Here is a 57,671-nt window from a genome sequence, read left to right on the forward strand (position 1 = left end):
AGTGTTTTCACTGGCTTATCCCTTCCTGGCTGGGCGACTTGGTCTCGTTGGAGGAGTCGTTGTTCCCGGTCAGTGGAGGCGCATTATAGGGAGTTCTCGTCAGCCTGCAACCCCTAATTTCAAAAAATTTTTCAAGCGAGTCTTTTTTCATCGAAACGACGGTTAGATCACCATTTTAGCTATTTTTCATACGGCATCTTGGCAATATCTTCAGCAAAACGCGTCACATCATCCCAATCGGTGTATTCCACATCTTTACTCGTATCAGTCTCGCCGCCGGTTAAACGCATAATGAATTGAATCATAAGTCTGTCCATCCAGCGATAACGCGGATAACGAAGCGCTCCAGCAAAAACCGTGCTCAGCGCAGGCTTCCAAGGCGTTTTGATGAGGAATTTCCTGACATAGGGATTGGTTTGCACCGTACGTTTCTCAGGTTTTCTCGCCGTCAGGTTAACGGCGTAGAAAGCTGAAGGCATCTGATTGAGGATCTCCAGGTTTTGTTTGATGAACTTTTCCAGGAGTGGATTGAAATGCCCATAGCGTATTGAGGCACCCACCACGACCTTCTGATAACGCTGCAAGTCCAGATGTTGCGCATGTCGCAAATCAATCACATCACACACATCTGTCACCTGCAAAATACTGGCAATATAAGAAGCGATATTACGCGTCTGCCCATCAGTCGTGGAATATAGAATCAGAACCTTCATAGTAGGCTTTCCTTGTCAGCAGGATCACTCACGCCAGAACGTCGGCGTAAACAACACAAGTAATGTGAACACTTCGAGACGCCCGAAGAGCATCGTTACAACGAGAATCCATTTCGCAGTCGCATTCATGGACGCAAAGTTATCGGCAACAACACCCAGCCCCGGCCCCAGATTATTCAGCGTGGCCGTAACTGCGGCAAAAGCAGAGAAATCATCGACACCTGTTGCAATAATGGCGAGCATGCTAATGATAAAGACCAGTGCATAGGCGGAGAAAAATCCCCAGACAGCTTCAAGAATACGCTCAGGAATCGCGCGGCTTCCCAGTTTAATGGTATAGACCGCATTAGGGTGCACCAGGCGCTTCAATTCACGCGACCCCTGGAGATAGAGCAATAATATTCGAATAACTTTCAGCCCGCCGCCTGTCGATCCTGCACAGCCACCAATAAAAGCAGCGCAAAGCAAGAGTATTGGCAAGAACAGTGGCCACTTGGCAATACTGTCCGTGGTATATCCCGCCGTTGTGGCCATTGAGATAACCTGGAAGAAGGCCTGATTAAGCGTGGTCAATGTAGAACTGTATACATCATGCCGCCAGAGCACGAAGGTGCAGATGATTACCAGCGTCAATTGCACAGAAATGAACATCCTGAATTCAGGATCACGCCAGTACACTTTGAGACTTCGCCCGCTAAGAACGGCGAAGTGCAAACCAAAGTTACAACCGGAAATTAGAAGGAAAACCGCGATGATGGTATTAATCGTCGAGTTGTGAAAATAGCCGATACTCGCGTCATGCGTTGAAAATCCACCGATTGAGATCGTTGAGAAACTATGTGCAATCGCGTCAAAGGCCGACATTCCTGCCCCCCATAGCGAAAGCGCGCAGGCAATCGTCAGCAGGACATATATCAACCACAACGTTTTGGCCGTTTCAGCGATTCTTGGTCGCATTTTATTATCTTTCAGCGGACCCGGCATTTCTGCCCGGTAGAGCTGCATTCCCCCAACTCCCAGAATCGGCAGTATCGCCACGGCGAGCACAATGATCCCCATACCGCCAAACCACTGCAGCATCTGGCGGTAGAAAAGGATCGCTTTGGGAAGAGAGTCCAATCCAACCAGCGTGGTTGCCCCCGTGGTTGTGAGGCCGGAAAAGGACTCAAAGAATGCATCGGTCACCGACAAATTCGGTCGTTCGGTAAAAAGGAAAGGTAACGCCCCCACACTTCCCAGCACGGTCCAGAATAAAACAACGATCAAAAATCCTTCGCGTGGCTTAAGCTCGTGTTTTTGCTTCCGGTTGGGAAGCCACAGGAAAAGCCCGATGATCAACGCCACGAAGAAGGTTTGGAAAAAGGCACGCCCTGCGCCATCACGATAGATCAATGCCACGAGACCAGGAATAAACATCGTCCCGGAAAACAGGATGACTAACAGACCGACAATACGGGTTATGGCGCGAAAATGCATTCCGGCATATTCCTTAGCTATTTAATGGAGGGATTATTACGAAATGGGCAGTAAATGCAACGTACCCCGACTGAGATCGTGCAAACGTGCCGCAATATCTTCGGCTTGCATCGCGGGCAGCGTCAGTTTCAGATCCACTCTGACACCATAATCCCCGTGCAATAACTGGCCTCCCACCTGCTGTAACAGCCCTTCGACCAACGCGAGCTGTGCATAATCACACTGCAGCGAATATTCTGCCTGCGGTACTTTTTGTTTGGTAATAAGTCGTTTCAGAGCCTGTTGCACACCGCTGCCATACGCCCTGACCAACCCGCCGGTCCCTAGTTTGATTCCACCATAGTAACGCACAACGACCGCCGTGATTTCCCCCACGCCACTCCCCTGCAATTGCGCCAGTATAGGCTTTCCTGCGGTTCCTGAGGGTTCACCATCATCAGAAAAACCCAATTGCTGTGAGTCATCGGGTGCACCAGCAACAAATGCCCAGCAATGATGTCTCACGACAGGATGTTCATTCCTGACGTGCTGAATATAAGCTTTTGCCGCCTCAATGCCATCGGTATGTGCCAACAGAGTAATGAAGCGGCTTTTTTTGATCTCTTCGCTGATGCTTATCGCCTCAGCGGGAACCAGATACGGTTGCATCAGGCCAGATTAAGATCGCGGGTCATATTCTCGACACGACTCTCATGAATCACAATATTGTCCTCGATACGTATTCCACCAAAGGCTTTCAATGCATCCAGTCGCTGCCAATCAAAATGCTTACTGTGTTGCCCCTCACGCCATGGTGCCAACAGTGACTCAATAAAATAGATGCCAGGCTCAATGGTCAATACCATGCCCGGCTGAAGAATCCGCGTGCAACGCAGATACGGATACATAGATGGCGCAGCGAGATGAGTACCTTTGTCATCCTGCATAAAACCAGCAACATCATGAACCTGTAAGCCCAGGGGATGCCCAAGCCCATGAGGCAGGAACGGGCAGGTCAACCCTTGCTCAACCATCGCATCGGTACTGATATCGACCACCAGCTTATGTGACTTGAGTAACTTGGCAATGCGCTGGTGCATTTGGATGTGATAATCCGTATAGCGAACCCCGGCTTCGATCGTATCAATAAGCGCCAGCTCTTCGTCATTCAGATCTTTCAGCAACGCGGCAAAATCGTTATCGCCCTGTGCAGAATAGGTACGGGTAAGATCGGCAGCATAGCCATTGTATTCCGCGCCAGCATCAATGAGGAAGCTACGCACTTCGGCAGGAACCTGATGATCCAGTTTGGTGTAGTGGAGAACGGAGGCATGTTCATTCAGGGCAACAATATTACCGTACGGAACATCAAAATCACGGTGGCCAGTCGCAGTGAGATAAGCATTATTGATATCAAACTCACTCATGCCAGAAAGGAAAGCTTCATGCGCAGCACGATGTCCGCTTACCGCCGTTTTCTGGGCCTCCCGCATACAGGCCAATTCATAGTCTGTTTTATATGCACGGTAGTAATGCAGGAAATCAAGGACGGCGGCGGGATTAATGTTCCCTGCGCTGAAACCCATCTCATGAGCCCGCGACTGGGCATAACCAATGTAGGCGACGTTATTGCGTTCGGCAGGTAGCAATTGTGCAATATCATCAGCACTTTTCAGGGCAATGATATCAACTTCGGGTGTCCAGAAACTGTCGGGTAAAGACTCGACACTGTGCCAGTAATCAACGGGAGAATAGAACCACAGCTTGGGTTTGTTCACTCCATCAACTAACAACCAGCAATTAGGCACCTGCGTCACCGGAACCCAAGCCTTGAATTGGGGATTCACTTTGAACGGATAATCATGATCGTCAAGGAAGACGGTCAGCAACTCGCCCGAGTGAATCAGCAAAGCATCCAACTGATGCCGTTCCAATACCTCACGGGTGCGTTGTTGCAGCGTTGATATATGTTCTTTATAGAGGGTAGCCAACGATTCCATCACAGTGTCCTTTCACCTTCAGTTCGATCTTTTCATCTTATCACAGCAAAGCATTTGCCGTAGAGCAGTGCGGATTGTGATCATCACAGCAAAAATGCAATATCTTGTTTGCAAATTATTAACATAAAAACCACACTCTTGAACATCTGGTCATACCAGATCCATTGCGCTGATTCAGGAGATAGACATGCTCTACCAAGGCGAAACCCTACATGTAGACTGGCTCGAAGACGGTATCGCCGAGCTGGTTTTTGATGCACCCGGCTCGGTTAACAAACTTGATACCCATACTGTTGCCAGCCTGGGCAAAGCAATAGACGTACTCGAGAAACTCTCAGGGCTGAAGGGTGTATTGTTGCGCTCCAGCAAAGCGGCCTTTATCGTAGGCGCAGACATTACTGAATTTCTCTCGCTATTTGATGCACCTGCAGAAAAACTGCACCAATGGCTAACCTTTGCCAACGACATTTTTAATCGTCTGGAAGATTTGCCGGTTCCGACAATTTCCGCAATCAATGGTTATGCATTGGGCGGTGGTTGCGAATGCATTCTTGCTACCGATTTCCGCATCGCCACACCGGATGCACGTATTGGCTTGCCAGAAACCAAGCTGGGGATCATGCCAGGATTTGGTGGCTCGGTGCGTTTACCCCGATTGCTGGGTGCCGACAGTGCGCTGGAGATTATTGCAGCAGGTAAAGATGTCGGAGCCAAAGAGGCTCTGAAAGTGGGTCTGGTTGATGCGGTCGTGAATCCGGATAAATTGGTTGATGGCGCACTCAGTATGCTGCATCAGGCCATTGCCGGGAAACTCGACTGGCGTGCCTATCGCCAACCGAAGCTGGATCCACTGAAACTCAGTGCGATTGAAGCCGCCATGAGTTTTACCATTGCCAAAGGCATGGTTCTGCAAACAGCAGGAAAACACTATCCCGCCCCACTTACCGCAGTTAAAACCATCGAAGCCGCCGCAAAGTTGGGCCGTGCCGATGCCCTTAAACTGGAAACAAACAGTTTTGTTCCGTTGGCTGGCTCAAATGAAGCCCGCGCTCTGGTAGGGATATTCCTGAACGACCAGTATGTGAAAGGTAAAGCGAAAAAACTGGCCAAAGAAGTCACTGCACCCAAGCAAGCGGCTGTTTTGGGTGCTGGCATAATGGGGGGTGGTATTGCTTACCAATCAGCCAGTAAAGGCGTACCGGTACTGATGAAAGACATCAGTGAGAAATCTCTTGAACTGGGCATGAATGAAGCCGCGAAGCTGCTGAACAAGCAACTTGAACGAGGCAAATTGAGTGGTCTGAAGATGGCCCAGGTGCTATCTACCATTCAGCCTACGCTAAACTACTCAGGTATTGAGCGCGCGCAGATCGTTGTCGAAGCCGTGGTCGAGAATCCAAAAATCAAGGCGGCAGTTCTGGCCGAAACCGAGGCATTACTCAACGAAGAGACGGTGCTTGCTTCGAACACTTCCACCATACCTATCAACCAGTTAGCCGCAGCGCTGAAAAGACCTGAAAACTTCTGTGGCATGCACTTCTTTAACCCAGTGCATCGGATGCCGCTGGTCGAAGTGATCCGTGGAGAGAAAACATCAGACAAAACCATCGCGACCGTCGTTGCTTATGCAATAAGCATGGGCAAAACACCGATCGTGGTGAATGACTGTCCCGGTTTCTTTGTTAACCGGGTGCTATTTCCATATTTTGCGGGGTTCAGCCTGCTAATGCGCGATGGTGCTGATTTCCGCCAGATCGATAAAGTCATGGAAAAACAGTTCGGTTGGCCTATGGGCCCAGCCTATTTACTGGATGTGGTTGGAATTGATACTGCACATCATGCGCAAGCAGTCATGGCAACAGGATTCCCGCAGCGTATGGCTAAAGATTTCCGTGACGCCGTAGATGCCATGTTCGACAGCGAGCGTTATGGCCAAAAGAATAAGCTGGGATTCTATCGTTACACTGAGGATAGCAAAGGCAAACCGCGCAAAGAAAATGACGCGCAGGTAGACGCGTTGCTGGCTCCGACTCGCCAGCAAGAGCAATCCTTTGATGCCGAAGAGATCATTGCTCGCATGATGATCCCGATGATCAATGAAGTCGTGCGTTGTCTGGAAGAGCACATCATCGCCAGTCCGGCTGAAGCGGATATGGCGCTGGTTTACGGTATTGGTTTTCCTCCTTTCCACGGCGGCGTGTTCCGTTATCTCGATACGATGGGCAGTGCAAAATATCTGGAATTGGCCGATCGCTACAGCCACCTGGGTGCAATGTATGAAGTACCCGACGGTTTACGGGCCAAGGCAGAAAAGAACGAACGCTATTACCCGGCGGCTGCCCCGCTGTCAGATTTCAATACCGGTAACCAGGCTTAAGGTGGAAAAGATGGAAAATGTAGTGATTGTTGATGCCGTCCGCACACCGATGGGACGCTCAAAAGGCGGCGCATTTCGCCAGGTTCGCGCTGAGGATTTATCTGCCCACTTAATGCGTGCAGTACTGAGCAGGAACAGCGCATTGGATGCCAAAGAGATTGATGACATCTACTGGGGCTGCGTGCAACAGACGCTGGAGCAAGGCTTCAACATTGCACGCAACGCCGCACTTTTGGCAGAAATTCCCCACAGCGTTCCGGCTGTAACCGTTAACCGTCTGTGCGGTTCTTCAATGCAGGCTCTGCATGATGCCGCAAGATCGATCATGGTTGGCGATGCACATGTCAGCCTGATTGGTGGTGTGGAACATATGGGGCACGTGCCAATGAGCCATGGTGTGGACTTCCACCCAGGTTTAAGCAAAACGGTCGCCAAAGCCGCTGGCATGATGGGATTGACCGCAGAGATGCTGGCAAAAATTCACCATATCAGCCGTGAAATGCAGGATGAGTTTGCAGCCCGCTCCCATCAACGCGCGTATGCAGCGACAGTTGAAGGCCGATTTGCCAATGAGATTGTCGCAACAACGGGTCATGATGCTGACGGCACGCTGGTCAGTTATGCCGTTGATGAAGTTATCCGGCCCGAAACCACAGTGGCAGCGTTGGCGGCGTTAAAACCTGCCTTTGATCCAGTGAATGGTACGGTAACAGCGGGGACTTCTTCCGCGCTTTCTGACGGTGCGTCAGCCATGCTCATCATGAGTGAATCAAGGGCAAAATCGCTGGGCCTGAAAGCCCGCGCCAGGATCCGCTCGATGGCTGTCGTCGGGTGTGATCCTTCCATTATGGGCTATGGCCCGGTTCCGGCTACACGGTTGGCATTAAAACGCGCAGGTCTGAGTGTGCAGGACATCGGTCTGTTCGAATTGAACGAAGCTTTTGCCGCACAATCCCTCCCGTGCATCAAAGATCTCGGTCTGCTGGAAACCATGGAAGAGCGGGTAAATCTCAATGGCGGCGCCATCGCCTTGGGTCATCCTCTCGGATGCTCAGGATCGCGAATTTCAACCACGCTGCTCAATCTTATGAAGCGCAATGACATTCAGTTCGGTGTGGCGACGATGTGCATCGGCTTAGGTCAGGGAATTGCGACGGTATTCGAGCGGGTATAAAACAATTCACACTTTTAGTTGTTGTTCTTCCCGCCTGTCAGGGGCGGGTTTTTTTATCGTTCTTTTGCCAGTGACGTCGCCGGAAGCGATCATCACTGGCAAATACCACTTCAGCGCAATGTCGACCAGATAAACGCCGATCAGATAAATGAAAAGGCATCACCAAACATGCGATTTTCAATTGCACCACGCTCTGCACAGAAACGCTCACGAGCAATCTTCGCCATTTCGAAACGTCCGGCGATATAGATGTCGTGTTTTGCCAAAGAACCAAAGTCCTGCAGCACAGCACTCAGCACAGTCCCGGTTCTTCCTGACCAATCCTTTTCCGGCTGCTCGACGACTGGAATCACTTTCAACTGTGGATACTGAACACTCAAGGATTCCAGCTCACCCAAATCATACAAGTGCATCAACTCACGTCCGCCCCAGTAAATGGAGATTTCGCGATCCGGTTGCTGTTCCAGCGCAGTAATCAAAATAGAGCGGACATAAGAGAATCCTGTCCCGCCAGCGATCAAAACCAGTGGGCGCTGGCTATCTTCACGCAACCAGGCATCACCATGAGGAATATCCACGGTAATCGATTTTTCTTTCAGGATGCGATCCATCACAGCCATCGCATAGAGATTGATTTCGGACGCACCAATATGTAATTCAATAAAATCTTTTTGGGCTGGGGTGGATGCCATAGAGAACGGGCGCTTGTCCCGCTCGTCCATTACCACCATCAAATATTGGCCAGCGCGAAAAGTGAACGCGGCTTCAGGCACCAGTCTAACCCGGTAAACGGTATCAGTTATGGCCTCTACAGAGGTCACTTTACAGCTCAATGTCGTCATGCCTTCCCTCTATCGGGTCATCAATGCAAAACTGAGAATAGAGTCAGGTCGATTATCGCCCGGTGTCTCTATCACTGAATATGGCGAGTTCGTCCCAAATGGCATCAATGCGGGTCGTAACAGCAGGATCCTTCTCAATAGGATGACCCCACTCACGTTGTGTCTCACCTGGCCATTTGTTTGTGGCATCCAGCCCCATTTTTGACCCCAACCCGGAAACCGGCGAGGCAAAATCCAGATAATCTATTGGCGTATTCTCAACTAATACCGTGTCACGTGATGGATCCATACGCGTAGTAATCGCCCAGATCACATCGTTCCAATCCCGAGCGTTTATATCATCGTCGCATACAATAACAAACTTGGTGTACATAAACTGGCGTAAAAACGACCAAACGCCCATCATCACGCGTTTTGCATGCCCGGCATATTGTTTTTTGATGGTAACAACAGCCATTCGATAGGAACAACCTTCCGGCGGAAGATAAAAATCGGTGATCTCTGGAAACTGCTTTTGCAGGATCGGAACAAAAACTTCATTCAACGCCACGCCCATTACTGCCGGCTCATCCGGCGGGCGCCCTGTATAGGTTGAATGATAAATAGCATCCTTACGCTGGGTAATATGCGTAATAGTAAATACCGGGAAACTATCTACTTCATTGTAATAACCGGTGTGATCGCCGTAAGGCCCTTCGGGTGCCATTTCTCCCGGTTCTATATAGCCTTCGAGAACAATCTCCGCACTGGCGGGAACTTCCAGATCGTTGGAAATACATTTCACGACTTCTGTCTTGTTGCCACGAAGCAAGCCGGCAAACGCGTATTCCGAAAGCGTATCCGGCACTGGCGTTACCGCCGCAAGAATTGTTGCGGGATCTGCTCCGAGCGCGACGGCCACGGGAAAACGTTCCCCCGGATGTGTCTGGCACCACTCCTGGAAGTCGAGGGCACCACCACGGTGAGAGAGCCAGCGCATGATCAACTTGTTTCGACCCAGAACCTGCTGGCGATAAATACCCAAATTCTGCCGCTCTTTATGAGGTCCCCGGGTCACGGTCAATCCCCACGAAACCAGCGGCGCGACATCTTCAGGCCAGCAATGCATCACCGGAATGCGGCCAAGATCAACGTCATCACCCTGCCAAACCTGTTCCTGACAAGGTGCCGTGCTTAAACACTTGGTCGGCATATTCAGTACTTGCTTGAACTTGGGCATTTTATCGAAGAGATCGCGAAAACCTTTCGGCGGTTCAGGTTCTTTCAAGAAGGCCAGCAATTTACCGACGTCGCGCAACGCACTGACATCCTCCTGACCCATTCCCATGGCGACCCGTTTGGCCGTACCAAACAGATTGCACAGAACGGGCATGTTGTAGCCCTTGGGGTTTTCAAATAACAGGGCTGGGCCATTCGCACGCAATGTACGATCGGCAATTTCTGTCATTTCCAGATAGGGATCGATTGGCTGGCTGATACGTTTAAGTTCACCTCTCTTTTCCAGCAGCGAGAGGAAGTCGCGTAAGTCACGGTATTTCATGCTGATCCACAGTATTTGATACTGATTTTATTGCTGTCAGTGTAGAGGGCATTATAAGCCCTCTATCGGGTTGATGCTGCATTTTTGTTAAAAGGCAGTGAATCCACTCAACTGACGTTAAGTGAGGCAAAAACTACAGGCATTCGAAAGGAACCAGCCCAGCCAATGCCTTGGTATCCTGACATTCCTGCGTTGCCCGTGCATGGCGGAAGATTTTAAACCCTTCGCCTTTCGCACTGAAATAACTCAGTTGACCATCACAAACATGCAGATAACTGCCTTCTCTGATAGCAATTACCGATTCCGATGGGTTAATGGCACAAAACTCGGCAATACGTTCATCACGGGTTTCACCCATATGACCGCTCAACTGTGCATCAATATAATGTGGATTAATCTGGACGGGGAAGAGACCCAATGAGGGCAAGACCACACTGTTACGAATAGGCATATCATTAGTAGTACGAATGCTTGGAGTCGCAACGTTACATCCGGCGCTCCAACCAACGTAAGGAATATTGCGCTCACGAACCACGCGTTTGATGGGAACGATTAACCCTTGCTCATGCAGCATCTGATTCAACATCCAGGTATTGCCCCCACTGACGAGGATACATTGCGCGTGACCTATCGCTTCAGCGGGATTCCCTGCATGATGGAGACTGCTGACTTTGATCCCCAGCGATTGCTCAAGCTCCTTGGCCCGTTCATCATAGTTGCCACGAATGATGGCATAAGGGACGAGAACAGCTGAGGTGATTTGGCGTCTGGCAATCATCTCCTGTAAAGCATCCTTGGCGTAACTCAGTAATGCCGAATCACCAGAAATTTTGCCATTACTCAGTAAAAACAGTTCCATACGATCTACTCCGAAGATAAACGTTAAGGCTCTTTGTCTGTTGATGACTGTATAACAAGTCCGCTCGCAGAAAGACCCGATCTCTCACAGATTGCGCTAACTACCTAAGAGTCTGATATAGAACGCAGCAGAAAGCGACTGAATATCTCGTCTCGCATAACTTAGTGTTATATAACTCAATACATTACCTTTGCTATTTATCCGTGATGGCTTTTGCTATGCTTATCAGCAAGACAGAAAGGCATGTGACACTATGGAATCTTGGTATTTATTATATTGTAAACGCGGTCAACTCCTGCGCGCGAAAGATCATCTTGAACGACAAGAAGTAAATTGTCTGAGTCCGATGATCACCCTTGAAAAAGTGGTGAGGGGTCGACGTACCCCGGTCAATGAACCTCTGTTTCCTAACTATATGTTCATAGAATTTGATCCGGAAATCATTCATACCACCACGATCAGTGCCACTCGCGGTGTGAGTCATTTCGTCAGATTTGGCAAGCAGCCAGCGACCATTAATATAGCCGTGATTAATGAATTGATGAACCATCCGGTACACAACATTACCGATCCGGAAACTCCACATCCTGGCGATACCGTGTTGATAACAGAGGGGGTTTTTGAAGGGTTGCAGGCTATCTATACCGAACCTGATGGTGAAGCCCGTTCGATGCTATTGCTCAACCTAATTAATAAGCAGGTTACTCAAAGTCTGGACAATAAGCAGTTCCAGAAACTTTAATTTCGTAAACCTGATCTCGCCAATATCAGCAAAAATCCGTCTACTCAACATTCCGCCAGAGTGCTCTCAGTAGACGAGTTTTGCTAACCCAGCCTTTCAGCTTCACGCTTCCTGGTAATCTTCCTGAACTTAAATCAGGCCGAAAACGCGACGCGCATTGGCCTCCGTTGTCTGCCCTAGCCAAAATGGATCTTCCTGCCGCCATGCCGCTACTTGCCTGACGATGTGCGGCAAGAAACGGGGCTCGTTACGGCGGGACGCTGGTTTTGGCTTTATATCCCGTGGTAACAAATAAGGCGCGTCGGTTTCAAGCAACAGCCGTTCCGCAGGGATATAGGGCAGTAATTCACGCAACTCCATGCCACGCCGTTCGTCACATACCCAACCCGTCACGCCAATTGACGCGCCCAGCGCCAGACAATCCTCCAGTTCCTGGCGATTGCCGGTAAAACAGTGCACTACCGCTGCGGGTAATTGCGACATCCACGGTGCGAGCAGCTCAACAAAACGTTGATGGGCATCCCGGCAATGGAGAAAAACCGGCAATTGCAGTTCTGCCGCTATCGCCAACTGAGCACTGAACGCCTTTTCCTGATTCTCGACAGTGGAAAAATTACGGTTAAAGTCGAGACCACACTCCCCTATCGCGACAACAACGGACAATTCAGCCAATTGGCGAACCTGCATTTCCGTATCAGCATCCCATTTGTCTGCCCCATGAGGATGGACTCCCGCAGTGGACCAGCAGAAATCTGGATATTGCCTTGCGAGCTTTGAGGCGAAAAAGCTTTCCTGAATGCTGGTGCCTGTGAGCAACATTCCTGTGACACCTGCCGATTTTGCTCTGGTCACAACATCATGCCGATCCTGGGCAAATTGCGTACTGGTTAAATTAACACCGATATCAAACATAGGTCATCCCAAACAGAAGCCGCCCATAAAGGGCGGCTGAAAAGGCAAGAAACTGTGGTTATGGCGTATTCGGATGATGATCCTCTTCCTCACCTTCGTCTTCTTCCGCCGGCCTCTTGCGACCCTTACCCACATAGAAACGGGCAAAAAATACGCCAACTTCAAACAGCAGATACATAGGTATAGCCAGCAGAGTTTGCGAGAAAACATCCGGTGGAGTCAGAAGCATACCAACAACGAAGGCACCGACTAACACATAAGGACGCTTTTTCTTCAGATCTTCCGGGGTCGTTACGCCGCTCCAGCAAAGCAGAACGATGGCGATAGGCACTTCAAACGAAATCCCAAAGGCCATAAACAAAGCCATCACAAAATCGAGATAGTTATTGATGTCTGTAGCGATGAGTACGCCTTCCGGTGCCGTCTTGGCAAAGAAGCCAAATGCCAGCGGGAAAACAATAAAATAGGCGAAAGCCATGCCCAGATAGAACAACAAAGTACTGGAGACCAGCAATGGCATCATCAACCTGCGTTCATGCTTATATAAGGCTGGCGCAATAAATGCCCATACCTGATACAGAATCATGGGTGCAGAGACGAATACCGACACCATCATCGTCAATTTGATCGGCGTAAAAAACGGAGAAGCTACATCCGTTGCAATCATGCTTGCGCCAACAGGCAACTGGTTGATCAACGGCGCCGAGACCAGATGATAAATATCATTAGCGAAATAGACCAACGCCAAAAATACTGCCAGCACACAAATTATGGAGTTCAATAACCGTTTACGCAGCTCAATCAGATGGCTGATAAGCGGTTGTGTATCTTCAACAGCCATGCTTTAACGATCGCCTGAGGGTTGATGAGAAGAAGTCGGCTTCACAGTAGCGGGTATGTCTTCAGCGGCCGTACCCGGCATTTCCGGGGTTTCTGGTTTGGTTACTGGTGCAGAAGCAGCCCGCGTTTCCCTCGCATTTATCGGTTCCACTGGCGCAACAGATGCATCTGACGTATTGATCACCGCAGCAGGATTGACCTGAGCCGGAGGTGCTTTGGCAGATGCAGTCGCAACATGCGCAGCATGCGCAGCATCTCCTGGTGTCACACCGTCATGGAGCGCTTCTGCTTCTATCGGGGCCGGGTTGTGGATGGTTTGCGGACTGTTTTCTTGTCCGGCAGCCTCGATGCTGCTTACCTCGCCCTTGTAAGAGCGCTTCATTGATTCAGCCGCTTCTCTCAACTCATCCATCGACGCTTTCAGTTCAGGCGTTAGATTTTTCAGCCCGGCCTCTTCCGCTTTCTTAAGACTGTCCTGCAGTTCCTGCAATTTCAACTCTTGCGAAAGTTCTGTCTGTACGGTTGCGGCAAGGGAACGAAGTGCCCGGATCCACCCAGCAACAGTTCTGACCGCCACGGGCAATCGTTCTGGACCAAGCACGACCAGACCGATCACCATGACGAGTACAAGTTCACCAAATCCAATATCGAACACGGATTACACCTGCTCTTTGTCTTTACTCTTAGACTCTTCAACCTTCACTTCAGTCTGTTTATCAGCAATTGATTTTGCTGTAAAATCAGCGTCATTCTGTGTTTTATCGCCAGAATTGGTCGATTGGTTGTCATCACCCATGGCTTTTTTAAAGCCCTTGATGGACGCACCCAAATCAGATCCCAGCGAACTCAATTTCTTCGTACCGAACAGCAATACAACGATCACCGCGATGATCAGTAATTGCCAAATGCTGATGCCACCCATTTTGTTCACCTCATTAACAGGAATTACTTAAAAGTTGCCCGTATTATACGGCACCTTGATATGGTGTCCCGATTTTATTCAGCCAGTACGCTTCCAACCTATAATCCAAGTCACAATACCCGCTGAAATTAACCACGCAGGGAAGTTTTCTACATTCCCTACCATTAAAATAGTACCACTCAGCAACAGTACTGCACCAATTCCAAGCAAATAACGTGACTGACCCTGACGAATTTGCTGATGCTGTAACTGGGCGGTCATTTTACTGACGTTCTCCTGCAAAAGCTTATGCTGCTGCAAACTCTCATACACCAGTTCGGGTAACTCAGGCAGTTTCTCCGCCCAGAACGGGGCCTTTTCTTTCAAGGCTCTGATAACAGAAGGGAAACCGACCTGTTCATGCATCCACTTTTCAAGGAAGGGTTTAGCCGTTGTCCAGAGATCAAGTTGTGGGTAAAGCTGGCGTCCCAGCCCTTCTATATACAGTAACGTTTTTTGCAGCAATACCAACTGCGGTTGCACTTCCATATTGAAGCGCCGGGCAGTATTGAACAGATTCAGCAAGACGTTCCCAAAAGAGATTTCCGCCAGCGGCTTTTCAAAGATAGGCTCACAGACGGTGCGAATGGCGAATTCGAACTCTTCAACATTGGTATCACGCGGGACCCAGCCTGAATCAACGTGCAGTTCGGCAACCTTACGATAGTCCCGGTTGAAAAAGGCGATAAAATTTTCTGCCAGATAGCGTTTATCGTCCTTATTCAATGATCCCACAATGCCGCAATCGATACCTATATAACAAGGATCCTCAGGGTGATCATAGCTCACGAAAATGTTCCCTGGGTGCATATCGGCATGGAAAAAACTGTCACGGAAGACCTGGGTGAAAAAGACCTGCACACCGCGTTCTGCCAGCAGTTTCAGATTGGTGCCCTGCTGTTCCAACGCGGCAATATCAGAAACGGGAACACCGTAAATCCGTTCCATCACCAATACGCTTTCATAGCAGTAATCTGAGTATATTTCAGGAATATACAGCATCGGACTATCTTCAAAGTTCCGCCGCAACTGAATGGCATTCGCAGCTTCGCGCAACAGGTTCAGTTCATCAAGCAGAGTCTTTTCATAATCGCGTACCACTTCACGCGGACGTAACCGACGGCCATCCGGCAATAACTTCGGTAACCATCCCGCCAAACGATACATCAACCGCATATCAGCCTTGATGATAGGGCGAATATCTGGACGGATCACTTTGATAACGACTTCTTTACCCGTATCTTTCAGGCGCGCCGTATGGACCTGGGCAATAGACGCTGAAGCCAGTGCATTCTGATCGAAATCCTCAAACCACCTTTCCAGCGGGCCGCCCATTGCCAACTCAATGTGTTTGCGCGCCAGCGCACCATCAAAAGGTGCAACGCGATCCTGTAGCATGGAAAGCTGATCGGCCACCATCGGCGGGAAAAGATCTCGGCGCGTTGACATCATTTGACCAAATTTGATCCACACCGGCCCCAACTCTTGAAGAGCCAGACGTATACGCTCACCAAGTGGTTGATCTTTATGCCGATTTGGTATCCAGAAAAACAGATGACGCCCCAACCGCAATGGCAGAGTCAAACGCATTTTTGGAATGAGTTCATCAAGACCATAACTTAGGAAAACACGGACTATCAGATAGAGGCGACGTAGTTCACCTGGCGTCATTACTTCGTCTCCATTTTATTCAATCGCGCATCAAGGGCATCAACCTGTTGCGATAGCGCATCGACTTCATCCTGGAAATAGGCGAATTCCAGTGAACCAGGAGCAACTCTCCACTCTTCTGTCAATGTTTCGCCGAGATAACGCTGCTGACGGGTAAACGTGGATTTAATAAACCCGGCTCCTTTGAAGAATGCCTGGCTAACCCCATGAGCGACAATATCGCCCACATACGGGGCCAACAGTTCGGCGGGATCCCACTCGGCCATATCAAGTAACGTCGTCAACTGCTGAATGACCTGGATATCCCCTTCAACCAGCAAATCACCGCTGCGCATCAATGGAGAGAGCTGTTGACGGTCTCGGAGCTTTACCAATACGGACAATCGGGTCATAACGGTACAATTTGCCTCGCCATCCCACTGCCCCACGACATCAACCTGCTGTTCACCGAATACCAGCGTGATGGGGGTGCCCAGCTCTTTCAAAGTTATCTTCAGTACTTTGCCTGAGAGTCGGGAACGCGCGGATTTCATGCTGCGATCGCGATAGAGAAGTCGATTGAGTGAGGCTTCCAACGTAGCAGTAAGCAGCGGGGTCAACAGCATAACGTTTTCCATATCAGAACTTATAACCACGATGCAGCGCAACGATGCCGCCAGTCAGGTTGAAATAGGTCACGTTATCGAAACCTGCATCTGACATCATACCTTTAAGTGTTTCCTGATCGGGATGCATACGAATGGACTCCGCCAAATAACGGTAACTGCCTGCATCCTTCGCGATAAACTCACCAATTTTTGGTAACAAATGGAAGGAGTAAGCATCGTAGGCTTTATTCAACGGTGCAAATATCGGTTTGGAAAACTCCAGGACCAACAAGCGGCCACCCGGTTTTAAAACACGGAACATGGAGCGCAGCGCTTTCTCTTTCTCAGTGACATTTCTCAGCCCGAAAGAGATTGTGATGCAATCGAAATAGTTATCAGGGAAAGGCAACGCCTCTGCATTGGCTTGCACGTAGTTTACGTTACCGACAATACCTTTATTGCGCAGTTTCTCTCGCCCCATTTTCAGCATGGAGTCATTGATGTCTGCAAGAACCACTTCACCCGTATCACCAACCAGGCGGGAAAATTTCTCAGTGAGATCGCCAGTACCACCCGCCAGATCCAATACTTTCTGACCGCGGCGTACGCCGCTGCAATCTATGGTAAAACGCTTCCAGATACGGTGAATGCCAAACGACATCAGGTCGTTCATCAAATCGTATTTCGCCGCAACCGAATGAAAAACCTCTGCGACCATCTCTGCTTTTTCATCTTTGGCTACGGTGCGAAAGCCAAAGTGTGTCGTATCCTGATCCGGATCTGCCATCTTCTTGTGCCTGCTTTTCAGTCATTCTTATGGAAATAGTGTATCAGAACCCCAGTTAAAGCCCCATCTGACGATGCGAACCGCTACTCATTGGCGGAAAATTTTCCCACGGGGAACGTCTCTGTTTCCGGCTCATCCACTTCTTCAGGTAAAGCCGTATCATCTTCAGGCGAGTGATCCGCCGTTGCAACAGCGCTCAGCGAGGGGCTGATTGGACGTTTTATCTCCACGCCCATCGCCCGAAAGCCTTCGACCTGTCCTATAAGATTACCACGGCCTTGCGAGAGTTTGTTCATCGCAAGGCGATAACTTGCCTGCGCTTTATCAAGGCTTTGCCCCATACCTTCCATATCATCCACGAACAGGCGCATTTTGTCGTACAATCGGGCAGCACGATCGGCAATGCGTTGGGCATTCTGGCTCTGATGTTCATAACGCCATAAATTGTTAATGGTGCGCAGCGCGACCAAAAGAGTTGTCGGGCTGACCAGCATGATGTTGTGTTTTAATGCTTCGCTGATCAATTCAGGTTCGCGATCGATTGCCAAAAGAAAAGCGGGTTCGACCGGAATGAACATCAGGACATAATCCAGGCTACGCAGCCCCGGCAGTTGCTGGTAATCTTTTCTGCCGAGCATGCGGATATGCCCACGCAACGACGCAATGTGCTCACCCAACGCCGCTTCACGCTCGATATCGTCATCACCATTAAAATAGCGCTCATACGCCACCAGAGACATTTTCGCATCAATGACGACGTCTTTTTCCTGCGGTAATCGCACGATCACGTCAGGCTGCATGCGGCTATTGCTATCAATTTTTACGCTGACCTGCGTCTCATACTCATAACCTTCACGCAAACCAGAGGCTTCAAGTACCCGGGTCAGCACCACTTCTCCCCAATTGCCCTGGGTTTTATTGTCACCTTTCAGTGCTTTGGTTAGATTGATCGCCTCTTTGGCCATCTGCGCGTTCAACTGCTGCAAGTTGCGGATCTCATGCGCCAGCGTATGCCGTTCCCGCGACTCCTGACCGAAACTGTCCTGCACCTGACGACGAAAACCATCAAGTTGTTCACGTAACGGCAGCAACAGGCGGTCAAGGCTCAGCTTGTTTTGCTCATCGGCCTTACGCCCGCTCTGGTCGAAAATCCGGTTAGCCAGGTTTTCAAACTGCGTCGTCAAACGCTGCTCGCTGTTGATCAATAAGCGTTGTTTCTCTTCTGCTGCCAGCCGGGTTTCTTCCAGACGAATGGTCACTTCACGCAATTCGGCTTCTTGTGCACTGTTCACTTCACGCTGGGCGCGAAGTTCCTGATTAAGTTGATCACATTCACTGCGCCAATGGGCGAGTTGCAGCAACTTCTCACTGCTGGCAGCCACTTGACTATGCAAACCACGGATCTCCAGCTCAGCGTCCCTGAATTGCTGCTGCACCCGCTGTTGCTGTGCAAGTTGACTGTCGATCTCTTTTTGCGCCTGTGACAAAGCCTGCTCAAGTAAACGCAGTTCCGTCTCATGCCGGGCTTGATGTTGCTGCTGGCGTATACTGACGAATAACCCGCCCAACAATAGGCCGATCAACCCACCGCCGAGACCATAAATTATGCTGATGTCCACGGCTTTCCCCTCTTAGAGTGCCTGCTGTGAGCAAAGGTAAGGAAATACTGTATATATGTCCAGAGGGTTTTGTGTGTCCGTGGGGCATCTTGCGGTGAAGTACGCAAAACCGGGCAAGCGTTGCTGCAAACGCTCAATTCCAACGGCTCATCCATTGGATACCAAATACCCAAGATCATTGGTAAATAGATGCCTGCAAGAATGATTATTCGAGATAACGTTCGCGCAGCACCTCACGAGTCGATTCATCCAGACCATACTCGTGCGCCAGCCAGTGATTTGTAGAACCATACAAATCATCAATAGCATTGAGCGCTGTAACCATAAACTCTTCGCGAGCAGACAAAACATAGGTAAATTGCTTCAACCCGTGATCGTCCAGCACGCTGGACAATTGCCCGAGCATTTTTTCACGGAAAGGTGCCAGCGTCGTTTCAGTCAGCAAATAGTCTTCCAAAACGGTATTTTTATCGGCTCCCAGCGCAAACAGAACCAGTGCCGAGCCGATCCCGGTGCGATCTTTTCCTACTGCACAATGCTGCACAATCGCGCTGCCATTTGACTTATTCAACAGGGAAACGAGCTGCGTGTAGGCGGCATTGTTGAAGGGTAAACGACGATAAAGCTCTTCCATAAACGATCGTGCATCAAAGCCGGATAGCGATTCACGGGTGAGCTTGGCCAGATTGGCGTTCACTTCATCACTCAATGGATTGGCCGGGGTATGGTGATAAATCGCGCCCGCCCAGACAACATCGGGTTTGGCAGCAACTTCATCTGCATCGCGATAATCCAGAATATTGCCAACCGGAACACTGCCAAGAAAACGGCAGTCACGTGCGGTGAGTTGGTCCAGAGAACCCGAACGATAAAGCCAGCCGCGCTTGATACGACGGCCATCGGCAGTAGAATTGCCGCCTAAATCGCGAAAGTTGATGCCGCCTTCAAGAGGGGCCAGAGAAGGATGAAGCAAGATTGTCGCAGTCATAAACCCTCTTTTTATTGTATTGCTGGAGTACTGACCTTACCAGATTCTCGGTTTGAAATGAAAATGGGCCGCCAATGCGACCCATTATCGACCACTGCCCGGTACAATCAGCCTAGATAAGGCGACGGGCCGCTTCAACCACAATTTTCACCGCGTGGCTTTCGGTTTGCTTCATGGTTTCAACATTAGGAATTTCTTGCTGGGTACGGTTGACGATAACGCCCGCCACCATCCCTGCACGCCAACCCTGACTGGCACACATGGTCAATAGTGTCGCAGATTCCATTTCGTAGTTCATGACGCCCATTTCCTGCCACTCTTTCATGGACCCTTTGAAACGGCTGACAACGCGGCCAGAAACCGTATCGTAGCGTTCCTGACCTGGATAAAACGTATCAGAGGACGCAGTCACACCGATATGGGTCGTCGCACCCACTTCTTTCGCGGCAGCAACCAGTGCGGTAGTACAGGCAAAATCAGCAACAGCCGGGAATTCCATGGGTGCAAAGTGCAGGCTGGCACCATCGAGGCGCACGGCGGCGGTAGTCACCAAAACATCACCGACATTGATATTCTTCTGGATTGCGCCGGTGGTTCCTACGCGCAGGAAAGTACGGATACCCAACTGAGCCAACTCTTCGACAGCGATGGAGGTAGACGGGCCGCCTATGCCTGTAGAACAGACGATCACAGCCTTACCGTCCAGTTCTGCACGCCAGGACGTGAATTCTCGGTGGGAAGCCAGATGTACTGGGTTCTCCATCAGTTTGGCGATTTTCTCAACGCGTTCCGGGTCACCAGGAACGATCGCCAGCGTAGCACCTTGTAAATCACTTTTAGCGAGGCCGAGGTGAAAAACTTCAGACTTGGACATAAGGAACTCCTCTGTAATCGGTTCATATTTTGGGAGGAACAGGCTGATATTCTACTCAAAAGCCCATTGCAAAATCGTGATGACTATCACTCACAATAAAGAAACAATGTATCGCAAACAATTATCTTGTGACGCAAATCACTAAATATGAGCTTTCAGACCCTGTAATCCGCTAAATAATGCCCACGAAACGACCATTTTAAATTAGCAGGTACAGTGTTATAAAAATGGAGAACATTTGTTTTACGATGGGACGCTGGTTATTGCAATTCGGACAGCCCAAAGATTGAGATAACCCGCAGGCAAAGCATTGTCATACTTCAGCAGACGAATAAAAACGGTCACCGCTGAATATTCATCTCAATCTCATGACGCCGGGCATTATTGTTCTCTATAGTTAACCTCAGCCGCGCTTTCACGTATGGAGACCGCAATGAAAACCGAAGAACACCTTAACCTGAAGCAGTCTGCAGGTACGTTTACCCCAGCCTTAAGCCCAGTGGCTTCATCGACGATTTATACTGATGTTGAAGGGCTGCACGCGGGCGAAACCACTATACCCACGCAGGGAGAAGAGATGCCAGCCTATCTGGCACGGCCGGATTCCGCCGAAGGCCCCTTCCCTGTGGTTATTGTGGTACAGGAGATTTTCGGTGTGCATGAGCATATCCGTGATGTCTGTCGCCGACTGGCGAAGCAAGGCTATCTGGCGGTTGCGCCAGAGCTTTACTTTCGTGAAGGGGATCCGAATCAATTCAATGATATCAACGAGCTGTTTACTAATCTGGTCAGCAAGGTCCCGGATCGGCAAGTGTTGGCCGATCTCGATCATACGGCCCATTGGGCTACACGCCATGGCGGTGATGCCAGTCGCCTGGCGATGACGGGTTTCTGCTGGGGCGGGCGAATTACCTGGCTGTATGCGGCACATAATCCGCAACTGAAAGCCGCCGTCGCCTGGTACGGGAAACTGGTGGGGAACAAATCCCTGACGATGCCGAAGAATCCTGTGGATGTTGCCGTAGATCTCTCCGCGCCGGTTCTCGGTTTATATGGCGGACAGGATACGGGGATCCCGCAGGAGAGCATTGAAAGCATGCGTCAAGCGATTCGCGCGGCCAATGCCGATGCGGAGATCATTGTCTATCCGCAAGCCGGTCATGCATTTAATGCGGATTATCGTCCAAACTATGACGCCGAAGCTGCCGAAGATGGCTGGCAGCGGATGCTGCAATGGTTCGAAAAATATGGTGTTGCCTGATTCTTCGCGCCAATAGAAAGGGCGCCGAAGCGCCCAAAACATCACATCATTCTGGATTATGAATCAAGGCTAGCCCTTTTCAGTACGCAGACGTTGCGCTGCCTGAACCATATTGGCCAATGACTGGCGGGTTTCAGGCCAGCCACGGGTTTTCAGACCACAATCCGGGTTGACCCACAGGCGCTCAGCCGGAATACGCTGCGCCGCTTTACGCAGCAGGGCTTCGATCCACTCCACGCTTGGTACATTCGGTGAGTGAATATCATAAACACCCGGACCGATTTCATTCGGATAATCGAACACTTCAAACGTCTCAAGCAGTTCCATATCGGAGCGTGACGTTTCGATAGTGATGACATCGGCGTCCAGTGCCGCGATGGAATCCATAATGTCGTTGAACTCGCAATAACACATGTGCGTATGGATCTGCGTGTCATCCTGCGCAATCGCGGCATTGAGTTTAAAGGCATCGACGGCCCATTGCAGATACGCCTGCCAGTCAGACTGACGCAGTGGTAAACCTTCGCGCAATGCAGGCTCATCAATCTGGATAATACCGATACCGGCTTTTTCCAGATCTTCCACTTCATCACGCAGCGCCAGTGCGATCTGCTTAGCGATAGTTTCGCGGCTGACATCTTCACGCGGGAAGGACCAGCAAAGAATGGTTACCGGACCGGTCAACATGCCTTTTACTGGTTTGTCAGTCAGCGACTGGGCATATTTCGCCCATTCAACGGTAATCGCTTCCGGACGGCTGATATCACCAATAATGACCGGCGGTTTTACACAGCGGGAACCGTAACTCTGAACCCAACCGTTTTGTGTGAAGACAAAACCATCCAGATGTTCACCGAAGTATTCCACCATGTCATTACGTTCAGCTTCGCCATGGACCAGAACATCCAGTCCCAAACGCTCCTGCTCGGCAATGGCCTGCTTGATATGTTCGCTGATACCGGTGCGATAGTTTTTGCCGTCCAGGCGACCTTGCTTAAAGTCCAGCCGCAGTCCACGAATCTCAGTGGTCTGTGGGAAAGACCCGATGGTCGTGGTCGGCCAGGCCGGGAGATTGAAGCGCTCGCGCTGCGCTGCCGCACGAATTGGATACGCATTCGGGCGCTCAATATCTTTTGCGGTAATTGCCGCCAGACGCTCACCGACGCTGGCATTATTAACGCGGCTCGAATTACGGCGTGCGCGGATCGGCGCGCTGTATTGCGTGATTCTGGCTAAGGTGGCCGCCTGCGGATCGTTCAGGGCTGACGTCAACAGTGACAGTTCGGCACATTTTTGCAGTGCGAAAGCAAACCAACTCTTCACTTCCTCGTCCAGTCGCGTTTCTACGCTCAGGTCGATTGGGCTGTGCAGCAGCGAACAGGAACTTCCCAGCCACAACTGACGGTGGTTGATCAGCGGTTGCAGTCGATCCAGCCAGGTGCCGAGATCGGCACGCCAGACGTTACGACCATTGATCACCCCCAGTGACAGCAACCACTCCGACGGCAGCGCCTTGTGCAGTTCGTCAATATCATCTTTACCGGCGACAACATCCACATGCAACCCCTGCACCGGCAGGCGGCGGATAACGTCAAGATTGTGGCCGACGCTGTCGAAATAGGTCGTGAGCAGCAGTTTTACCTGCCCTTGCAAAGCGTCATAAGCCGGTTGGAAGGCGTTCTGCCACTCCTGTGGCAATTCCAGTACCAACGCAGGTTCGTCGATTTGTACCCACTCAACGCCACGCTTTTTCAATTCTGCCAACACTTGCTGATAAACCGGCAGAATGTCATTCAATAGTGACAGGCGATCAAACTGCTCACCCTTCACTTTCCCCAACCACAAATAGGTTACTGGGCCGAGCAGCACCGGTTTCACGTTGTGACCCAGCGCCAAGGCTTCGTCAACTTCGTCCAGTAATTGCGTCCAGGTCAGCTTGAATTGCTGTCCCTGAGTGAATTCCGGAACCATGTAATGGTAGTTGGTGTTAAACCATTTGGTCATCTCGGCGGCAGCAGCCGGTTCACCGGTAGGCGCACGGCCACGGCCAAGACGGAACAGGGTGTCCAGGTCGATTGAACCATCAGCATTCTGATGGCGTGCCGGAACGTTACCCAGCAGCAGGCTGGTGGTCAGGACATGATCGTACCAGGCGAAGTCACCCACCGGCAGCAGATCAATACCGGCTTGCTGTTGTTGTTGCCAATGACGGGCGCGCAGTTCACGACCCACAGCCAGCAGTTCTTCTTGCGTTGAGTTGCCTGCCCAGTAACTTTCTTGCGCTTTTTTCAGTTCGCGACGCAGACCAACGCGCGGAAAACCCAGAGTGTGATTCAGAATTGCCATCGTTAATTCCCCATTTAGCCGTCCAGATGTTTACACATCCATAATCCGCAGGTACTGTATATTCCACAAGCGCAAATTGTTCACTGTCACTGTGAAGGACTCTCATGATCGAACTCAAACACCTACGGACGCTGCAAGCGCTGCGTAATACCGGCTCTCTGGCCGCCGCCGCCGCACAGCTACATCAAACGCAATCCGCCCTTTCGCACCAATTCAGCGATCTGGAGCAACGTTTGGGCTTCCGGCTGTTTGTGCGCAAAAGCCAGCCACTGCGTTTTACGCCGCAAGGAGAAATCATGTTGCAGCTTGCCGAGCAAGTGCTGCCGCAGATTCAGCAGGCGTTGCAGGCTTGCCATGAGCCGCACCAAACTGCCCTGCGTATCGCTATTGAATGCCATAGCTGTATTCAGTGGCTGACTCCGGCACTGGATAACTTCCATTTAAGTTGGCCGCAGGTAATGATGGACTTTAAATCCGGCGTCACTTTTGACCCGCAACCCGCACTGCAACAGGGCGAGTTGGATGTAGTGCTAACTTCTGACATTTTACCGCGCAGTGGGCTGCACTATTCGCCGATGTTCGATTTTGAGGTGCGTCTGGTGCTTGCTCCAGACCACCCTCTGGCGGCAAAAAGCCAGATTCAGCCGGAAGACCTGAGTGATGAGACGTTGATGATTTATCCAGTGCAACGCCAGCGATTGGATATCTGGCGCCATTTCCTGCAACCGGCGGGCGTCAGCCCAGCGTTGAAAAGCGTGGATAATACGCTGCTGCTCATTCAGATGGTGTCAGCCAGGATGGGGATCGCGGCTCTGCCACATTGGGTGGTGGAGAGTTTCGAGCGTCAGGGGTTGGTGGTTACCAAAACCTTGGGAGAAGGGCTTTGGAGTCGATTGTACGCCGCTGTTCGTGATGGCGAGCAACGTCAACCCGTGACCGAGGCATTCATTCGTTCTACGCGGCAACACGCCTGCAATCATTTGCCATTTGTACGTGATGCTGCGCGCCCAGGCGCCGGGATTGCGAATGTCAAACCTATGGCACAGCAATCTTAAGCTAATCGGGCTGTCTTTATCTGGACAGCCCGCTCTCTTGCCTTTTTCAGCACGCCCCGCACCATGCAAAGCCCTCAAAAGCAGTTACAGTAATTACATACGGTGAATAACCAGTCTGAATCTTACTGGCTCCTCGCGAGGCACTCATGCAAGCCATACGTTACTTTTCCCGGCTGATCTTCCTGTTTACCCTATTGTGCAGCCCCACACTCTGGGCAGCAAATGTCCCAACGGCGATCGATCCCTGGCCACACAGCGTACTGCTTTCCGGGACGGAAATGATGCTGCACCAACCCCAGCTCGATAGCTGGCAGGACAACCGCCTCACTGGTCGCATGGTGGTGGCAGTAAAAACCGGTACCGTGACCGATACCAATGGCAAACCCCAGGACAAAATCAGTTACGGCGTGGCCTGGTTCAGTACACGTAGCGATACTGACAAAGAGCAGCGGTTGGTCACGCTGGATAATATCCACGTCGATAAGGTTAATTTCCCGACAGATAGCAGCAATCAAGCGCATTATCTCGACTTGTTACAGCAACTGCCGCAAAAAACATTGACGGTCAGTCTCGACCAACTGGAATCCGATCTGGCGATTCAGGATAAAGGGCCACAGCAGAATGTGAAAGTGAGCAATGCGCCACCGCAAATCATTTTTGCCTTCCAGCCAGCAACGCTGGTATTGCTTGATGGGCAACCGGCCTGGCAAGCCACCGGTCAAAACGGCGTGGAACGCGCGATCAACACCCGATCCCTGCTGCTGAAAAAGAGCGGTGTGTTGTATATCTATTTTGCCAATGAGTGGTATACCGCGACCGATCTTAATGGGCCATGGGCGCAAAAAATGTCAGTACCCATTGAGGTGGTGAATGCCATGCAGGCGTCGGTGAAAAAAGATAACGTCGTCACCGGCCCGGAAGGAAAAAACCCGATCACCCAGCCCGCTGAAATCCATGTTGCCACTGCGCCAACAGAACTGATCCAGATCGACGGTGATCCGCAATTCATTCCGATTGCCGGTACCCAGCTTTCTTACATCAGCAATACGCCATCTGATGTATTTATCGACGCCAATCAAAATAACAATTGGTACATTCTGGTTTCTGGCCGCTGGTTCCACGCCGAGTCCGTCAAGGGACCATGGCAGTATGTCGCAGGCGATGAATTACCGGCAGATTTCGTTAAAATTCCGTCAAACAGCCCGAAAAGCGCCGTACTGGCTTCGATACCAGGAACACCAGAGGCGCACGAAGCGCTAATCGCCAACGCTGTGCCGCAGACCGCCAGTGTGTCGCGCAGTAAAGCATCGCTGACCGTCAGTTACGACGGTGGTACCGCCAAATTCAAACCGATTACGGGCACACCACTGCACTATGCCTGGAACACGGATGTACCCGTGATTGAAGTTGATAGTCACAGTTATTTCGCCGTGAAAAGTGGCGTATGGTTTTCGGCGACCTCTTCGCATGGCCCATGGACGGTTGCGACGACGATTCCAGCAGTGATTTACACCATTCCGGCAGACTCCCCGCTGCATTACGTCACCTATGTGCGGATTTACGGTAGCACCAGCGATGTAGTGTATGTCGGTTATACGCCGGGCTACTACGGCACGGTGGTGAGTGATGGCGTGGTGGTCTATGGCACCGGTTATCCTTGTAACGCCTGGGTCGGCGATGTCTGGTATAGCTGCCCGGCAACTTACGGTTACGTTAGCAGCTTTGCGTGGGATCCGGCGATCGGCTGGAGCTTCGGCTTCGTTAGCGGCTGGATTTGGGGCAGCAGTTGGAGCAACCCTTGGTGGGGTCCGTGGTACGGTTATTATCCACCTTACCATCCCGGCTACTGGGGCGGTGGCGTCTCGGTTTACAACGTGTATAACCACTGGGGCAATACCGTCGCCCAGGGTGTTCGTGCCGATTGGAGCAATCCGTGGAATGGTCATTACGGCAGCGACGTTCGCGGGAGTTTTTACAACAACGCGACGGGTGGCCACGGTTACGGTTATGCGGGTCGTGATATCAATGGTTATAACGGTATGACCCACGCCGCAGCAGGCGGTGTGCGATTCAATCCGCAGACTGGGCGCGCTATTTCGGCCAACGGCGCGGCGGTACATAATCCAGATACCGGCAATGGCCTTGCAGGCGGAGAACGCAACAGCGTCAATGCCAATACCGGGCGTGCCACGCACAGTCAAAGTATCGCGGGCAACACGCCGCAGGGTGCGGGCAAAACCGGCAGTTTTACCAGCGTCGGAGCAGACGGCGTGACCCACGGATCAGGCTATGTGCACTATGACAAGGAGACCGGTCAGGTCACCCATGGTGGGGTCGTTAACGGCCCTGATCACGTATACGCCGGACGCGACGGCAATATCTATCAATACAACAATGGCAATTGGCAGAAAATGGACGCCAGCGGCAATTTCGTGAAAGGCCAGCCACCCGCTGAAGTGAATAATGCCCAACTGGCCCGCACCCGAGGCACAGAAAGGCAGACGGAGCGAACCCAAACTTTGCAATCACGGCCACAGGTCAATCAGCTACAGATACAGCAACACATACCGCAAGATCGCGGTGAGCGATTGCAGCAGATGCATTCTTTCGATCGCAGTAACTACGTGCCACGCTTTCAAGGACGGATGGGTGGTCGAAGATAACGGGGCAGTAAAATAGAAAAGAGAACGGCGTCTGCTGACGAAGCAGACGCCGTTTTTTAGCGGGTCTGAACGACCCAACGTTTATGTAGCCACAGCGAAGCGACAATCAGTGAACCGCCGATAATAAAGCTCGGCCAATGCGGCGATTGCTGCCAAATAAGCAGATTCACCAACAAACCTGCGGGAACGTGGAAATTGTTCATAATACCCAGCGTTCCGGCATCGACCTGCGTCGCTCCCACATTCCACATGAAATAACCCAGCGCAGATGCCCCCACGCCTAACCAAATCAGGACTCCCCATTGCAAGGAGGTAGTGGGGAGTTTTTCCGGGTTTCCGAACAGTACCCAGGCGACGATTGCACACAAAACTGCACCGATATAAAACCAGGAGAAGGCGGTGTGCTGCGGCATCGGATGCGTTTCCATCAGGCGTTTGTAGCCAACCAGCCCAATAGCGAAACAGAGATTGGCGGCCTGCACCAGCAGCAACCCAATCACGAAATGCTCATTGATATGATCGTAGCGGATGATGGCCGCACCCAGTACCGCGACCAGCGCGCTGGAAACATAACCGAGACGCACGCCTCGGCCACTGAGCAGATCATAAATCAGGGTGATATAAAGCGGAGTGATCACGGTAAACAGTAAAAACTCCGGCACGGTCAGATACAGAAAAGCCTGGAAACTGATGAGATACATAATGCCAAGCTGCATCGCGCCGACTGCCATATATAACAGCAGCGTAGTTGGCCGATAGCCGCGCCAACGCAAGAAAGGCAAAAATACCAATGCCGCCAGCACCAAACGTACCAACACAGAAAAAACGCTGTCGACCTGTCCGGCCAGATATTCACCGATCAAACTGAATGAAAAAGCCCATAAAACGGTTGTGATGATCAGTAGAAGCACGGTGAGACCCGTTCAATGCAGAAGAAAAAGCAATTGTACCGGATGGCGAAGAAATTAATTCAGCGGAGATGGTTTACGTCTGTATTCTTTTTACACAAACAAATACCTATCTTGACACGATCGCCTACAACGCCTTGCCGGGGATAGGTTAAACTTAAGAAGCCTACCCGGCAGGAGGAAAAATCATGAAACGACTCACTGGAACATTCATCGCCATTCCTTTGTTTATTTCGCTGTCTGCACTGGCCAATACGATCACTCCCTTGCAGCAACAACAGCAACAGCAGACGTTTCAGGCTCAGAAAAACCTGCAGCAAAACATGCTCAACAATCAGCAGTTGCATCAGCGTCAGTTAGAGCAGGATCTCAAATATAAAAACCAGCAACAGAATATGCAGTTACGTTCGCAACTACAGAATAATCAGCAGCGTTTGCAGCAAAACCAGTTGCGTAGCAATCAATCATTACAGCAACAGCAGTTACAAAATAACCAACAAGAGCGTTTGCGTACGACGCCTTGAGCTGCCCTGTGGTGTTTAGATCCTTACGCCCATCAACGTCAGGATTAGCGGTGTCGTGATGGCGGCCAGTGCTGTCGACATCACCAAACTTGCCGCCGCGGGGCCACCCAATACGTTGAACTGGCGCGACATCAGATAAACATTCACCCCGACGGCCATCGATCCCAGCAATACCACTACCCGGGTTTCCATCTGCGGCAAATCCATCATCCAGGCCAAGACCCAAATCACGCCAGGCTGCACCAACAGCTTCAGCGTACAAATCGCTGAACTCAGTTTCCATCCTTCACTGATGCGGTATTCAGCCAGACCCATACCCAGCACAACCAGTGAGAGCGGGGCAGCAATCTGACCCAGCATACTGACGGGTTGGTCAACGAATTTTGGCAATGGCAGTCCGGTCAAACTGAACGTCGTTCCGGAAATAATGCCGATAATCAGGGGATTGGTCAGCACACTGCGTGCCGTTTTGGCAAAACCGGTGAGGGTCGGGGTGCCATTTCTTGCCCACTCAATCGAAATAGTGACCAGTGTCCACAGAATCAAACCATTGAAGACCAGAACCAGCGCCACAGAAGGAATGGCCTCTTCCCCCAGCATGACGGTCGCGATAGGCAGGCCAAGCATGACGTTATTTGAAAAAATGCCGCCCAAGGCAAAGACTGAGCCCGAAACACCGTCCAGCTTGAACACGCGGCGTGCCAGAATGCGACCAATAACGAAAACAATCAGGCAACTGCCAAAAAAAGCGATCAGCAGACGGGCATCCACAGCGGGGCGCTTGGAGAAGTCGCACATCATACGGAATAGCATAGCGGGTAACGCGACAGAAAAAACAAAGCGGGTGAGACCATCGGTGATGGTTGACGGCCATTTTCCCCAGCGCATCAAGCCATATCCCAGCACAATCAACACAAATAGCGGCAATGACAGCAAAATCTGATGCCAAAGTGAAAGCAGAAAAATAGGCATGATATTCCCTTGCTAACCCAACCTGATCTGGAAAAAAGACGCATTTACTGGGCATTCATTAATTGAATGCTCGATTTTTAAAATAGCATTTTAATCTATAAATTTTCTGTGGCTATTACAATCGCAATGCAATTAACAGGGTGTATTCTGTCAAAGGTTTTATCGCTAATCAGTGAAAATCCGGGTCTATCAGATCGATACGATCGGTACAGATACAGTCAACGCCCCAGTTCAGCAGAAGCCGGGCACGTTCCGGGCTGTTCACCGTATATACCAGAATATGCAAACCGGCTTCCTTCAGTGCTGCAACCCGTGCTTCGGTCAGCGCTTTATGATCAATATGCAATGACACGCAGTTCAGTCGCTGAGTCAGGGCCAGCCAACTATCATCCCATTTCTCCAGCAAAATCCCCCGCGGCAATTCGGGCGCCGTCTGCATTGCCGCTTCCAGTGCGTCGACAGAAAATGAAGAAAGTAGTGGAGCAACGGTCTGCGTCTGCCACAACCGGCGTGCCGCCAGAGCCACAACCCGGCCTGTTTCTTTTTCCAGCCCGGTCGTGGGTTTGATTTCAATATTCGCCATCAGCCCCAAGCGAGCACATTGTTGCGCCACTTCTGATAGCAATGGCAGTTTCTCGCCGCGAAATGCTGGGCTGTACCAACTTCCGGCATCAAGTTGTACCAATTTGTCCCAGACCAATTCTCCCGCCACACCCCAACCATTACTGGTACGATCCAGCGTGTCGTCATGCAACAGGAAGATCTGGCCGTCTTGAGCCAATTTGGCATCAAGTTCAATCATTTTGTGTCCGTGCCGGGCACCCACTTCAATGGCCGCAAGCGTATTTTCAGGTGCCAATGAGCCGCCACCACGATGCGCAACAATCGAAGGATAAGGCCAGTCTTTAGTCATCATTCCATCCGTAATCCGCTTGGCGAATCAAAAAAATGCAGTGCCTGCGCGGGCAGGCGTACATAGAGTGTTGTGCCCGCCTGTGGATAATACTTATGAGACAAGCGGGCAAATGACCAAAGTACTTGGAAGTGCGGGTACAAAAATTATAGTGCGCGGCGCAGGCGTGCGACAGCCTCATGCATCTGCTCTTCCGTGGCGGTCGCAAAGGAGAGACGCAAGGTTGAGCAGTCCGGATTATCAGAGAAGAAGTATTCACCTGGAACAAAGACGACGCCCTGCTTGATTGCCTGCTCGAGCCACACGGACGTATTCACTTGCGAACGGAATCGTGCCCATAGGAACATGCCGCCTTTCGGCATATCAAAACTGATGTAGTCACCCAACTCCTGCGTCATGAGACCGGCCAGGGTTTCACATTTGGCTTTATACGCCGCCCGGATTTTCGCGATCTGGGTCGGCAAGCGATTGAGGCCCAGATAATATTCCGCTACCGTTTGTGACAAGGAGTTGGAGTGCAGATCTGCGGCTTGTTTGATAATGGCTACTTTATGTAATAACCACTGCGGCAGAACCAGCCATCCGAGACGCATCCCAGGTGCCAGAATCTTGGAGAAGGTCGACGTATAGACAATATTGGCCGCGTCGCCGTAGGCCTCTTTGCCGAGTTGGGATAGCGTTGGATTACGCTCATCAGTGAAACGCAGTTCCCCGTAAGGATCATCTTCGACAATCAGGAAGTGGTGCTGATGCGCCAATTTAACCAACTGTTCACGGCGAGCACGACTGAGCGTCAAACCGCTGGGGTTGCCAAACGTCGGCACCAGATAAACGCCTTTTATCTTCTGGGTTTTCAGCAATTCTTCCAGTTCATCAACCACCATGCCATCGCTGTCGGATGCAACAGACATAATATTAGCTTCAGCCAATTGAAGCGTTTGCAATGCAGCCAGATAGGTTGGCCGTTCGACGACAAAAACATCACCGGGATCGACCACCGCACGCATTACCAGATCCAATGCCTGCTGGGAGCCTGCGGTGACAATGATTTCATCAGCCCGGGCAATAACACCACGTTCGGCACACAGCGTAACTATACCTTCACGCAGTTTTTCACTGCCTTCGGTCAAGCCATATTGAAACGCATTCTTTGGCTGCTGGGTGATAGCCAGTTGCGTGGCTTCATTCAAACCCTCGAAATCGAACAGCGCATCAGAGGGAATACCACCCGCCAGCGAAATGATATTTTCCATCTTGCTGTGTTTCAGTAGTTCCCGGATCGCTGAACTTTTTAACCTGTGCATCCGTTGCGAGAGTAATCCTTCTGTATCCATTTCCGTTCTCTTTGTGAGGGTGGGCCGGTATTCTCCGGCCCTGGTTTTATCAGGTACCGAATCAGGCGCCGAGATAAGCACTGCGCACTGCTTCGTTAGCGAGCAAAGCATCACCGCTATCTTCTAATACCACATGCCCATTTTCCAGTACATATCCACGATCTGCGAGTTTTAATGCCTGATTGGCATTCTGCTCAACAAGGAAAATGGTCATTCCCTCTTCCCGCAGCAGTTGAATGGTCTCGAAAATCTGCTGAATGATGATCGGTGCCAGTCCCAGCGAAGGTTCGTCAAGCAGCAGCAGTTTAGGTTGGCTCATCAGCGCACGGCCAATCGCCAGCATTTGCTGTTCACCACCGGACATCGTGCCCGAACGCTGCGCCTGACGCTCTTTCAAACGCGGGAAGAGCGTATAGACACGCTCTATGCGCTCCTGATACTGGTCGCGATTGGCAAAAAATCCGCCCATTGCCAGATTCTCTTCCACTGTCATTCGGGAGAAAACGCGTCGGCCTTCAGGAACGATAGCGATCGCTTCGCGCATAATGCGGGCAGTTTGCCAGTCGGTGATATCTTTCCCTTCGAAGACGATATTGCCATGCGTCGCACGCGGCTCACCGCACAACGTGCCCAGCAGCGTGGTTTTACCCGCACCGTTCGCACCGATGAGCGTGACAATTTCGCCTTTGTTGATTTGCAGGCTGACTTCATGCAACGCCTGAATTTTACCGTAGTGGGCGGAGACCTGATTAAACGACAACATTATTTTATTCCTCGCCCAGATAGGCCCGAATCACATCGGGATTATTGCGGATCTCCGATGGCGTACCCTGTGCCAATGGCGTTCCCTGATTCACCACGTAGATGCGGTCTGAAATGCCCATCACCAGCTTCATGTCGTGTTCTATCAGCAAGACAGAAACATTGTGCTGATTGCGCAGCTCCATAATCAGATGATCCAGTTCTGCGGTTTCCTTCGGGTTCAGTCCAGCGGCAGGCTCATCCAGCATCAGGAGTTCCGGGCGGGTAACCATGCAACGGGCAATTTCCAAACGACGCTGCTGACCATAGGCCAGATTACCGGCCTGACGATTTGCCATTTCAAGCAGACCAACGCGATCGAGCCATTCGGAGGCGCGATCGAGTGCATCCACTTCTGCCCGACGAAACGCAGGGGTTTTGAATAAACCCGCCAGCACCCCACTTTTAAGATGCTGATGCTGGGCTACCAGCAGGTTTTCAATGACCGTCATTTCCCTGAACAGGCGCACGTGCTGGAATGTTCGCACCACGCCCATTCGCGCAATTTTCTGTCCCGGCAATCCTTCCAGATGCTGATCGCGCAGTTTGATGGTGCCGCCAGTTGGCTTGTAAAATCCGGTCAGGCAGTTAAAAACCGTGGTTTTACCCGCGCCGTTGGGGCCGATCAATGAAACGATTTCGCCTTGATTCAGCGTCAACGCCACGTTATTCACGGCCAGCAAGCCGCCAAAACGCATCATCAAACCTTCTACAGCCAATAAAGGTTGTGCACTCATACTTGCTCTCCTTTATCTGCTTTCATCTGGGAAGGTTTCAGCTTGAGCTGCGGTCGCTTCATCGGCAACAATCCTTGCGGCCGCCAAATCATCATCAACACCATCAGCGCACCCAGTAACAACATGCTGTATTCATTCAGGTCACGCATTAATTCACGCGAAACAACCAGTAAAACTGCGGCCAAAATAACGGCAAATTGCGATCCCATCCCGCCGAGAACCACAATCGCCAGAACAAAGGCTGATTCGGCAAAAGTAAATGATTCCGGGCTGACAAAACCCTGGCGTGCAGCAAACAAGGTTCCGGCAAAGCCAGCGAATGCAGCACTGATGGTAAAAGCCGTCAGCTTGATGTTTGTTGGGCTCAGGCCCAAAGAGCGACAGGCGATTTCGTCTTCACGCAACGCTTCCCAGGCACGACCCAGCGGCATCCGCAGCAGACGGTTGATCACAAACAGTGTGGCGATCACCAACAATAACGCCACCATGTAGAGGAAAATGATGCGATCGCCTGGATCGTATTGCAGACCAAAGAAATTATGGAACGTGTCCCAACCCCCATCACGCGCACTGCGGCTAAACTCCAAACCAAATAACGTCGGCTTGGGGATCTGGCTGATGCCATTGGGGCCGCCAGTGATTTCCGTGTTATTCAGTAGCAGGATGCGAACGATTTCACCAAAGCCAAGGGTGACGATCGCCAGATAGTCACCACGCAAGCGCAGCACCGGGAAACCGAGCAGGAAGCCGAATGCGGCAGTCATCAGCCCCGCCAATGGCAGGCTTTCCCAAAATCCCAGACCGTAATAGTGATTGAGCAGCGCGTAAGTGTAGGCACCAATCGCATAAAAGCCGCCATAACCCAGAACCAGCAGACCGGATAAACCAACAACGACGTTGAGGCCGAGACCGAGCATGACGTAAATCAGCGTCAGCGTGGCAATGTCGACCGTACCGCGAGAAACGAGAAACGGCCAGGCGATGGCAGCAATAATCAGCACGGCCACCAACAGTTTTTGTTTGGGTGTTGTGCCGTCAAAACTCGGTAAAACAAAAGCCGGGCCTGAGGCTTTTTTCAGCCCTTTTTGCAACAATGGCCGCAAAAGCTGGAAGAAAAATACGATCACACAGCCAATGCCGATCCAGTTCCAACGCACTTGTGAGGCACCACCCACCACCAGCTTGGTACCATCAACATTGAGTTGGAGACCCATCATGAACGAGGCCATAACGAACAGCACGACGGTGGAGATAATGGCATTAAGCAGATTGAGCTGTTTCATACCTTCTCAACCTCCGGACGTCCCAGAATCCCGGTCGGCATGATCAGCAGCACAACAATCAACAGAGCAAATGAGACCACATCTTTATATTCAGTGCTGAGGTAAGCGGAGGTTAGCGCTTCCGCCACGCCGAGGATCAGACCACCAATCATCGCACCAGGAATGCTGCCGATACCCCCAAGAACCGCGGCGGTGAACGCTTTCATGCCAGCCATAAAACCGATGTACGGATTGATCACGCCATAAAACTGACCGAGCAATACCCCGGCGACGGCAGCCATCACAGCGCCGATAACAAACGTTAGAGAGATAACGCGGTCAGTGCTGATACCCAGCAGACTGGCCATTTTCAGGTCTTCCGCACAGGCACGGCATGCGCGGCCCATGCGCGAATAGCGGATGAATGTCGTCAGCGCCAGCATCGCGACAAAGGTAACAACCCAGATAATAATCTGCATCGAACTGATCGTGGCCGCAAAGCCGTTGCTTTCACCCAGTGTCCACTGACCGGTCACCAGACCTGGCAGTGCCAAATCACGCGAGCCCTGGGTCAGGCTGACGTAGTTTTGCAGAAAGATCGACATCCCTATTGCAGAGATCAGCGCAATCAGGCGCTTGGAGTTGCGTACCGGTCGGTAAGCGACCCGCTCAATACTCCAGCCGTAGGCGCTGGAGATAACAATTGCCACGATGAAACCTGCGCCAATCAACAACCAACCGGCGTCAATACCCATCATCATCAGGGCCGCAATAACAATAAAAGAGACATAACTGCCGATCATATACACCTCGCCGTGGGCGAAGTTGATCATGCCGATAATGCCGTAGACCATGGTGTAACCGATGGCGATAAGTGCATACGTGCTGCCCAACGTAACGCCGTTGAACATCTGTTGCAGAAAGTAAAGAAACTGCTCTGACATACCCTAACCCTTGGATTCGCTTGCGTCGCGGTCCCTGCCCCGTCTGTTTGATATTTGCTCAGTACCTGGCAAACAAATTCCCCCCTGCGTGAGGGGGGAGACAATGGTAGGAGCAGGAGTCAACCGTCGATAAGTTGACTTGCTGATTATTGAATCGGCGTTGACGTACCGTCTGCATGCCATTCAAAGACACCAAATTCGAATCCTTTCAAATCGCCCTTTTCATCCCAGCTCAGTGGTCCCATCACCGTATCTACCGGCTTGGATTTGAGATCTTTCACAATGTCAGCGGGTTCCTGGCTGCCACTACGTTCCATACCTGTGGTCAATGCTTGCAGCGCAGCATACGTGGTCCAGACAAATGGCCCGGTTGGATTCAGTTTCTTCGCTTTCAATGCTTCAACGATAGGTTGGTTGGTCGGTACCTGGTCGTAACGCTTCGGCAAGGTAACCAACATGCCTTCGGACGCATCACCGGCGATGTTAGACAGTGAAGAGTTGCCCACACCCTCTGGCCCCATGAATTTTGCTGTCAGCCCGGCTTGTTTGGCCTGGCGCAGAATCTGGCCCATTTCCGGGTAGTAACCACCAAAATAGACGAAATCGATGTTCTCTTTTTTCAAGCGCGCAACCAGCGTTGAGAAGTCTTTATCACCTGCGGTGATACCTTCAAACATCACTACGTTGCCGCCAGCTTTTTTCAGGCTGTCCTGTACTGAACGCGCCAGACCTTCACCGTATTGCTGTTTGTCATGAACAACCGCAATGCGCGTCGGTTTGATGGTACCGAGGATATATTTCGCTGCGGTTGGCCCCTGGTCGGAATCCAGACCAGTAGTACGCATGATCATTTTGTAACCACGAGTGGTCAAATCGGCGTTGGTTGCCGCCGGGGTGATCATGATGATGCCTTCGTCTTCATAAATATCTGACGCAGGCTGCGTTGAGGAGGAGCAAAGGTGACCAATCACATAACGGATACCGTCGTTGATCACTTTGTTGGCAACGGCCACCGCTTGTTTTGGATCGCAGGCATCGTCATATTCCACGCCAACCAGTTTGTCACCCTTGATGCCACCTTTGGCATTGATGTCGGCAATCGCCTGACGGGCTCCGGTAAATTCCATATCACCATACTGCGCCACAGGACCTGACATCGCGCCGACGATCGCTACTTTGATATCTTTTGCCAGAACAGCTTGGCTCATCGCCAAGGCCATACAGCCCGCCAGCAAAACTTTACCTTTTGCTAATTTCATCCGCTAATCCCCATACCTTGTTGTGATGTCGTCTGTTGTGTTTGCCTATGTAAATCATCGCCACTTACTTTTTCTTCATAAGTAATAATGATTTAGATGTTTTCCTGGCAATATTTTCTAATAAGACTTTATTTTTCATGCCATTAAACAGGAGTTTTCTGCTGCAAAGCAACTGGCATTTACAGAAACAAGAGGTGTAAACAGAATAAAATTCGGATTTAATTCTCGCCATTTTCTGAATGGGTGGTGTCTTATGCTGCCTTTTGATCAATATGTAGATCCTAAACTCTGAAAATGAGCGTCGCAAAAAACATTCCACTCAGTTTCCGTATAGAAAAAGTTACACAACGGTCAGCGCTCGGATCTTTTACAATAACGCATCTTTTCTGCTGGTGAATCTGGTTATGAAATTAACAATTGAAAGGCTGGCAAGCCTGTCGCAACAAGATGAACTCGATTTGGCAAAAATATGGCCGCAGCAAACGGTGGCGCAGTGGCGGGCGTGGTTAGACGCGCCAGAAAACAGGATTTTTGCAGCGCGGTTCAATGACCGTCTACTCGCGGCAGTAAAAGTGTCCGTGACGGGAGAAAATGCTCATCTGAATGATTTCAACGTGCGTGAACTCACCCGACGCCGTGGTGTGGGATTATATCTGCTGGAGGATACGCTGCGTCAGATGCCTGATGTTACCTGCTGGCAGATCAGTGACGATGGTGTGGACGCAGGGCAGCGCAACGCGTGGGGGCTGTTTTTACAGGCCGTGGGTTTTGTACCCAACGCCTGGGGCTGGGAAAAACGCCTGACTCGATAGGTATGAAAAAGGCGCTGTATCTGCATACAGCGCCTACATTATGCTTCGACCCGATTGACCTCGACCCGCTTGTATTTGGAGTCGAATGTACTCAGAACCAATCAGGCTTCGATAGCGGCACGCAATTTTTTCATTGCGTTCTTTTCAAGCTGACGGACACGTTCAGCAGAAACGCCATATTCATCGGCCAGTTCCTGCAACGTCGACTTATTGTCATCATCCAACCAGCGGGCACGAATGATGTGCTGGCTACGCTCATCCAGTCCTTCCATCGCGTACAACAATTTGTCGGCAGCGTGGCTCTCCCAGTTGTCTTCTTCAATACCGTCCGCAAAGTCCGAGCTTTTATCCTGCAGATAGAGCACAGGTGCCATCGACTGTCCCTCACGGGCATCATCATCTGGCGTCGGATCAAAGGTCATATCCTGCGCGGCCATGCGAGATTCCATCTCACGTACGTCTTTGCTGGTCACGCCCAGTTCGCGTGCCACCAATTCAACTTCATCCTGATTGAACCAGCCCAGACGCTGCTTGGTTTTACGCAGGTTGAAGAACAGCTTGCGCTGTGCCTTGGTTGTCGCGACCTTGACGATACGCCAGTTGCGCAATACGTATTCGTGGATTTCAGCTTTAATCCAGTGCACCGCGAAGGAGACCAGACGCACACCCACTTCCGGGTTGAAACGGCGAACCGCTTTCATCAAACCGATGTTACCTTCCTGGATAAGATCCGCCTGTGGCAAACCGTACCCTGAATAGTTGCGGGCAATATGAGCGACAAAGCGCAGGTGAGCCAGGATAAGCTGTTTAGCTGCTTCCAGATCGCCCTGATAATGCAGCCGTTCAGCCAGCTCCCGCTCTTCCTCTGCCGTCAGCATTGGATAGGCGTTGGCTGCCCGAATATAGGCTTCCAAGCTGCCTTGGGGTATTAAGGCTAAAGTTTGCATTTCTTTGGTCATTCAAACCCTCTCTCAATCAAACAGTTAATGCGGTGGTGTAGATTCATTTCAACACAGGATGCGGCTTCTTGATTCATTTAATGCGCCGACAGCCGAGCACCTTACACATCTGCTGCTATTTTCAAAACTGCAATTTTTGACCGTATTGCGCGCCAAAAGTTCGCTCTTCAGGCTGTCACAACTGCATGAGCATAGGCGACACGGCGGCGAACTGATAAGGAAATTGTGCGAAATGGAAAAGCCAGATGAGACGTCATGATAGAGGCTCTTCCCCTGCAAAACGATCGGAGCAGCAGGAGAAGAGTATATCAAAAATTTATCATTGTGGTGTAAATCGGCGTAAATGTTGTACCGTCGCCAGCCAGGCGGCGATCCAACCAATCATCGCAGAGATCAACAACAGCAACAGACTTTCGTCCCAGGCCAGGCCATGCAGGGTGAATGTGGTGCCAAAAACCGCCGCCACCTGCAACACTACGCTTTCCAGGCGCAGTACCAGCGCTTGCGAAAGTACCAGTGACAACAATGCACCAAAGAACCCCAGCATCGCGCCGCCATTAAGAAAGGGCCGCAGGATAAAACCATCGGTCGCACCAATCAGCTTCATAACGTTGATTGTATCGCGACGACTGAAAATACTTAGACGCACACTGTTACCAATGACCAGGAAGACCGCCACGATCATCAGGATACCAATCATTGCCGCCACCTGCCCCACCAGGCCGGTCAGCGCCGCCAGCCGGGCAAACCAGCTGTCATCCATACGCACGTCGTCAATGCCCTGCACCGCCGCCACCCGATCACGCAAGGTGTTCAGCGTTTCGGAACTCTGGAAATTCAATTTAGGCGTGATGATGGCTACGGCAGGCAGAGGATTCTCTTCCAGCATATCCAACGCACCACCAAAACCTGACCAGTTGCGGAATTCACCCATCGCCTCATCGCGTGAGAGATAATTTACTTTCTCGACGCCCGCTTCTGCCCGCAACGCTTTGACCACGTTTTCGGCAGCATCGTCATCAAGGGATTTATCCAGATAGACCGTCAGTTGCGGCGTCGGATACCACTGCTGCGCCGCAGTGTTCACGTTTTTCCATACCAGATAACAGACGCTGGGCAATGTCAGGGAAATCGCGATAACCATGATGGTCAGCAGCGTCGCCAGCGGTTGGCGCAGCATGTCAGAAAGCGCGTTCATCCATGCATAACGCCACTGCTCACGCCAGCCACCGCGCAAGGCTTTGCTTTTGGCTGCCTTGGCATCACTCGCCGTTCTAGGGCTATTCGCCATGATGCGCTCCTCCTGCCATCCGTCCCTGACTGAGGGTCAGAATCCGGTACTGTCGGCGTGCGATCAGCGCCATGTCATGCGTTGCCATCAGTACGGTGACACCAACGCGGTTGAACTCTTCAAACAGTCTTAAGATGCCTTCGGACAGCGCATCATCCAGGTTACCGGTAGGTTCATCTGCCAGCAAAACCGCAGGTTTATTCACCACGGCCCGGGCAATCCCCACGCGCTGCTGTTCACCACCGGAGAGTTGAATCGGGAAGTTTTTCGCTTTATCCAGCAGACCGACTTTATCCAGCGCAGCAGAAACGCGGCGGCGGATATCTTCACTGCTCGCCCCCGCAATCACCAGCGGCATAGCGACGTTGTCATATACGGTACGATCGAGCAACAGATGGTGATCCTGAAAGATCATGCCAATCTGCCGACGCAGAAACGGCACCTCACGGTTTTTGAGGCGGCTAATATCATGACCGCCGAACCAGATATGGCCAGCGCTGGGTCTTTCGATACCACAAATCAGTTTCAGCAGGGTACTTTTCCCCGCGCCTGAGTGACCGGTCAGAAACGCCATTTCCGCCGGGCGGATATGGAAATCCACCCCTTGCAGCGCTTGTCGTCCGCCCAGATAAGCTTTACTGACCTGTTCAAAGCGAATCATCCGTATTAATCCTCTCGGGCAAAAAGTGCCTCAATAAAATCGTCGGCTTTAAATGGCCGCAAATCGTCGATACCTTCTCCGACACCAATGTAGCGGATAGGAATACCGAACTGATCGGCAACAGAGAAAATCACGCCACCTTTTGCCGTACCATCCAGTTTAGTCAGCGTAATTCCGGTCAGGCCAATCGCTTCTTTAAACAATCTGACCTGGCTGACAGCATTCTGTCCGGTGCTGGCGTCAATCGTCAGCATAACCTCATGGGGGGCGTCCTCGTCCAGTTTTTTCATTACACGGACGATCTTCTTCAACTCTTCCATCAAGTGCGCTTTATTCTGTAAACGGCCCGCGGTATCAGCGATCAATACGTCTGCACCCCGCGCTTTCGCCGCCTGAATGGCATCGAAAATCACCGAGGCGGAATCCGCGCCAGTGTGCTGGGCAATCACCGGAATATTGTTGCGCTGACCCCATATCTGCAACTGTTCGACCGCGGCCGCACGAAAAGTATCGCCCGCCGCCAGCATCACTGATTTACCCTGCGCTTCGAACTGACGCGCAAGTTTACCGATGGTGGTGGTTTTACCCACACCATTGACGCCAACCATCAAGATCACAAAGGGACTTTTGCCGCTGACATCCAGTGGCTGATCAACCTTGGCCAGGATCTCGGACATCTCTTCCTTCAGCTTGCCGTAAAGCGCTTCCGCGTCTTTCAACTGTTTGCGGCTGGCGTGAAGCGTCAGGGAACTGATGATTTTACGCGTGGTTTCCACCCCGACGTCGGCGATAAGCAACTGTTCTTCCAGTTCCTCAAAGAGTTCATCATCTATTTTCTTGCCACGGAACAAACCAAGAATGCCTGATCCCAAATTCTGTTTGGTTTTCAGCAAACTGCGCTTCAGTCGTGCGAAGAAACCCTCTTTTGACGGACGCTCCTGTTCCTGCGGCGCCGCAGTGACAGGTTCCGGCTCAATAAGCTGTGCGACGTGGGGCTGTTCGGGCTCTTCTTCCCACTCAGGCTCTTCATCGTCATCGTGCTGGCTCAGGTTCTTACTCAGGCCGACGATTTCCTGCGCCAACGCGTTGGATTCCATTTCCGCATCATCAAGCAGTGAATGCGGGGCCGAGCGCTGTTCAACCACTTTCTCCGTCAGTTCCACAATCTCTTCTGCCAGGGCTGCAGACTGCGACTCTGGAACCGCCGTTGTCACTTCAGTAACGTCAGCGTTTGTTTTGGAGTGTTCTTGCGGTTGCGCGACAGTGACGCCTTCATCGGCACTTACTGCCCCATGCGAATCAGTGATTGGCGGGACAATTTCCGCGATCTGTTCGTTGCTGGCATCCCATTCCCCAGGCATCTCGGCCTGCAGTGAATGTTCAGGCTCCTGCGTAGGAAGTTGATCTCCAACAACCGATTTGGCGTTCTCATCCTGTGACGGCTGTGCGGAGGCGTCCTCCTGCTGTTGCTTCTCTTCCTGGCGACCAAGGCCTAACCAGGAGAAAAACCCACGTTTTTTCTCTTTTGCCATTTTGCGACTTCACTCCTCGCCGTTGATTCATGGCGGACGGATTACGAAAAAGTTATTAACCCGGCAGTCTACCACTTTCTGTTTGCCAGCAACACGCATGCAAACAGGGTTTCGATAGTCAATTCAATCAACAACCGTGAAACATTTGCCCAAAGCACACACACCGGTAGAATAGCGCACCAAAATGATTTTGAATGAAGCCCCTGAGGCCTCAGATAACTGAAACGAGCTATGGCAAAGAAACCGCAAACCCAGCCTGCCGGGCAAATCCGCATAATCGGCGGTCAATGGCGTGGACGAAAACTTCCTGTACCGCACAGCCCCGGCCTGCGCCCGACAACTGACCGGGTCAGGGAGACGCTGTTCAACTGGCTGGCTCCTATTATCCAGGGCGCGCGATGTCTGGATTGTTTTGCAGGAAGCGGAGCGCTGGGGCTCGAAGCCTTATCGCGCTATGCTGGCAGCGCAACCCTGCTGGAGTTTGAGCGCCCGGTCGCCCAACAGCTACAGAAGAACTTGGCGCTGTTGCAGCCCAACAAGGGTGAAATCATCACCACCAATACACTTAACTGGCTGGCAAAGGCCGGAACGCCGTACAATGTTGTTTTCCTCGATCCACCTTTTCGTAAAGGCATGTTGGAAGAGTCAATGCGCCTGCTGGAACAGTATGGCTGGCTAGCCGATGACGCCTGGATTTACGTTGAAACCGAAGCGGAAAGCGCGGTCACCGACGTACCGGAACGCTGGCAATTGCATCGGGAAAAAGTCGCCGGTCAGGTGGCTTATCGTCTCTATATTCGCACGGCCATTTCTGCACAGGCAGAACAGGAGCAGGACAATGTTGATTAACTGTGGTCGGATTCTGATGTTGGGTATCTGGGCGTTTCTGGTTTTTAACCTGATCCACCCCTATCCAAAACCCCTGAAATATTTCATGGATGTGGCGATGATCTTCATGGTGCTGATGCATGGTCTGCAATTGGTGCTGCTGAAATCCACCCAAGGCAAGGATCAGCCTAAAATCAGTGGTTGGTTGCAGGTGCGGATTTTTCTGTTTGGGGTATTCGAATTACTGGCTTGGCAGAAGAAACAACCCCCGTTGCCGAAGAAGTAGTGATAGACCGATGACCAGCACCGGTCAATGCTCTCGCTAGGCCATGGGCACAAACGAGATAAAACGCGTGCCCTGCAAGCGCAACGCGCCCTTCACACCCTTATCAATCCGGTGATAATCATCCTTTGCCAGTTGCAGCTTGATTTCACTGCCACCGGCAAGGGGCTGGAAATAAACTTCATAGCGCATATCCTCCACCGGGATCACTTCACGCTGCCGCGAACGCCGATTGGACGTGGGGAATTCACGTTTGCTGGCGACCTTCACCTGCAGGGTTCGCGCCGGTGAAACATTATTGGCCGCATCCTTTCGCCGTTTGACGAAATATTGCCGGGTCGCCAGCACCACAATCAATACCACGATTAATAGAAAAATCAGTGGAGGCTTGTTCATTGTTGACTCTCAACCCTCAGGGCTTTTTGCCGGGGAAGTAAGGAAACGGCGAGACATTATCGCCAAGATCAGAGATCCGTGCGCTGCCGCGTTCTGTCACGGCGTCCACCCTGATTACAGCATGCATGGGGATAAAGCTGCGATTCACACCTGCAAATTCCGTTTTCAATTTTTCGGTAGAGGGATCAACCAGCAGGGTCGACTGGCTGTCGAACACGAAATCCGCAATCTCAATAAAACCAAAGAGCGTGCTTTGAATAATTTCACGCACATATAGCTGATAATTTTTTCCGTTATTCATAAACTGAATACGATAAAGAGACTGTTCGTTGCTCATCGCCTCACCTTGTGTCAATCCATGGTTAAACAGGTACGTCTGCCGCATGGTGTTGCGGTATGGCTCGCAGTAACGGAACCTGACGGGAGAGTTAATAATCAGTAATAAGATACCATGCGCCCGCAGCCAGTGCATACGTCCCACCGATAGTCCGGTATTCTGATTGTCGCGAATGGACGCTTTCCCCTACACTGAAGAGGGGAGCAAAAAAATGAGGTTCATGATTTCAAACCAACATTTATGCATGCCGAATACTTACTTTAATAAGGATAAACAATGAGCTGGCCATTCCTTGCGGTGTTTTTTTCCGGTTGGCTATTCGTGGATGCCAGTTATCGTGGCCCGCGGTGGCAACGTTGGGTGTTTAAGCCCGTCACTCTGTTACTTCTTTTATTGTTGGCCTGGCAAGCACCGGTACTGACGGTCTATGGCTATCTGATCGTTTTGGGCCTGCTCGCGACGCTGATTGCCGATGGGCTGTTGCTGCTGCCAACTGAACGCGTTCTTTATGCCATCGGGGCGTTCTTCTTATCCCATTTGCTGTACACCATCAGTTTCGCCAGCCAGATGACCATTACCTTTTTCTGGCCGCTGCCGTTGGCGCTGATTGTTATCGGTATTTTGCTGCTGGCTGCCGTCTGGACACGGCTTGAGGAGCTGCGCTGGGCGATTTGTACCTATTTCGCCATGACGTTACTTATGGTATGGATTGCAGGCGAACAATATTTCGCCCGTAATACCGATTTCAGTTTCTCGATTCTGGCCGGCACGGTGCTGTTGTTGCTGGGAAATATTGTCTGGTTGTTCTCACGTTACCGGATAAAATTCCGCGCAGCGGATGCGATTATCGCCGCCTGTTATTTTGGCGGGCATTTCCTGATTGTCCGTTCGCTCTACCTCTAGTCTCCATATTTAGTAGAGTAAAAGTTTTGGTGGGGTCAAAAAACCGGCCCCACCCATTCCAGCCTGTTCGTTTCCCTCCTTGACTCTGGAGTCAACTCCAAGGTGTAGAGTACCTTTGACAACATTCTACCCGTGACCCAAAGGAGGGCGCTATGCCTACGCCACACAAGCACGACCACCACGACCACCATCACGATACCACCAGCGCCTGTGGCTGCGCGCACCAGCACGCCAAGACTCAGCAGGGGTGCAGCAACCAATCTGCGTCGTCTAAAGAAAGCAGTTCATGCTGCAGTAATCAATCCACAGCGCATACTCACGGGGCAGATCACTGCTGTAGTGATGAAGGTGACAGTCCCGACGATGAGAGTGACCGGCAAAGCCCCCCGCTCCCTCCCAGCAGCCAGCAATACAGTTGGCAAGTCAGCGGCATGGATTGTCCTAGCTGCGCGAAAAAAATAGAAAATGCTGTTATCTCCCTTCCTACCGTTGCCCGGGCCCGGGTATTGTTCGCGACAGAAAAATTGGTTGTTGATGCCAGCAGCGATGTCCGTCAGCAAGTCCAACAGGCGGTGACCTCTGCCGGTTTTGTATTGATTAGCCCGCAGTCAGCCGCCAATAACGAGAAAAAACCAGAAAATATTTTACGTGGCTATGTCCCGATTATCCTTCTCGCCCTGTTGATGGCGGCCAGTTGGGTCATCTCCACGTTTGATGAATACACCGGCAATATTGCGTTCATTGCAACCACGCTGGTTGGCCTGTGGCCTATCACCCGCTCAGCGATTAAATTGATCCGATCCGGCACGCCTTTTGCGATCGAAACATTGATGAGCGTCGCAGCCATAGGTGCGCTATTCATTGGCGCAACGGCAGAAGCTGCCATGGTGCTGCTGTTGTTTATGATTGGTGAGCAGCTTGAATCCTATGCGGCCAACCGGGCACGTAGCGGGGTCAAGGCACTGATGGCGCTGGTTCCCGAAGAAGCCTCGCTGATTGTCAATGGTCAGGCTCGCCCGGTGGCGGTCAACCTTCTACGGCCAAATGACATTATTGAAGTCGCCGCAGGTGCCCGTTTACCGGTTGACGGTGAATTGCAGGTCTCTGCCGCCAGTTTTGATGAAAGTGCGCTGACAGGGGAATCGATCCCCGTTGAGCGGCAGCCTGGCGAAAAAGTACCTGCAGGCAGCCTGTGTGTGGATCGCGTTGCCCGCCTGAAAGTGGTTTCGCAACCCGGTGACAGCGCTATCGACCGCATTCTCAAATTAATCGAACTGGCTGACGAGCGCCGCGCGCCCATTGAGCGTTTCCTCGATCGCTTTAGCCGTTATTACACCCCGGCAATTATGCTGCTGGCGGTGCTGGTCATTATTATTCCCCCGCTGGTTATGGGTCAGGCCTGGGAACCCTGGATTTATCGTGGTTTAACGCTGCTATTGATTGGGTGCCCGTGTGCGCTGGTTATTTCTACCCCCGCGGCCATTACTTCCGGCCTGGCCGCTGCCGCCCGTCAGGGTGCGCTGATCAAGGGCGGAGCCGCACTTGAGCAGCTCGGGTTAGTGAAAATGTTGGCGCTGGATAAAACCGGGACACTGACCGAAGGCAAGCCACAGGTAACGGAAGTGGTCACCGCGCCGGGGATCACGCAAGACTATTTGTTACGCATGGCAGCCGCCATAGAGATCGGTTCGCACCACCCGCTGGCTGTCGCTATTGTTAATTACAGCCGCCAGCAGCAAGTAACCATTGAGGAGGCCGGGCAACGTCGCGCATTGTCAGGCGTGGGTGTTGAAGGCGTACTCGACGGGAAGACGATCGCAATATCCGCACCGGATCGTTTGCCTGCGGGAGAGATCAGCTCACCAACGCACGATCGCATTACGGTGCTGGAGCAGGCGGGCAATACGGTCGTTGTTGTGACGGAGGATCAGCAGGTCATTGGCTTGCTGGCACTACGCGATACGCTGCGATCCGATGCTGTTGCGGCGCTGCATGAATTGAAGTCTTTGGGTGTTGATGCCGTAATGCTTACGGGGGACAACCCACGGGCCGCCGCCGCCATCGCTGGCCAGCTCGGCATCGATTTCCGTGCCAGTTTGCTTCCTGCCGATAAGGTTCAGGCGGTCACGGAGTTAAACCAACGTCAGGCGACTGCCATGGTGGGCGACGGGATTAATGATGCGCCAGCGATGAAAGCCTCTTTGATCGGCATCGCCATGGGTGGCGGTACCGATGTGGCACTCGAAACCGCCGATGCCGCACTGACTCATAACCGCCTGATGGGCCTGGCAGATATGATCCGTTTGTCGCGCGCTACGCGGGCAAATATTCGCCAGAACATAACATTGGCGCTGGGTTTGAAAGCTATCTTTCTGGTGACAACGCTGATGGGTCTGACTGGCCTGTGGATCGCCGTGTTGGCCGATTCGGGCGCAACAGCGCTGGTCACAGCTAACGCCTTGAGGTTATTAAAGAAAAGGCGTTGATAAATCAGTTTATTATATAACTATTTAGCCTCCGATAAGGGGGCTAAATAGAGCACTAAATGTTATGCCTCCCCTCTTATTTTCCGCTACATTCCTGCCGCTTAATTCATCTATGCCACCCTTTCCGCCAGAATACCTCTGGCCGTAAACCTGTGACCCGCGGTTCTCATAATGAAGCGACTACCCTGTGCCTGCTATCTGGTTTTTCCCCTTGGCTTATTGGTTCACAGTGCATATGCCGATGACAAGGCAGCAAATACCGATCAACTGATCGCTCAAGCCGATCGCCCAATGTTCAGCCAGCAGGAATCGCTCGCCGATCCGGCTGCTGTCACCCCCCAATCGACTGTGGCAGAACACCATGTGCTGCCGATCTGGGGCGATGCCGCTCGGGCGAAAGGTTATGATCTGCCATTGCCTTTTGGCGTTGGCATGAGCTACATGAATATGCGGCAAAATATTGATGTCGATAGCATCAGTTTTTCCGGTTTGTCGCTGCCATTGCCCTCGGGTGGTGCACACGCCATTCCAGGCGATATGTTTAATATCGCCGTGGGCAACACCCGCGAGAAAAGCGAAACAGAGACACTGCGACTGGATACCTGGCTGTTTCCTTTCCTGAACGTCTATGGCGTGGTCGGATACACTGACGGCAGTTCGGTTTCCCAGGTTTCCGTGGATGCCGATCCCGCCAAATATACCTGTCCGCGTAAAGGCAAGAAAGCCGGATGCCACCTGGATACGGCGATTGCGTCCGCCGTTCATGCCATGAATCAAAGCGGTAAATTGCAGAATATTGACTTCCAACTCGACTTCAAAGGTATGACCTATGGCGCAGGTTTTACTCTGGCGGGTGGCTACAAGAACTGGTTTACCGCTGTGGATACCAACTACACGCGCACCAATTTTGACATTCTCGACGGTAAAATCTCCGCATTAACCGTCACGCCCCGGGTCGGGTACCGTTTTGACACGCCAGGCAATGAGACGCTTCATCTGGCACCCGGACATCTCAGTCTGTGGGTCGGCACCATGTATCAGGACGTCCAGCAAGAGTTTCGCGGTAACCTCTCTGATTTGCAAATGCCGACAGAACTGGTGAACCTCATCAATCTGGTCAATCAGGATGATCAAGGGAAATTTGATGTTAAACAGCATCTTAAATCACCCTGGAATGTCTTGATTGGTACGCAATATGAGGTAAGCAAAAACTTCAATATTCTGGCCGAAGTCGGTTTCAGCGAACGAAACAGCTTCTTTATTTCAGGTGAGTATCGCTTTTGATCAAAGCGCTGATATGCGCTTTGCTGCTCGTGACCTCATTGAGCGCTGCCGGAGCCTTGCCCAGCCGACAGCAGGTTGATGGCATGCTTGCCTCATTGGGGGCCGATAACCAGTTTGATCGCAGCAAAAGCATTGATTGGGGTATTTTACCGGGGCCGTTTTTTACCCCGGAGCTAGGTCTGGGTATGGGTATGGCTGCCGTTGGTATGTACCGCCCTGACGCAGAGGATTCAACCAGCCAAAACTCTACGTTGGCCTTGAAAGGCTTTGCCAGTTCAACGGGCGCTTTTGGCATGAGCTTTGAAAATTATAGTTTTTTTGCTAACGACAGTTGGCGTTTTTTTATCAGTGGTGCGATCAGCGATATGCCGACCTACTACTGGGGTACCGGTTATCAGGCCGGGAAAAACGATGGCAATAAAGAAAAATATACCTTGCAGTCACTTTCCCTGACCCCCCGGCTATTGTATCGCATCGCGCCTGACACCTATTTCAGCCTGGGATGGGATATCTCATCCAGCCATGCGAAAGACCCGCAGGGCAACTTGTTCAGTGAAGAAGCAGCTGGCGAGTCAGTGTTCAGTTCCGGTTCCAGCATCGGGCTGAATTACGACAGTCGAGATAATGTGTCTAACGCTACCCGCGGTCAGGTGGCGTCGGTGATCTTGACCCAGTATGCGCCGCAGCTAGGCAGTAACAGCCACTATACCTCGCTGGAGGCGCAGTATGGCCGCTATCAGCGTTTAAGTGAACGCAGCGTGCTGGCCGTTGATGTCTACAGTCGGCTGACGCAAGGGGATGTGCCCTGGGATCGCCTATCGCAACTCGGCGACGATAAGCATATGCGTGGTTACTATGAAGGGCGGTATCGCGATCGTAATACGTTCAGCGCGCAAGTGGAGTATCGCCGCAAGCTCGACTGGCGAAACGGCTATGTCCTGTGGGCTGGCGCAGGCACGATGAGTTCCCACACCGACCAATTGGGGGGTGGCCCCTGGCTGCCGACCGTCGGCGTAGGCTATCGTTTTGAATTTAAACCCCATATGAATGTGAGATTGGATTTAGGTATTGGGCGTGAAAGCGCTGGATTCTATTTTCAGGTAGGAGAAGCGTTTTGATACGATCTTTCGTTTTCACTGGCCTGCTGCTGACGCTTTTCTGCGTACACGCCAGCCCTTCGGCTCCACAGACAGACGCCGCCCTGTGGCCAGCGAACCCAACAAATCAGGCGTGGCCTGTGACCCAGCCGCTAAATCCCCCCGAAGGGCTGCGACCATGCTGCGCCTTCGGTTACAACCTGAAGGCTGAAGCGCTTGGCGTACCCGTGCCCTTCTATCAACTGGGCAATGTCATCGATACTCAGCACCTTGGCGAACATCATTACAACGACAGCAATCTGGGTGCGGTGACCAATCTACTGGGCATCAACAGTGAGAAAGTCGGGTTGATATATACCCGACGCGGTGGCTTTATCGATCTGGCGCACGTCCGCGATACCGCCGATAACACCTTTTATCTGTTCAGTCAGATACTGCCACAGCTTGGTCAACGCTGGCGTATCGATTTGCAGCCGGAACTGGCGCTAAGGCGTATTCAGTTTACCGAGTTTACCGCGCCCGCCGATCCGGCAGAACGTTACGCGCTGGCAACGTATCTGGCAGGGAAACTGGCCTTCCAACTGGCAGCCTGGCATGAGATTGCGCAATGGTATGGATTTCAGTCGGTACCCGGATTTTCAGAGGGAGTTTCCGCATTTTCACCGGAAGATCTCTACTCCAATTTGCTCGGGGCACATCTGGCGATTCAAACTATCCTGACCGGCCACGCCCAATCCGTCAGTGAATTCAATCAGGCAATGACCGATCTTTTGCCCACAGCACTCGCCCAACTTGATGCGGTGAGTGTGACAGAAACCCGCGTGCAGTTTGACCTGCTGGATGGAAACTGGTGGGACAGCCATAAGCGCGTGCCGGAGAAGTTCCTGGTACTCAAGCGCAATTACGATACGTCAGACGATCGCTTGCCGACGCCGGTACCGGATGAAACTTTACCGCCGCAACGTCTTGGGTTGCCTGATAATATCGACAGCTATCCGCTTAGCGCACTGGCTGCGTTGCAACTGTGGCCGGGCAGCGACCGGGGGACATTGCCGCCTTCAAAAATGTATTTTACCGCAGCAGATTTCGCCATGCTGGCGCTGCAGGCACGTAGCGCCGATGCACAGCAGATTCTACAGAAGAGGTAATATAAAGAAGAATTACAAGCCTTTACGCAACAGATAGCGATAAGGCAATTGCTCTGTTTCAGCCGCAATAAGCTGATGTTCCATATAGCGGCAGAAACCAGGAATATCGCGCGTGGTGGCGGGATCGTCAGCCAGGATCAGCAGAGTCTGGCCGGGTGCCATATGGCGCACCGCTTTACGCACCATCATTACCGGTTCCGGGCAGCGCAAACCCAATGCATCAAGCGTTTTGTCCGGATTAGTAAAAGGATCTGTCATCTCTGTTCTCACAACCTGTCAGCAAAATAGGACTCAATCAACCGCGACAGATTTTTCTTATCGCAACTTCTTATCGCAACTTCTTATCGCAACTGAAGAGCGACAGTTTACCCCGGCGAATTTCTGGCGCAAGCTACGTGAACGTTTGCGTTAAAATTAACCATTGCATTGGTTGCGCAAACGGGTAAGATGCGCGCCGCAACGATATTATGTACCCAAAGTCATTGAAGGGCATTCGTCGCGAATATTTTGTTTGGGTTCCCTCACCCCAATAACCAAAAAGGTCACAATATGTACTCTTTTACTCCCCGACAGCGGATGACCGCGTTGGTATGGCTTTCGCTATTCCATGTCATCATCATTACCTCCAGTAACTATCTGGTGCAACTGCCGATCGAGATCTTCGGCTTTCACACCACCTGGGGGGCATTCACCTTCCCGTTTATCTTTTTGGCAACGGATTTAACCGTACGCATTTTCGGTGCGCCGCTGGCAAGACGCATTATTATTGCGGTTATGGTGCCCGCCCTCTTCATCTCCTATGTCGTTTCCGTGGTGTTCTATCAGGGCGGCTGGCAGGGATTTGACGCGTTGAGCCAATTCAATCTGGTGGTGGCGCGAATTGCGATAGCCAGCTTTATGGCGTATGCCTTGGGGCAAATTCTGGATGTTCATGTCTTTAACCGCCTGCGTCAGCGTAGCCGCTGGTGGGTAGCGCCGACGGCTTCCATGTTTTTTGGCAATATCAGTGACACGCTCTCGTTCTTCTTTATCGCGTTCTATCGCAGTAGCGACGCGTTTATGGCGCAACACTGGGTGGAGATAGCCTTGGTGGACTACAGTTTCAAGCTGCTGATCTGCCTTGTTTTCTTCCTGCCAATGTACGGTGTATTACTGAACGTATTACTCAAACGCCTGACTCGCGTGGGCGAAGAGACGCGTTTTCAGTTGAGTTAATCTGACTTGCTTTTCATTGCTGAATAGGGTGCGATAGCAAGGTTAAGTCATATATAAGGAAGCCCAATGCGCAAACTAGCAAAATTCATCGGGATTGGTCTGCTGGTGACCGGTCTGGCCGCCTGTGACGGCAACAACGATGATAAAACTCCGGCAACAGACAGTGCTCCTGCCAGTACCGCCGTCGGGCAGCAAGTGAAATTACTGGACGGTAAAGTCAGCTTTACGTTGCCCGGTAGCATGACCGATCAGAGCGGGAAATTGGGTAATCAGGCCAATAACATGCACGTTTATGCCGATGAGAGTGGGCAGAAAGCGGTGATCGTGATCCTTGGTGATAACACCACGGAAGAACTCAGTGTCCTGACGCAGCGGCTGGAAGATCAACAGCGCGCCCGCGATACCAATCTGCAAGTGGTGACCAATAAAGCTATTGAAGTGGACGGCAAGAAACTGCAACAGTTGGACAGCATTATCTCCACCGGCGGACAGAAAGCCTATTCCTCCGTGGTGATGGGTAACGTTGATAGCCATCTGCTGACGCTGCAAATCACGCTGCCAGCCGATAATCAGCAACAGGCGCAATCAGAAGCTGAAAGCATCATCAGTACGCTGAAAATTCAGTAACTGCCTGAGGGCGGGAAAATCCCGCCCTTTTTACGTTATTTCTATGCCAGCGCCTGCGCCAACAGGGTAATCGGGTGCTCGCATTTTTTACTGGTCGACATCTCAATCTGCCATTTGCAGGTTTCACAGTCTGTCACAACCAAATCCACCCCACTCGCTTCGATCTGCTCAAACAATGAGGCACCAATAGCCTGTGACGTCTGATAGTTTTCAGATTTGAAACCGTACGTCCCCGCAATCCCGCAACACTGCGACTCCAAAACCACCAACTCTATCCCTGGAATCCGCTGCAATAGCGCCAGCGTATACGCCGTCCAGCCCATTTTTTCCATATGGCATGGCGTGTGATAAGCGATACGCAACGGTAAAGATTTGAGCGGCAGGTTTTTTCCTTCGCTAAGCAAACGGTAGATATAGCGGGTCGCCAATTCAACGCGATCGCGCACTGCGGAAGTATCCACACCCAACAGATGCGGATATTCATCGCGCAGGGTAAAAGTACAACTCGACGAGGTGGCGACCACAGGGATGCCGCGATCAATCACCGCCTCTTCCAGGGCACCCGCATTCACCCGTGCCTGCTTCTTGGCTTTGTCGATAAAACCGTTGGCGATCAGCGGCACGCCGCAGCATTTCTCGCCTTTCAGCAGTTGCACGCCGATATCCATCGCATTCATCACGCTAATCAGGTCTTTCCCAAGCTGCGGATGGTTATAGTTCACGAAACAGCCGTGGAAAAAAGCGACCTGCTGCGGGAAATTTGACTGCTCCGCCGCATGTTGCTTATACCAGCGCCGGAAGGTACCGGGCGAATAACGCGGCAATTCGCGACGATGATCAATTTTGAGCGCAATATCCAGCAATTTGCGTACTGGTTTCAGACCTGTCGCGGCATTGACGATTGGCGCAAATGGCGTCGATAGCGTTCCCATCAGATCTGTATGACTGAGAAGTGCATCGCGCAATTTCGGCTTATGCTTACCGTAATCTGCTTTTGCCCGCTGAATGATGTCGCCAATATTTACGCCGGAAGGACAGGCCACTTCGCAGCGCTTACAGTTGGTACAGTATTTCAAGGCATCATCGTAGAGCGCCGGATCTTTCAAGCGCAGTCTTTCACCATCTGGCCCCGCCTGTTTGGGTCCGGGATAGAGCGGGTTCACTTTCGCTACCGGGCAGTAGGTGGTACACACCGTACATTTAATGCATTTCTCGAAGCTGTTATCGCTGCGTGTGCTCATGCTGCGGCCTCCGTAAAGCCAGCAATTTGCTGGGCGGCAAACAGTGCGCTCACCAAAGACACCCCTGCGCCACAGCCTTCTCGCAATGGGTCATAACCGCCCAGTACGGCACCGATGGCGTAGAGATTCTCCAGAGGATTTCCCTCGCGGATCGCCCGCAGGTGACGATCGGTTTTCACACCGAATTTCAGGTAGGGTTGCGGAGCAAATAATTCAGGTGCCGTCCATTGCGCATGATGTGAGGGTGCATCAATATCCAGACCGAACACCGGTTCGATAATCTGATCGAAACGGGCAATCAATCCATTACTGAAAAAGCTGCCGCTGGCGAGAACATAATTCTTCGCCACCAAAGGAATATCACCGTGGTTGTGGCTATAAAGATGGGTAACCCGATGATTTTCAATTGCGGCCCGCAACGCCTTGTCACCCGGCATGAACATCCCGCCCAATTGTTGAAAGCGGCGACGCAATTGCTGATACAGACGCATGCCCAGCAATGAAGGAGGCAGGGTCGGCAATAAAAAAATGGAGGCGGGTATCTGCTTACGCAAATCGTCCAGCGTTTGACTGCTATCCAACCCCAGGCAAGCGGGCAGGATGATAGTCTGGGCACCTACAGACAGCCGTTTCAGCTCTTCAATCAGCGCTTCACGATGAGCAGGGAGATCCAGCACGCGCGCGATATTGACCGCGCGGAACTCACTGGGATTGGTGCGCAGACGATCCAACGCTGGCAGCATCAATGAATGCGAAGACGCCGTCACACCGGCCTTTTGTAACGAACCGGCGACTAATTGCGGGTGAAAGTCGAGAAAACCTTCAATACCAATCACCGCGACCTGTTCCCATGGAATCGGCCCTTGCAATGACGTTACAGGAACATCAAGTGGGCTCAGCCAGGTTGAACGACGCATTCCCAGAGGAGTGAGCCGCAGATGGTTTTCTTCACTGTGGCCAAAAAGAGGAACATCGCAACGCTGCATCAGTTGTTCAGATTCACTGGCCAGTTGGGTAACCGCTGCACTCCCCATCACGCTGTAGGGATGATCCGGTGCCTGCTGCGCCAATGCCCCCAGCGCCTGTAAAGGGTGATTAACCACCGTGCCATCCGGTAATTTACCGAGCAAATCCAGAGAGCCAGAAGAAAAGTGCAGGGCACTTTGCCCGGCACTGACAATCGCGCAACGTTGCCCTCTCTCTGCCAATCGGATGCCGCAGGCCAGTCCAGCCAATCCTCCGCCGATTAAGACCGTATCAAATTGCATTTTCAGCCTCCTGTGCCCGATTGCTGTCATCCTCTGCATCCAATCCGCATAACCCTTGATAGATCCAACCGGTAAATTCGCTTTCACGCAGCGCATCTCCCCAGGCGATAGGGCGGACGCCTTTCCAGCGTTCATTGAGGAACTTGGAGAGTTGATCCAGTGATTGCTGCGGCGTGGTGACGCGAAAACGGTTCAAAAGCCCTGCCGCGCGACAGGCGCAAAGCTCACCCTGACAAGTTCCCATACCTACACGGGTTCGGCGGCGTAAATCGAGCAGATTATTGACTTCGAGCGCATCCACAGCGTAACGCACTTCTCCCGCCGTCACGGCCTCACATTCACACACCAGACTGTTATCCAGGCGTTGTTGGGTCAACAATTGACTGGCGCGATCGCCGTGGCGGTAAACCGCAGAACCGCGCAGGGTTGCTGGCAGTGAAATGACTTTACTCAGTGCCTGCTCCGCCGTTTGGTGGGAGCCCGGCAGGGGTTCTTGCGCCGTCGTACAGCTTGCCGACACACCTATTTTGCGGCAGATCATATCGGTCGCCCATTCGGCCATCAGGCGATATGTCATCAACTTGCCGCCGGTGATAGTAATGAAACCCTCCATTCCATCGCGCTTGGCATGATCCAGCAGCACAATTCCCCGGCTGACATTACGCCCGCTTGGGTCGTCGTCACTGGCGACTAATGGCCGTACACCCGCATAGGCACGCAGAATCCGGGTTTCTGCCAGACGCGGGGACAATTTGCTGCCTTCACGGATCAGTATCTCGACCTCCTGCGGCGTAACGGTCATGTCATCAATACGGTCATATTCGATATGGGTCGAGGTAGTCCCTATCAGCGAAATGGTATCTCCCGGAACCAGAATATCGGCATCCGCGGGCTTGCGGCAGCGGTTGATCACCATGTTGTTGATGCGGTGCCCGAGGATGAGCAGCGCGCCTTTTGCAGGAAACATTCTCACGCGGAGATCGGCATATTCTGCAATATGCTGGCCCCAGATACCGGCGGCATTAACCACTATTTGTGCGTGAATCTGACGAGACTCTTTGCTCTTATGGTCGAAAACGCTCACACCAGTAACACGATCCCCCTGACGGATCAAACCGATGACTTCATGATAAGTCAGTATAGTGGCACCGCGCTCGCTGGCATCCAGCATATTGGCGGCGGTCAAACGGAAAGGATCTACCGTGCCATCAGGAACTCTCACCGCCCCCGTCAGCGCCGGATTTACCGCAGGTTCAAGACGCAGGGCATACTGTGGGTCTATTTTTTCAGCCTCGATACCGGCCTGCCGACAGGCAGCGATAAAACCATCCTGAAAGTCGAGGGAGTCCTCGGGCAACGTGATAAACAGGCCATCCGTAGGCT

General features: G+C 51.7%; 54 protein-coding genes and 1 pseudogene (1 of these 55 running past the window's edge). 17 read left to right on the forward strand and 38 right to left on the reverse strand.

The genetic code is table 11. From position 1 onward, the window contains the following. Window positions 1-179: 179 nt before the first annotated feature. The 4 genes from hemG to pepQ are packed head-to-tail and all read right to left on the reverse strand — an operon-like array spanning window position 180 to window position 4,168. Entirely contained in the window at window positions 180-713 is a 534-nt protein-coding gene (gene hemG / locus DRI82_RS15765) for a menaquinone-dependent protoporphyrinogen IX dehydrogenase (RefSeq protein ID WP_114194868.1), read from the reverse strand. Window positions 714-737: 24 nt separating this feature from the next. Beyond that, a complete protein-coding gene (gene trkH / locus DRI82_RS15770; RefSeq protein WP_114194869.1) occupies window positions 738-2,189 on the reverse strand; it encodes a Trk system potassium transporter TrkH in 1,452 nt (483 codons plus the stop codon). 36 nt (window positions 2,190-2,225) lie between these two features. After that, window positions 2,226-2,837 carry an IMPACT family protein gene (locus DRI82_RS15775; RefSeq protein WP_114194870.1) on the reverse strand — a complete coding sequence of 204 codons (612 nt, stop codon included), beginning with the start codon at window positions 2,835-2,837 and terminating at the stop codon, window positions 2,226-2,228. Then, on the reverse strand, window positions 2,837-4,168 hold the full coding sequence (gene pepQ, locus DRI82_RS15780; RefSeq protein ID WP_114194871.1) for a Xaa-Pro dipeptidase: 1,332 nt from the start codon (window positions 4,166-4,168) through the stop codon (window positions 2,837-2,839). Before pepQ ends, DRI82_RS15775 begins: the two co-directional genes overlap by 1 nt. 187 nt (window positions 4,169-4,355) lie before the next feature. Here pepQ and fadB point away from each other — a divergent pair, with 187 nt between their 5' ends. Both fadB and fadA read left to right on the forward strand, forming a co-directional pair. Then, on the forward strand, window positions 4,356-6,545 hold the full coding sequence (fadB, locus tag DRI82_RS15785) for a fatty acid oxidation complex subunit alpha FadB (protein ID WP_114194872.1): 2,190 nt from the start codon (window positions 4,356-4,358) through the stop codon (window positions 6,543-6,545). 10 nt (window positions 6,546-6,555) lie between these two features. Then, window positions 6,556-7,719: an acetyl-CoA C-acyltransferase FadA gene (gene fadA, locus DRI82_RS15790; RefSeq protein ID WP_114194873.1), complete on the forward strand. Its 1,164-nt coding sequence runs from the start codon at window positions 6,556-6,558 to the stop codon at window positions 7,717-7,719. 140 nt (window positions 7,720-7,859) lie between these two features. On the opposite strand, the gene fre is transcribed toward fadA, so the two are convergent. The 3 genes from fre to pepE form a co-directional block, all read right to left on the reverse strand. Continuing rightward, window positions 7,860-8,561 (reverse strand): NAD(P)H-flavin reductase, encoded by a 702-nt coding sequence (fre, locus tag DRI82_RS15795; protein ID WP_114194874.1) that lies wholly within the window; start codon window positions 8,559-8,561, stop codon window positions 7,860-7,862. A gap of 52 nt (window positions 8,562-8,613) precedes the next feature. Further along, window positions 8,614-10,101 (reverse strand): 4-hydroxy-3-polyprenylbenzoate decarboxylase, encoded by a 1,488-nt coding sequence (ubiD, locus tag DRI82_RS15800; RefSeq protein WP_114194875.1) that lies wholly within the window; start codon window positions 10,099-10,101, stop codon window positions 8,614-8,616. 133 nt (window positions 10,102-10,234) lie between these two features. Next, the gene (gene pepE / locus DRI82_RS15805; RefSeq protein ID WP_114194876.1) at window positions 10,235-10,960 is read right to left on the reverse strand and encodes a dipeptidase PepE; all 726 of its coding nucleotides are present in this window, start codon (window positions 10,958-10,960) and stop codon (window positions 10,235-10,237) included. A 253-nt stretch (window positions 10,961-11,213) separates the two neighbouring features. Between pepE and rfaH the strand changes: the two genes are divergently transcribed. Beyond that, the gene (gene rfaH / locus DRI82_RS15810; RefSeq protein ID WP_114194877.1) at window positions 11,214-11,702 is read left to right on the forward strand and encodes a transcription/translation regulatory transformer protein RfaH; all 489 of its coding nucleotides are present in this window, start codon (window positions 11,214-11,216) and stop codon (window positions 11,700-11,702) included. Between the two features lie 129 nt (window positions 11,703-11,831). Here the strand turns inward: rfaH and tatD are convergent, their stop codons facing one another. From tatD to udp, 10 genes are all read right to left on the reverse strand, one after another. Continuing rightward, complete coding sequence (gene tatD, locus DRI82_RS15815) at window positions 11,832-12,614, reverse strand: 3'-5' ssDNA/RNA exonuclease TatD (protein WP_114194878.1); 783 nt, start codon at window positions 12,612-12,614, stop codon at window positions 11,832-11,834. 58 nt (window positions 12,615-12,672) lie between these two features. Further along, complete coding sequence (gene tatC / locus DRI82_RS15820) at window positions 12,673-13,455, reverse strand: Sec-independent protein translocase subunit TatC (RefSeq protein WP_114194879.1); 783 nt, start codon at window positions 13,453-13,455, stop codon at window positions 12,673-12,675. Window positions 13,456-13,458: 3 nt separating this feature from the next. Continuing rightward, the gene (gene tatB / locus DRI82_RS15825; protein ID WP_114194880.1) at window positions 13,459-14,109 is read right to left on the reverse strand and encodes a Sec-independent protein translocase protein TatB; all 651 of its coding nucleotides are present in this window, start codon (window positions 14,107-14,109) and stop codon (window positions 13,459-13,461) included. Between the two features lie 3 nt (window positions 14,110-14,112). Further along, window positions 14,113-14,376: a Sec-independent protein translocase subunit TatA gene (gene tatA, locus DRI82_RS15830; RefSeq protein ID WP_114194881.1), complete on the reverse strand. Its 264-nt coding sequence runs from the start codon at window positions 14,374-14,376 to the stop codon at window positions 14,113-14,115. Between the two features lie 78 nt (window positions 14,377-14,454). Further along, window positions 14,455-16,086: a ubiquinone biosynthesis regulatory protein kinase UbiB gene (gene ubiB / locus DRI82_RS15835; protein ID WP_114194882.1), complete on the reverse strand. Its 1,632-nt coding sequence runs from the start codon at window positions 16,084-16,086 to the stop codon at window positions 14,455-14,457. Beyond that, the gene (gene ubiJ / locus DRI82_RS15840; protein ID WP_114194883.1) at window positions 16,086-16,691 is read right to left on the reverse strand and encodes a ubiquinone biosynthesis protein UbiJ; all 606 of its coding nucleotides are present in this window, start codon (window positions 16,689-16,691) and stop codon (window positions 16,086-16,088) included. The genes ubiB and ubiJ overlap by 1 nt, the downstream gene beginning before the upstream one ends. 13 nt (window positions 16,692-16,704) lie before the next feature. Then, complete coding sequence (gene ubiE, locus DRI82_RS15845; protein WP_114194884.1) at window positions 16,705-17,460, reverse strand: bifunctional demethylmenaquinone methyltransferase/2-methoxy-6-polyprenyl-1,4-benzoquinol methylase UbiE; 756 nt, start codon at window positions 17,458-17,460, stop codon at window positions 16,705-16,707. 83 nt (window positions 17,461-17,543) lie between these two features. Next, window positions 17,544-19,079 carry a DNA recombination protein RmuC gene (rmuC, locus tag DRI82_RS15850; protein WP_114194885.1) on the reverse strand — a complete coding sequence of 512 codons (1,536 nt, stop codon included), beginning with the start codon at window positions 19,077-19,079 and terminating at the stop codon, window positions 17,544-17,546. Between the two features lie 205 nt (window positions 19,080-19,284). Then, entirely contained in the window at window positions 19,285-20,067 is a 783-nt protein-coding gene (locus DRI82_RS15855; RefSeq protein ID WP_114194886.1) for a tyrosine-protein phosphatase, read from the reverse strand. Window positions 20,068-20,179: 112 nt separating this feature from the next. Continuing rightward, the gene (gene udp, locus DRI82_RS15860) at window positions 20,180-20,941 is read right to left on the reverse strand and encodes a uridine phosphorylase (RefSeq protein WP_114194887.1); all 762 of its coding nucleotides are present in this window, start codon (window positions 20,939-20,941) and stop codon (window positions 20,180-20,182) included. A gap of 433 nt (window positions 20,942-21,374) precedes the next feature. Between udp and DRI82_RS15865 the strand changes: the two genes are divergently transcribed. Then, window positions 21,375-22,202, forward strand: a complete 828-nt coding sequence (locus tag DRI82_RS15865; RefSeq protein WP_114194888.1) for a dienelactone hydrolase family protein — start codon at window positions 21,375-21,377, stop codon at window positions 22,200-22,202. A 69-nt stretch (window positions 22,203-22,271) separates the two neighbouring features. Here the strand turns inward: DRI82_RS15865 and metE are convergent, their stop codons facing one another. Then, complete coding sequence (gene metE / locus DRI82_RS15870) at window positions 22,272-24,548, reverse strand: 5-methyltetrahydropteroyltriglutamate--homocysteine S-methyltransferase (RefSeq protein WP_114194889.1); 2,277 nt, start codon at window positions 24,546-24,548, stop codon at window positions 22,272-22,274. Between the two features lie 104 nt (window positions 24,549-24,652). Between metE and metR the strand changes: the two genes are divergently transcribed. Together metR and DRI82_RS15880 are read left to right on the forward strand one after the other, a co-directional pair. Then, window positions 24,653-25,603: an HTH-type transcriptional regulator MetR gene (metR, locus tag DRI82_RS15875; protein WP_114194890.1), complete on the forward strand. Its 951-nt coding sequence runs from the start codon at window positions 24,653-24,655 to the stop codon at window positions 25,601-25,603. Window positions 25,604-25,749: 146 nt separating this feature from the next. Beyond that, complete coding sequence (locus DRI82_RS15880) at window positions 25,750-28,266, forward strand: hypothetical protein (RefSeq protein WP_114194891.1); 2,517 nt, start codon at window positions 25,750-25,752, stop codon at window positions 28,264-28,266. A 56-nt stretch (window positions 28,267-28,322) separates the two neighbouring features. Here the strand turns inward: DRI82_RS15880 and DRI82_RS15885 are convergent, their stop codons facing one another. Continuing rightward, the gene (locus DRI82_RS15885) at window positions 28,323-29,177 is read right to left on the reverse strand and encodes a carboxylate/amino acid/amine transporter (RefSeq protein ID WP_114194892.1); all 855 of its coding nucleotides are present in this window, start codon (window positions 29,175-29,177) and stop codon (window positions 28,323-28,325) included. Between the two features lie 185 nt (window positions 29,178-29,362). Here DRI82_RS15885 and DRI82_RS15890 point away from each other — a divergent pair, with 185 nt between their 5' ends. After that, entirely contained in the window at window positions 29,363-29,698 is a 336-nt protein-coding gene (locus tag DRI82_RS15890) for a hypothetical protein (RefSeq protein ID WP_114194893.1), read from the forward strand. A 15-nt stretch (window positions 29,699-29,713) separates the two neighbouring features. Here the strand turns inward: DRI82_RS15890 and DRI82_RS15895 are convergent, their stop codons facing one another. The 9 genes and pseudogenes from DRI82_RS15895 to DRI82_RS15935 all read right to left on the reverse strand — a co-directional run bounded on the left by DRI82_RS15895 (window position 29,714) and on the right by DRI82_RS15935 (window position 37,920). Continuing rightward, window positions 29,714-30,670 carry an AEC family transporter gene (locus DRI82_RS15895; RefSeq protein WP_114194894.1) on the reverse strand — a complete coding sequence of 319 codons (957 nt, stop codon included), beginning with the start codon at window positions 30,668-30,670 and terminating at the stop codon, window positions 29,714-29,716. Window positions 30,671-30,839: 169 nt separating this feature from the next. Then, on the reverse strand, window positions 30,840-31,583 hold the full coding sequence (ugpQ, locus tag DRI82_RS15900; RefSeq protein WP_114194895.1) for a glycerophosphodiester phosphodiesterase: 744 nt from the start codon (window positions 31,581-31,583) through the stop codon (window positions 30,840-30,842). Then, window positions 31,583-31,693: pseudogene (ugpC, locus tag DRI82_RS24370) on the reverse strand (sn-glycerol-3-phosphate ABC transporter ATP-binding protein UgpC); the annotation flags it as partial. The pseudogene ugpC and the gene ugpQ, both read right to left, overlap by 1 nt. Before the next feature lie 36 nt (window positions 31,694-31,729). Further along, a complete protein-coding gene (locus DRI82_RS15910) occupies window positions 31,730-32,917 on the reverse strand; it encodes an aminotransferase-like domain-containing protein (protein ID WP_114194896.1) in 1,188 nt (395 codons plus the stop codon). Between the two features lie 61 nt (window positions 32,918-32,978). Beyond that, the gene (gene livF / locus DRI82_RS15915; protein WP_114194897.1) at window positions 32,979-33,680 is read right to left on the reverse strand and encodes a high-affinity branched-chain amino acid ABC transporter ATP-binding protein LivF; all 702 of its coding nucleotides are present in this window, start codon (window positions 33,678-33,680) and stop codon (window positions 32,979-32,981) included. A 4-nt stretch (window positions 33,681-33,684) separates the two neighbouring features. Beyond that, the gene (gene livG, locus DRI82_RS15920; protein WP_114194898.1) at window positions 33,685-34,455 is read right to left on the reverse strand and encodes a high-affinity branched-chain amino acid ABC transporter ATP-binding protein LivG; all 771 of its coding nucleotides are present in this window, start codon (window positions 34,453-34,455) and stop codon (window positions 33,685-33,687) included. Next, window positions 34,452-35,738 (reverse strand): high-affinity branched-chain amino acid ABC transporter permease LivM, encoded by a 1,287-nt coding sequence (locus DRI82_RS15925; RefSeq protein ID WP_114194899.1) that lies wholly within the window; start codon window positions 35,736-35,738, stop codon window positions 34,452-34,454. Before DRI82_RS15925 ends, livG begins: the two co-directional genes overlap by 4 nt. Continuing rightward, a complete protein-coding gene (gene livH / locus DRI82_RS15930) occupies window positions 35,735-36,661 on the reverse strand; it encodes a high-affinity branched-chain amino acid ABC transporter permease LivH (RefSeq protein ID WP_114194900.1) in 927 nt (308 codons plus the stop codon). Before livH ends, DRI82_RS15925 begins: the two co-directional genes overlap by 4 nt. A gap of 146 nt (window positions 36,662-36,807) precedes the next feature. Next, on the reverse strand, window positions 36,808-37,920 hold the full coding sequence (locus tag DRI82_RS15935; RefSeq protein ID WP_114194901.1) for a branched-chain amino acid ABC transporter substrate-binding protein: 1,113 nt from the start codon (window positions 37,918-37,920) through the stop codon (window positions 36,808-36,810). Window positions 37,921-38,324: 404 nt separating this feature from the next. On the opposite strand from DRI82_RS15935, the gene panM reads away from it, so the two are divergent. Then, window positions 38,325-38,732 (forward strand): aspartate 1-decarboxylase autocleavage activator PanM, encoded by a 408-nt coding sequence (panM, locus tag DRI82_RS15945; RefSeq protein ID WP_114194903.1) that lies wholly within the window; start codon window positions 38,325-38,327, stop codon window positions 38,730-38,732. 101 nt (window positions 38,733-38,833) lie between these two features. Here the strand turns inward: panM and rpoH are convergent, their stop codons facing one another. The 4 genes from rpoH to ftsY form a co-directional block, all read right to left on the reverse strand. Continuing rightward, a complete protein-coding gene (gene rpoH / locus DRI82_RS15950; protein WP_114194904.1) occupies window positions 38,834-39,691 on the reverse strand; it encodes an RNA polymerase sigma factor RpoH in 858 nt (285 codons plus the stop codon). 319 nt (window positions 39,692-40,010) lie between these two features. Continuing rightward, complete coding sequence (gene ftsX, locus DRI82_RS15955) at window positions 40,011-40,982, reverse strand: permease-like cell division protein FtsX (RefSeq protein ID WP_114194905.1); 972 nt, start codon at window positions 40,980-40,982, stop codon at window positions 40,011-40,013. Further along, a complete protein-coding gene (gene ftsE, locus DRI82_RS15960) occupies window positions 40,972-41,643 on the reverse strand; it encodes a cell division ATP-binding protein FtsE (RefSeq protein ID WP_114194906.1) in 672 nt (223 codons plus the stop codon). Before ftsE ends, ftsX begins: the two co-directional genes overlap by 11 nt. Window positions 41,644-41,648: 5 nt before the next feature. Further along, on the reverse strand, window positions 41,649-43,175 hold the full coding sequence (gene ftsY / locus DRI82_RS15965) for a signal recognition particle-docking protein FtsY (RefSeq protein ID WP_114194907.1): 1,527 nt from the start codon (window positions 43,173-43,175) through the stop codon (window positions 41,649-41,651). Window positions 43,176-43,406: 231 nt separating this feature from the next. Between ftsY and rsmD the strand changes: the two genes are divergently transcribed. Further along, on the forward strand, window positions 43,407-44,024 hold the full coding sequence (gene rsmD, locus DRI82_RS15970; protein WP_114194908.1) for a 16S rRNA (guanine(966)-N(2))-methyltransferase: 618 nt from the start codon (window positions 43,407-43,409) through the stop codon (window positions 44,022-44,024). Then, the gene (locus DRI82_RS15975) at window positions 44,014-44,289 is read left to right on the forward strand and encodes a DUF1145 family protein (RefSeq protein ID WP_114194909.1); all 276 of its coding nucleotides are present in this window, start codon (window positions 44,014-44,016) and stop codon (window positions 44,287-44,289) included. Before rsmD ends, DRI82_RS15975 begins: the two co-directional genes overlap by 11 nt. Before the next feature lie 36 nt (window positions 44,290-44,325). Here the strand turns inward: DRI82_RS15975 and DRI82_RS15980 are convergent, their stop codons facing one another. Both DRI82_RS15980 and DRI82_RS15985 read right to left on the reverse strand, forming a co-directional pair. Then, complete coding sequence (locus DRI82_RS15980) at window positions 44,326-44,682, reverse strand: DUF2500 domain-containing protein (protein WP_114194910.1); 357 nt, start codon at window positions 44,680-44,682, stop codon at window positions 44,326-44,328. Between the two features lie 16 nt (window positions 44,683-44,698). Continuing rightward, the gene (locus DRI82_RS15985) at window positions 44,699-45,019 is read right to left on the reverse strand and encodes a DUF1820 family protein (RefSeq protein ID WP_114194970.1); all 321 of its coding nucleotides are present in this window, start codon (window positions 45,017-45,019) and stop codon (window positions 44,699-44,701) included. A 276-nt stretch (window positions 45,020-45,295) separates the two neighbouring features. On the opposite strand from DRI82_RS15985, the gene DRI82_RS15990 reads away from it, so the two are divergent. From DRI82_RS15990 to DRI82_RS16010, 5 genes are all read left to right on the forward strand, one after another. After that, the gene (locus tag DRI82_RS15990; protein WP_114194911.1) at window positions 45,296-45,922 is read left to right on the forward strand and encodes a lysoplasmalogenase; all 627 of its coding nucleotides are present in this window, start codon (window positions 45,296-45,298) and stop codon (window positions 45,920-45,922) included. 152 nt (window positions 45,923-46,074) lie between these two features. Further along, window positions 46,075-48,408, forward strand: coding sequence for a zinc/cadmium/mercury/lead-transporting ATPase (locus DRI82_RS15995; RefSeq protein WP_114194912.1), 2,334 nt, complete (start codon window positions 46,075-46,077; stop codon window positions 48,406-48,408). 171 nt (window positions 48,409-48,579) lie between these two features. Continuing rightward, window positions 48,580-49,692, forward strand: a complete 1,113-nt coding sequence (locus DRI82_RS16000; protein ID WP_425452664.1) for a hypothetical protein — start codon at window positions 48,580-48,582, stop codon at window positions 49,690-49,692. After that, window positions 49,692-50,810: a BamA/TamA family outer membrane protein gene (locus DRI82_RS16005; protein WP_411705345.1), complete on the forward strand. Its 1,119-nt coding sequence runs from the start codon at window positions 49,692-49,694 to the stop codon at window positions 50,808-50,810. The genes DRI82_RS16000 and DRI82_RS16005 overlap by 1 nt, the downstream gene beginning before the upstream one ends. Next, a complete protein-coding gene (locus tag DRI82_RS16010) occupies window positions 50,810-51,937 on the forward strand; it encodes a DUF4056 domain-containing protein (RefSeq protein ID WP_114194973.1) in 1,128 nt (375 codons plus the stop codon). The genes DRI82_RS16005 and DRI82_RS16010 overlap by 1 nt, the downstream gene beginning before the upstream one ends. Window positions 51,938-51,949: 12 nt before the next feature. On the opposite strand, the gene tusA is transcribed toward DRI82_RS16010, so the two are convergent. Next, on the reverse strand, window positions 51,950-52,195 hold the full coding sequence (tusA, locus tag DRI82_RS16015) for a sulfurtransferase TusA (RefSeq protein ID WP_114194913.1): 246 nt from the start codon (window positions 52,193-52,195) through the stop codon (window positions 51,950-51,952). Window positions 52,196-52,486: 291 nt separating this feature from the next. Between tusA and DRI82_RS16020 the strand changes: the two genes are divergently transcribed. Next, entirely contained in the window at window positions 52,487-53,152 is a 666-nt protein-coding gene (locus tag DRI82_RS16020; RefSeq protein WP_114194914.1) for a 7-cyano-7-deazaguanine/7-aminomethyl-7-deazaguanine transporter, read from the forward strand. Between the two features lie 66 nt (window positions 53,153-53,218). Then, window positions 53,219-53,779, forward strand: coding sequence for a DcrB family lipoprotein (locus DRI82_RS16025; protein ID WP_114194915.1), 561 nt, complete (start codon window positions 53,219-53,221; stop codon window positions 53,777-53,779). 41 nt (window positions 53,780-53,820) lie between these two features. Here DRI82_RS16025 and glpC read toward each other — a convergent pair whose 3' ends face one another. The 3 genes in view from glpC to glpA are tightly spaced (each overlapping or abutting the next) and all read right to left on the reverse strand, a layout consistent with a single transcriptional unit that may run on beyond the window. After that, window positions 53,821-55,020, reverse strand: coding sequence for an anaerobic glycerol-3-phosphate dehydrogenase subunit GlpC (glpC, locus tag DRI82_RS16030; protein WP_114194916.1), 1,200 nt, complete (start codon window positions 55,018-55,020; stop codon window positions 53,821-53,823). Beyond that, on the reverse strand, window positions 55,017-56,288 hold the full coding sequence (gene glpB / locus DRI82_RS16035; RefSeq protein WP_114194917.1) for a glycerol-3-phosphate dehydrogenase subunit GlpB: 1,272 nt from the start codon (window positions 56,286-56,288) through the stop codon (window positions 55,017-55,019). The genes glpC and glpB overlap by 4 nt, the downstream gene beginning before the upstream one ends. Then, on the reverse strand, window positions 56,278-57,671 hold the 3' portion of the coding sequence (gene glpA, locus DRI82_RS16040) for an anaerobic glycerol-3-phosphate dehydrogenase subunit A (protein WP_114194974.1). The gene runs 262 nt beyond the window's last position; only the last 1,394 of its 1,656 coding nucleotides appear in the window; the start codon falls outside the window, past its right edge — the gene reads right to left on this strand; the stop codon is at window positions 56,278-56,280. Before glpA ends, glpB begins: the two co-directional genes overlap by 11 nt.

This window comes from Edaphovirga cremea, from assembly GCF_003332275.1.
In the GTDB taxonomy this organism is placed as follows: Bacteria; Pseudomonadota; Gammaproteobacteria; order Enterobacterales; family Enterobacteriaceae; genus Edaphovirga; species Edaphovirga cremea.

Bases quoted from the DNA above. Each gene is read 5' to 3' on its own strand.
- hemG (WP_114194868.1), bottom strand. From the start codon at position 713: ATGAAGGTTCTGATTCTATATTCCACGACTGATGGGCAGACGCGTAAT.
- trkH (WP_114194869.1), bottom strand. From the start codon at position 2,189: ATGCATTTTCGCGCCATAACCCGTATTGTCGGTCTGTTAGTCATCCTG.
- DRI82_RS15775 (WP_114194870.1), bottom strand. From the start codon at position 2,837: ATGCAACCGTATCTGGTTCCCGCTGAGGCGATAAGCATCAGCGAAGAG.
- pepQ (WP_114194871.1), bottom strand. From the start codon at position 4,168: ATGGAATCGTTGGCTACCCTCTATAAAGAACATATATCAACGCTGCAA.
- fadB (WP_114194872.1), top strand. From the start codon at position 4,356: ATGCTCTACCAAGGCGAAACCCTACATGTAGACTGGCTCGAAGACGGT.
- fadA (WP_114194873.1), top strand. From the start codon at position 6,556: ATGGAAAATGTAGTGATTGTTGATGCCGTCCGCACACCGATGGGACGC.
- fre (WP_114194874.1), bottom strand. From the start codon at position 8,561: ATGACGACATTGAGCTGTAAAGTGACCTCTGTAGAGGCCATAACTGAT.
- ubiD (WP_114194875.1), bottom strand. From the start codon at position 10,101: ATGAAATACCGTGACTTACGCGACTTCCTCTCGCTGCTGGAAAAGAGA.
- pepE (WP_114194876.1), bottom strand. From the start codon at position 10,960: ATGGAACTGTTTTTACTGAGTAATGGCAAAATTTCTGGTGATTCGGCA.
- rfaH (WP_114194877.1), top strand. From the start codon at position 11,214: ATGGAATCTTGGTATTTATTATATTGTAAACGCGGTCAACTCCTGCGC.
- tatD (WP_114194878.1), bottom strand. From the start codon at position 12,614: ATGTTTGATATCGGTGTTAATTTAACCAGTACGCAATTTGCCCAGGAT.
- tatC (WP_114194879.1), bottom strand. From the start codon at position 13,455: ATGGCTGTTGAAGATACACAACCGCTTATCAGCCATCTGATTGAGCTG.
- tatA (WP_114194881.1), bottom strand. From the start codon at position 14,376: ATGGGTGGCATCAGCATTTGGCAATTACTGATCATCGCGGTGATCGTT.
- ubiB (WP_114194882.1), bottom strand. From the start codon at position 16,086: ATGACGCCAGGTGAACTACGTCGCCTCTATCTGATAGTCCGTGTTTTC.
- ubiJ (WP_114194883.1), bottom strand. From the start codon at position 16,691: ATGCTGTTGACCCCGCTGCTTACTGCTACGTTGGAAGCCTCACTCAAT.
- ubiE (WP_114194884.1), bottom strand. From the start codon at position 17,460: ATGGCAGATCCGGATCAGGATACGACACACTTTGGCTTTCGCACCGTA.
- DRI82_RS15855 (WP_114194886.1), bottom strand. From the start codon at position 20,067: ATGACTGCGACAATCTTGCTTCATCCTTCTCTGGCCCCTCTTGAAGGC.
- udp (WP_114194887.1), bottom strand. From the start codon at position 20,941: ATGTCCAAGTCTGAAGTTTTTCACCTCGGCCTCGCTAAAAGTGATTTA.
- DRI82_RS15865 (WP_114194888.1), top strand. From the start codon at position 21,375: ATGAAAACCGAAGAACACCTTAACCTGAAGCAGTCTGCAGGTACGTTT.
- metE (WP_114194889.1), bottom strand. From the start codon at position 24,548: ATGGCAATTCTGAATCACACTCTGGGTTTTCCGCGCGTTGGTCTGCGT.
- metR (WP_114194890.1), top strand. From the start codon at position 24,653: ATGATCGAACTCAAACACCTACGGACGCTGCAAGCGCTGCGTAATACC.
- DRI82_RS15880 (WP_114194891.1), top strand. From the start codon at position 25,750: ATGCAAGCCATACGTTACTTTTCCCGGCTGATCTTCCTGTTTACCCTA.
- DRI82_RS15890 (WP_114194893.1), top strand. From the start codon at position 29,363: ATGAAACGACTCACTGGAACATTCATCGCCATTCCTTTGTTTATTTCG.
- DRI82_RS15895 (WP_114194894.1), bottom strand. From the start codon at position 30,670: ATGCCTATTTTTCTGCTTTCACTTTGGCATCAGATTTTGCTGTCATTG.
- ugpQ (WP_114194895.1), bottom strand. From the start codon at position 31,583: ATGACTAAAGACTGGCCTTATCCTTCGATTGTTGCGCATCGTGGTGGC.
- DRI82_RS15910 (WP_114194896.1), bottom strand. From the start codon at position 32,917: ATGGATACAGAAGGATTACTCTCGCAACGGATGCACAGGTTAAAAAGT.
- livF (WP_114194897.1), bottom strand. From the start codon at position 33,680: ATGTTGTCGTTTAATCAGGTCTCCGCCCACTACGGTAAAATTCAGGCG.
- livG (WP_114194898.1), bottom strand. From the start codon at position 34,455: ATGAGTGCACAACCTTTATTGGCTGTAGAAGGTTTGATGATGCGTTTT.
- DRI82_RS15925 (WP_114194899.1), bottom strand. From the start codon at position 35,738: ATGAAACAGCTCAATCTGCTTAATGCCATTATCTCCACCGTCGTGCTG.
- livH (WP_114194900.1), bottom strand. From the start codon at position 36,661: ATGTCAGAGCAGTTTCTTTACTTTCTGCAACAGATGTTCAACGGCGTT.
- DRI82_RS15935 (WP_114194901.1), bottom strand. From the start codon at position 37,920: ATGAAATTAGCAAAAGGTAAAGTTTTGCTGGCGGGCTGTATGGCCTTG.
- panM (WP_114194903.1), top strand. From the start codon at position 38,325: ATGAAATTAACAATTGAAAGGCTGGCAAGCCTGTCGCAACAAGATGAA.
- rpoH (WP_114194904.1), bottom strand. From the start codon at position 39,691: ATGACCAAAGAAATGCAAACTTTAGCCTTAATACCCCAAGGCAGCTTG.
- ftsX (WP_114194905.1), bottom strand. From the start codon at position 40,982: ATGGCGAATAGCCCTAGAACGGCGAGTGATGCCAAGGCAGCCAAAAGC.
- ftsE (WP_114194906.1), bottom strand. From the start codon at position 41,643: ATGATTCGCTTTGAACAGGTCAGTAAAGCTTATCTGGGCGGACGACAA.
- ftsY (WP_114194907.1), bottom strand. From the start codon at position 43,175: ATGGCAAAAGAGAAAAAACGTGGGTTTTTCTCCTGGTTAGGCCTTGGT.
- rsmD (WP_114194908.1), top strand. From the start codon at position 43,407: ATGGCAAAGAAACCGCAAACCCAGCCTGCCGGGCAAATCCGCATAATC.
- DRI82_RS15975 (WP_114194909.1), top strand. From the start codon at position 44,014: ATGTTGATTAACTGTGGTCGGATTCTGATGTTGGGTATCTGGGCGTTT.
- DRI82_RS15980 (WP_114194910.1), bottom strand. From the start codon at position 44,682: ATGAACAAGCCTCCACTGATTTTTCTATTAATCGTGGTATTGATTGTG.
- DRI82_RS15985 (WP_114194970.1), bottom strand. From the start codon at position 45,019: ATGAGCAACGAACAGTCTCTTTATCGTATTCAGTTTATGAATAACGGA.
- DRI82_RS15990 (WP_114194911.1), top strand. From the start codon at position 45,296: ATGAGCTGGCCATTCCTTGCGGTGTTTTTTTCCGGTTGGCTATTCGTG.
- DRI82_RS15995 (WP_114194912.1), top strand. From the start codon at position 46,075: ATGCCTACGCCACACAAGCACGACCACCACGACCACCATCACGATACC.
- DRI82_RS16000 (WP_425452664.1), top strand. From the start codon at position 48,580: ATGAAGCGACTACCCTGTGCCTGCTATCTGGTTTTTCCCCTTGGCTTA.
- tusA (WP_114194913.1), bottom strand. From the start codon at position 52,195: ATGACAGATCCTTTTACTAATCCGGACAAAACGCTTGATGCATTGGGT.
- DRI82_RS16020 (WP_114194914.1), top strand. From the start codon at position 52,487: ATGTACTCTTTTACTCCCCGACAGCGGATGACCGCGTTGGTATGGCTT.
- DRI82_RS16025 (WP_114194915.1), top strand. From the start codon at position 53,219: ATGCGCAAACTAGCAAAATTCATCGGGATTGGTCTGCTGGTGACCGGT.
- glpC (WP_114194916.1), bottom strand. From the start codon at position 55,020: ATGAGCACACGCAGCGATAACAGCTTCGAGAAATGCATTAAATGTACG.
- glpB (WP_114194917.1), bottom strand. From the start codon at position 56,288: ATGCAATTTGATACGGTCTTAATCGGCGGAGGATTGGCTGGACTGGCC.